At 68.5% G+C, this 56,968-nt stretch carries 46 protein-coding genes and 1 tRNA gene (2 of these 47 cut by a window edge); 17 read left to right on the top strand and 30 right to left on the bottom strand.

The window, feature by feature from the left end; genetic code table 11:
- Positions 1 to 878, bottom strand: partial view of an ABC transporter ATP-binding protein gene (locus MPPM_RS02810; RefSeq protein WP_244573452.1) — the 5' portion only. The gene continues 151 nt to the left of window position 1, outside the view; only the first 878 of its 1,029 coding nucleotides appear in the window; it begins with the start codon at positions 876 to 878; its stop codon lies beyond the left edge, outside the window.
- A gap of 299 nt (positions 879 to 1,177) precedes the next feature.
- Here MPPM_RS02810 and MPPM_RS02805 point away from each other — a divergent pair.
- Positions 1,178 to 1,251: transfer RNA gene (locus MPPM_RS02805), tRNA-Gly, on the top strand.
- A gap of 70 nt (positions 1,252 to 1,321) precedes the next feature.
- On the opposite strand, the gene MPPM_RS02800 is transcribed toward MPPM_RS02805, so the two are convergent.
- The 6 genes from MPPM_RS02800 to MPPM_RS02775 form a co-directional block, all read right to left on the bottom strand.
- Positions 1,322 to 2,452, bottom strand: a complete 1,131-nt coding sequence (locus MPPM_RS02800; RefSeq protein WP_096483747.1) for an FAD-dependent monooxygenase — start codon at positions 2,450 to 2,452, stop codon at positions 1,322 to 1,324.
- A 133-nt stretch (positions 2,453 to 2,585) separates the two neighbouring features.
- The gene (locus MPPM_RS02795) at positions 2,586 to 5,009 is read right to left on the bottom strand and encodes a phosphoketolase family protein (protein WP_096483745.1); all 2,424 of its coding nucleotides are present in this window, start codon (positions 5,007 to 5,009) and stop codon (positions 2,586 to 2,588) included.
- Positions 5,010 to 5,090: 81 nt separating this feature from the next.
- Positions 5,091 to 6,272, bottom strand: a complete 1,182-nt coding sequence (locus MPPM_RS02790; protein WP_096483743.1) for an ABC transporter permease — start codon at positions 6,270 to 6,272, stop codon at positions 5,091 to 5,093.
- Between the two features lies 1 nt (position 6,273).
- A complete protein-coding gene (rbbA, locus tag MPPM_RS02785; RefSeq protein ID WP_096483741.1) occupies positions 6,274 to 9,042 on the bottom strand; it encodes a ribosome-associated ATPase/putative transporter RbbA in 2,769 nt (922 codons plus the stop codon).
- Positions 9,043 to 9,049: 7 nt separating this feature from the next.
- The gene (locus MPPM_RS02780) at positions 9,050 to 10,081 is read right to left on the bottom strand and encodes an HlyD family secretion protein (protein ID WP_096483738.1); all 1,032 of its coding nucleotides are present in this window, start codon (positions 10,079 to 10,081) and stop codon (positions 9,050 to 9,052) included.
- A complete protein-coding gene (locus MPPM_RS02775) occupies positions 10,078 to 11,280 on the bottom strand; it encodes an acetate/propionate family kinase (protein ID WP_096483736.1) in 1,203 nt (400 codons plus the stop codon). Before MPPM_RS02775 ends, MPPM_RS02780 begins: the two co-directional genes overlap by 4 nt.
- Positions 11,281 to 11,892: 612 nt before the next feature.
- On the opposite strand from MPPM_RS02775, the gene MPPM_RS02770 reads away from it, so the two are divergent.
- Entirely contained in the window at positions 11,893 to 14,289 is a 2,397-nt protein-coding gene (locus MPPM_RS02770; protein ID WP_096483734.1) for a glycoside hydrolase family 65 protein, read from the top strand.
- Positions 14,273 to 15,016 (top strand): HAD family hydrolase, encoded by a 744-nt coding sequence (locus MPPM_RS02765; RefSeq protein WP_096483732.1) that lies wholly within the window; start codon positions 14,273 to 14,275, stop codon positions 15,014 to 15,016. Before MPPM_RS02770 ends, MPPM_RS02765 begins: the two co-directional genes overlap by 17 nt.
- 252 nt (positions 15,017 to 15,268) lie before the next feature.
- Here the strand turns inward: MPPM_RS02765 and mltG are convergent, their stop codons facing one another.
- The 5 genes from mltG to fabD form a co-directional block, all read right to left on the bottom strand.
- Positions 15,269 to 16,678 (bottom strand): endolytic transglycosylase MltG, encoded by a 1,410-nt coding sequence (gene mltG, locus MPPM_RS02760; protein WP_096483730.1) that lies wholly within the window; start codon positions 16,676 to 16,678, stop codon positions 15,269 to 15,271.
- Between the two features lie 228 nt (positions 16,679 to 16,906).
- On the bottom strand, positions 16,907 to 18,169 hold the full coding sequence (gene fabF / locus MPPM_RS02755) for a beta-ketoacyl-ACP synthase II (protein WP_096483727.1): 1,263 nt from the start codon (positions 18,167 to 18,169) through the stop codon (positions 16,907 to 16,909).
- A gap of 124 nt (positions 18,170 to 18,293) precedes the next feature.
- A complete protein-coding gene (locus MPPM_RS02750; RefSeq protein ID WP_003599981.1) occupies positions 18,294 to 18,530 on the bottom strand; it encodes an acyl carrier protein in 237 nt (78 codons plus the stop codon).
- Between the two features lie 261 nt (positions 18,531 to 18,791).
- Positions 18,792 to 19,532 (bottom strand): 3-oxoacyl-[acyl-carrier-protein] reductase, encoded by a 741-nt coding sequence (gene fabG / locus MPPM_RS02745; protein ID WP_096483724.1) that lies wholly within the window; start codon positions 19,530 to 19,532, stop codon positions 18,792 to 18,794.
- A gap of 29 nt (positions 19,533 to 19,561) precedes the next feature.
- Complete coding sequence (gene fabD / locus MPPM_RS02740) at positions 19,562 to 20,494, bottom strand: ACP S-malonyltransferase (RefSeq protein ID WP_096483721.1); 933 nt, start codon at positions 20,492 to 20,494, stop codon at positions 19,562 to 19,564.
- Positions 20,495 to 20,781: 287 nt separating this feature from the next.
- On the opposite strand from fabD, the gene MPPM_RS02735 reads away from it, so the two are divergent.
- A complete protein-coding gene (locus MPPM_RS02735) occupies positions 20,782 to 21,111 on the top strand; it encodes a hypothetical protein (RefSeq protein ID WP_096483719.1) in 330 nt (109 codons plus the stop codon).
- A 70-nt stretch (positions 21,112 to 21,181) separates the two neighbouring features.
- Here the strand turns inward: MPPM_RS02735 and MPPM_RS02730 are convergent, their stop codons facing one another.
- Positions 21,182 to 22,375 (bottom strand): aminotransferase class I/II-fold pyridoxal phosphate-dependent enzyme, encoded by a 1,194-nt coding sequence (locus MPPM_RS02730; protein WP_096483717.1) that lies wholly within the window; start codon positions 22,373 to 22,375, stop codon positions 21,182 to 21,184.
- Between the two features lie 362 nt (positions 22,376 to 22,737).
- Positions 22,738 to 23,811, bottom strand: a complete 1,074-nt coding sequence (locus MPPM_RS02725; RefSeq protein WP_173807868.1) for a hypothetical protein — start codon at positions 23,809 to 23,811, stop codon at positions 22,738 to 22,740.
- Positions 23,812 to 24,114: 303 nt separating this feature from the next.
- On the opposite strand from MPPM_RS02725, the gene MPPM_RS28470 reads away from it, so the two are divergent.
- A complete protein-coding gene (locus MPPM_RS28470; RefSeq protein WP_173807867.1) occupies positions 24,115 to 24,279 on the top strand; it encodes a hypothetical protein in 165 nt (54 codons plus the stop codon).
- Positions 24,280 to 24,355: 76 nt separating this feature from the next.
- Here the strand turns inward: MPPM_RS28470 and MPPM_RS02720 are convergent, their stop codons facing one another.
- A complete protein-coding gene (locus MPPM_RS02720) occupies positions 24,356 to 25,720 on the bottom strand; it encodes an RsmB/NOP family class I SAM-dependent RNA methyltransferase (protein WP_096483714.1) in 1,365 nt (454 codons plus the stop codon).
- 89 nt (positions 25,721 to 25,809) lie between these two features.
- Here MPPM_RS02720 and MPPM_RS02715 point away from each other — a divergent pair, with 89 nt between their 5' ends.
- Positions 25,810 to 26,049 carry a DUF1674 domain-containing protein gene (locus tag MPPM_RS02715; RefSeq protein WP_096483712.1) on the top strand — a complete coding sequence of 80 codons (240 nt, stop codon included), beginning with the start codon at positions 25,810 to 25,812 and terminating at the stop codon, positions 26,047 to 26,049.
- 79 nt (positions 26,050 to 26,128) lie between these two features.
- On the opposite strand, the gene MPPM_RS02710 is transcribed toward MPPM_RS02715, so the two are convergent.
- Entirely contained in the window at positions 26,129 to 26,899 is a 771-nt protein-coding gene (locus tag MPPM_RS02710) for an NAD kinase (protein ID WP_096483710.1), read from the bottom strand.
- Between the two features lie 103 nt (positions 26,900 to 27,002).
- Between MPPM_RS02710 and cutA the strand changes: the two genes are divergently transcribed.
- The gene (gene cutA, locus MPPM_RS02705; RefSeq protein ID WP_096483707.1) at positions 27,003 to 27,326 is read left to right on the top strand and encodes a divalent-cation tolerance protein CutA; all 324 of its coding nucleotides are present in this window, start codon (positions 27,003 to 27,005) and stop codon (positions 27,324 to 27,326) included.
- 68 nt (positions 27,327 to 27,394) lie between these two features.
- On the opposite strand, the gene MPPM_RS28465 is transcribed toward cutA, so the two are convergent.
- Positions 27,395 to 27,556, bottom strand: a complete 162-nt coding sequence (locus tag MPPM_RS28465; protein WP_173807866.1) for a hypothetical protein — start codon at positions 27,554 to 27,556, stop codon at positions 27,395 to 27,397.
- A gap of 464 nt (positions 27,557 to 28,020) precedes the next feature.
- On the opposite strand from MPPM_RS28465, the gene MPPM_RS02700 reads away from it, so the two are divergent.
- The gene (locus MPPM_RS02700; protein WP_244573451.1) at positions 28,021 to 28,404 is read left to right on the top strand and encodes a PilZ domain-containing protein; all 384 of its coding nucleotides are present in this window, start codon (positions 28,021 to 28,023) and stop codon (positions 28,402 to 28,404) included.
- A 238-nt stretch (positions 28,405 to 28,642) separates the two neighbouring features.
- Positions 28,643 to 30,121 (top strand): glucose-6-phosphate dehydrogenase, encoded by a 1,479-nt coding sequence (gene zwf / locus MPPM_RS02695; protein ID WP_096483705.1) that lies wholly within the window; start codon positions 28,643 to 28,645, stop codon positions 30,119 to 30,121.
- 35 nt (positions 30,122 to 30,156) lie between these two features.
- Here the strand turns inward: zwf and rocF are convergent, their stop codons facing one another.
- Complete coding sequence (rocF, locus tag MPPM_RS02690) at positions 30,157 to 31,086, bottom strand: arginase (protein ID WP_096483703.1); 930 nt, start codon at positions 31,084 to 31,086, stop codon at positions 30,157 to 30,159.
- On the opposite strand from rocF, the gene MPPM_RS27775 reads away from it, so the two are divergent.
- Positions 31,070 to 31,417: a hypothetical protein gene (locus tag MPPM_RS27775; RefSeq protein WP_162296253.1), complete on the top strand. Its 348-nt coding sequence runs from the start codon at positions 31,070 to 31,072 to the stop codon at positions 31,415 to 31,417. The two genes, rocF and MPPM_RS27775, sit on opposite strands and share 17 nt — an antisense overlap.
- Positions 31,418 to 31,523: 106 nt before the next feature.
- On the opposite strand, the gene MPPM_RS02685 is transcribed toward MPPM_RS27775, so the two are convergent.
- The 3 genes from MPPM_RS02685 to MPPM_RS02675 all read right to left on the bottom strand — a co-directional run bounded on the left by MPPM_RS02685 (position 31,524) and on the right by MPPM_RS02675 (position 37,716).
- Positions 31,524 to 33,896, bottom strand: coding sequence for a PAS domain-containing sensor histidine kinase (locus tag MPPM_RS02685; protein ID WP_096483701.1), 2,373 nt, complete (start codon positions 33,894 to 33,896; stop codon positions 31,524 to 31,526).
- A gap of 197 nt (positions 33,897 to 34,093) precedes the next feature.
- Complete coding sequence (gene pepN, locus MPPM_RS02680) at positions 34,094 to 36,730, bottom strand: aminopeptidase N (protein ID WP_096483699.1); 2,637 nt, start codon at positions 36,728 to 36,730, stop codon at positions 34,094 to 34,096.
- A 77-nt stretch (positions 36,731 to 36,807) separates the two neighbouring features.
- Positions 36,808 to 37,716 carry a hypothetical protein gene (locus tag MPPM_RS02675; protein WP_096483697.1) on the bottom strand — a complete coding sequence of 303 codons (909 nt, stop codon included), beginning with the start codon at positions 37,714 to 37,716 and terminating at the stop codon, positions 36,808 to 36,810.
- Between the two features lie 407 nt (positions 37,717 to 38,123).
- Between MPPM_RS02675 and MPPM_RS02670 the strand changes: the two genes are divergently transcribed.
- Positions 38,124 to 38,564: a VOC family protein gene (locus MPPM_RS02670; protein ID WP_096483695.1), complete on the top strand. Its 441-nt coding sequence runs from the start codon at positions 38,124 to 38,126 to the stop codon at positions 38,562 to 38,564.
- Between the two features lie 52 nt (positions 38,565 to 38,616).
- Here the strand turns inward: MPPM_RS02670 and MPPM_RS28460 are convergent, their stop codons facing one another.
- Positions 38,617 to 38,781: a hypothetical protein gene (locus MPPM_RS28460; RefSeq protein ID WP_173807865.1), complete on the bottom strand. Its 165-nt coding sequence runs from the start codon at positions 38,779 to 38,781 to the stop codon at positions 38,617 to 38,619.
- 100 nt (positions 38,782 to 38,881) lie between these two features.
- On the bottom strand, positions 38,882 to 39,391 hold the full coding sequence (locus MPPM_RS02665) for a PAS domain-containing protein (protein WP_096483693.1): 510 nt from the start codon (positions 39,389 to 39,391) through the stop codon (positions 38,882 to 38,884).
- Between the two features lie 673 nt (positions 39,392 to 40,064).
- On the opposite strand from MPPM_RS02665, the gene MPPM_RS02660 reads away from it, so the two are divergent.
- The 3 genes from MPPM_RS02660 (at position 40,065) to MPPM_RS02650 (ending at position 45,577) form a co-directional block, all read left to right on the top strand.
- Positions 40,065 to 43,730, top strand: a complete 3,666-nt coding sequence (locus tag MPPM_RS02660) for a PAS domain S-box protein (protein WP_096483691.1) — start codon at positions 40,065 to 40,067, stop codon at positions 43,728 to 43,730.
- 152 nt (positions 43,731 to 43,882) lie between these two features.
- Positions 43,883 to 44,962 carry a sensor histidine kinase gene (locus MPPM_RS02655; RefSeq protein ID WP_096483689.1) on the top strand — a complete coding sequence of 360 codons (1,080 nt, stop codon included), beginning with the start codon at positions 43,883 to 43,885 and terminating at the stop codon, positions 44,960 to 44,962.
- Positions 44,963 to 45,148: 186 nt separating this feature from the next.
- Positions 45,149 to 45,577, top strand: a complete 429-nt coding sequence (locus tag MPPM_RS02650; RefSeq protein ID WP_096487683.1) for a SufE family protein — start codon at positions 45,149 to 45,151, stop codon at positions 45,575 to 45,577.
- 45 nt (positions 45,578 to 45,622) lie between these two features.
- Here MPPM_RS02650 and MPPM_RS02645 read toward each other — a convergent pair whose 3' ends face one another.
- The 3 genes from MPPM_RS02645 to MPPM_RS02635 all read right to left on the bottom strand — a co-directional run bounded on the left by MPPM_RS02645 (position 45,623) and on the right by MPPM_RS02635 (position 47,388).
- Complete coding sequence (locus MPPM_RS02645) at positions 45,623 to 46,465, bottom strand: DUF6456 domain-containing protein (protein WP_096483687.1); 843 nt, start codon at positions 46,463 to 46,465, stop codon at positions 45,623 to 45,625.
- A 128-nt stretch (positions 46,466 to 46,593) separates the two neighbouring features.
- Positions 46,594 to 46,788, bottom strand: a complete 195-nt coding sequence (locus MPPM_RS02640) for a hypothetical protein (protein ID WP_096487682.1) — start codon at positions 46,786 to 46,788, stop codon at positions 46,594 to 46,596.
- A gap of 162 nt (positions 46,789 to 46,950) precedes the next feature.
- Entirely contained in the window at positions 46,951 to 47,388 is a 438-nt protein-coding gene (locus MPPM_RS02635; RefSeq protein WP_096483685.1) for a Ros/MucR family transcriptional regulator, read from the bottom strand.
- Between the two features lie 415 nt (positions 47,389 to 47,803).
- Here MPPM_RS02635 and MPPM_RS02630 point away from each other — a divergent pair, with 415 nt between their 5' ends.
- The 3 genes from MPPM_RS02630 to MPPM_RS02620 all read left to right on the top strand — a co-directional run bounded on the left by MPPM_RS02630 (position 47,804) and on the right by MPPM_RS02620 (position 54,022).
- Positions 47,804 to 49,951, top strand: a complete 2,148-nt coding sequence (locus tag MPPM_RS02630; protein ID WP_096483683.1) for a S9 family peptidase — start codon at positions 47,804 to 47,806, stop codon at positions 49,949 to 49,951.
- Positions 49,952 to 50,114: 163 nt separating this feature from the next.
- Complete coding sequence (locus MPPM_RS02625) at positions 50,115 to 50,567, top strand: hypothetical protein (protein WP_096483680.1); 453 nt, start codon at positions 50,115 to 50,117, stop codon at positions 50,565 to 50,567.
- A gap of 119 nt (positions 50,568 to 50,686) precedes the next feature.
- Positions 50,687 to 54,022, top strand: a complete 3,336-nt coding sequence (locus MPPM_RS02620) for a tetratricopeptide repeat protein (RefSeq protein ID WP_096483678.1) — start codon at positions 50,687 to 50,689, stop codon at positions 54,020 to 54,022.
- Between the two features lie 3 nt (positions 54,023 to 54,025).
- Here the strand turns inward: MPPM_RS02620 and MPPM_RS02615 are convergent, their stop codons facing one another.
- From MPPM_RS02615 to fabB, 4 genes are all read right to left on the bottom strand, one after another.
- Positions 54,026 to 54,427, bottom strand: a complete 402-nt coding sequence (locus MPPM_RS02615) for a DoxX family protein (protein WP_096483675.1) — start codon at positions 54,425 to 54,427, stop codon at positions 54,026 to 54,028.
- 57 nt (positions 54,428 to 54,484) lie between these two features.
- On the bottom strand, positions 54,485 to 55,246 hold the full coding sequence (fliP, locus tag MPPM_RS02610) for a flagellar type III secretion system pore protein FliP (protein WP_096483672.1): 762 nt from the start codon (positions 55,244 to 55,246) through the stop codon (positions 54,485 to 54,487).
- A gap of 67 nt (positions 55,247 to 55,313) precedes the next feature.
- On the bottom strand, positions 55,314 to 56,147 hold the full coding sequence (fabI, locus tag MPPM_RS02605) for an enoyl-ACP reductase FabI (protein ID WP_096483670.1): 834 nt from the start codon (positions 56,145 to 56,147) through the stop codon (positions 55,314 to 55,316).
- Between the two features lie 461 nt (positions 56,148 to 56,608).
- Positions 56,609 to 56,968: the final stretch of a beta-ketoacyl-ACP synthase I gene (gene fabB, locus MPPM_RS02600; RefSeq protein WP_096483667.1), read on the bottom strand. Its footprint extends 867 nt past the window's final position; 360 of the gene's 1,227 nt are visible here — the last part of the coding sequence; its start codon lies beyond the right edge, outside the window; it ends in the stop codon at positions 56,609 to 56,611.

The following is a 56,968-nucleotide window of genomic DNA, read 5'->3' as shown; positions in this document are numbered from 1 at the left end:
GCAAAGCTGCGGCGCAGGATCCGGCCCTGCACACCCTCGCCCCGCGATACGATGCGGATCGCTTCGGGCCGAAGGCAAACCTGCACGGGCCCGTCCGGGGCGGCGGAGGGTAAAGGAATCGCTCCCAGCGGCGTCGTCAGCCGCCCGTCGGCGGCGTGGCCTGCCACCATCACGACGTCGCCGAGCGCCCGCGCGGCGAAGGGGCTTACGGGCGCGCGATACAGGACCTCGGCGGTGTCGCACTGGATCAATCGACCCTTCCGCATCAGGGCGATGCGGTCGGCGAACTCTACGGCCTCGGCGGCGTCGTGGGTCACGAGGATGGCGCTGATGCCGTCCTGGCGCAGGACGGCGAGCGTGTCGGCACGAACCCGCTCCCGGGTGCCGGCATCGAGATTCGAGAACGGTTCGTCGAGGAGCAGCACACGGGGGCGCGGCGCGAGCGCCCGCGCTAGCGCCACCCGCTGCGCCTCGCCGCCGGAAAGCGTCGCCGGATAGCTCGCCTCACGACCCGCGAGCCCGACCTCGGCCAGGCGCTCCCGCGCCACGGCCTTCGCCTGCGCAGCCGACAGGTGGCTCAGGCCGAACCGGACATTGGCCAGCACGGTGAGGTGGGGGAACAGGGCGTAATCCTGGAACATCAGGCCAACGCAGCGGATGTCCGGCGGTTCGTCGCCGCCGACGCCCCTACTGCCACCCGCAACGCATCGACCGTCGATCCGGATCTCGCCGGCATCGGGGGAATCGAGCCCGGCGACCAATCGCAGAAGCGTGCTCTTCCCGCACCCGGAATCGCCCAGAACGGCGAGGATCTCACCGGGAGACAGGGACAGCGAAACCTCCTCGAGCGCCGGCGTGCGGCCGTAGCGCCGGCTCACACCGCGGATCTCGAGTCGGGCCGATGAGGACGCGGCCGGGGCGCCGTCCCGACCAGCGGCGGATTTGCGGCGAAGGAGCAAAGGCGGCGGATCCGACAAATGGGCCTGAACCCGGGCTTGAACCGGGCGGTGCGCCCGGCATTTCCTCTCCCTCGCACAGCTTCCGCGCCGGGGCGAGATCCCGCTTCACGCTTCTCAAAGCGGCCGAGGCATGCTATCGCCCCGCTGCATTGCCGCTCACCGCGCCGCCTCGCGCGGACGGGTTCTGGGAAACCGGTATCCGGTGTGCGTTGCGATCGGCGGGTGTAGCTCAATGGTAGAGCAGCAGCCTTCCAAGCTGAATACGAGGGTTCGATTCCCTTCACCCGCTCCAACTCCTCTCCCCGATTCGCCGCACCGCCAGCCCTGAAGTCGGGATGCGGGCCGCCTAACGGAGTTGGGCCTCAGACCGCCGGCGTTCGAAGCGGATCGTAGGTCGCGCGGTAGCTGCGCGGGCCGACGACCGGGAGCAGCAGATTCCTCACCCAGTCCGGTAACCGCGCCGTGCGCGACAGGCGATCCGTCATCTGCTGGACATGCTCGACGCGCGGGCGGCGCAGGCGCTCGTAGGCCGCTCCGACACCAGTCCAATCGCTTCGCTCCGCGAGGAGGCGGGCTAGCACCAGCGCATCCTCCAGCGCGAGCGCCGCGCCCTGGGCCCAGACCGGCGCGGTGGCATGTGCCGCATCACCCAGCAGGACGATGCGGTCGCGGGTCCAGGCGGGGATGCGGACCTCTTCCAGGGGCGAGTGATAGATCGCGTCCGGTCGCGAGAGGGCGGCGTCGAGCGTGTCCCGTACGAGGCGGGGAAACGGGGCGAACGCGCCGCGGATCGACGCCGGGTCGGCGCTGCCATCCCGGTCCATGCCGGCCGAGACCCAGCCATAGGCCTCGTCGCGATCGACCGGGATCAGCAGGAACAGGGCCCCGGCCCCGGCCCATAGGGTCCAGGCCTCGATGCCCGGATTGGGCGCCATGAAGCGCCAGCTCTGACGCGCCAGCATTGCGGCGCCGAGCGCCTGATTGCCGAACAGGCCGCGGCGGACCGTCGAATGCACGCCGTCGGAACCGACCAGCAAGCCGCCCGATTCCGTGGCGCCATCCTCGAGTTCGACCTCGACCTTCTGCGACGTCTGCCGGACGACGGCGAGTTCGGCCCCCTGCCGAATGTCGTCCGACGGCAGGCCGCGCTGCAGCAGGCGCAGCAGGTCGGCGCGCCGCAGGCAATGGGAGACGGTCTCGGCCCCCCAGAAGGCGGTCTCGTCCACGGCAAAGAGGAGGCGCCCGCGCTCGGTCCGGTACTCGCGACGGCGCACCGGCGAGCCGGTCTCGCGCAGCGCATCGAGCAGACCGAGTTGCTGCAACGCGCGCACCGCATTGCCGGGCAGGTTGATCGCGAGCCCCGCATCCGCCTGCACGCGCCGCCGCTCCAGCGTGAGCGACGGAATGCCCTGCTGATGCAGGGCCCGCCGGACGGCGAGCCCGGCGATGCCACCACCGGCGATCAGCACCCGGCCGGCCTGTTGCGTGTCCATACGGCTGCGCGCCCTTCCTACCCATGGGCCGGTGCCGGCCTCACGGCCCTGCCCGGTCTCGGCAGCCGGATCGACGCCGGTTCGCGCTCCGCTGCAAGCCCGCGCCTGTCTTAGCCGTGGCCCGGCGCCCGGTTCAGTGCGGCGCCTCACTTTCCCGACGCGTCTCGTAGGGCCATTTCCAGCCCTGGATCTCCGGCAGATCCTCGCCGTACTCGCGGATATGGAGCTTGTGCGCGGTCAGGCGGTCTCGGAATTCCTGCTTGGCCCGCGCCGCCCGGGTGACCAGCCCCGGCACCCGGTCGATCGCCTCGATGGCGAGGTGGAAGCGGTCGAGCTCGTTCAGCACCACCATGTCGAAGGGCGTCGTCGTGGTGCCCTCCTCGATGAAGCCGCGCACATGCATGTTGGCGTGGTTGGCCCGCGAGTAGGTGAGCCGGTGAATGAGATAGGGATAGCCGTGATAGGCGAAGATCACCGGCTTATCGCGGGTGAAGAGGCTGTCGAACTCGGCATCCGACAGCCCGTGCGGATGGTCCCGATTCGATTGCAGCGTCATCAGGTCGACCACGTTGACGACACGGATGCGCAGGCCCGGCACGGCCCGCTTCAGCAGGTCGACGGCGGCCAGAGTTTCGAGGGTCGGCACGTCGCCGGCGCAGGCCATCACGACATCGGGCTCCAAGCCGCTCTCGTCGGTGCCTGCCCAGTGCCAGATACCGATGCCCGCCTCGCAATGCAGCCCGGCCTCCTGCGCGTTGAGCCATTGCGGCTGCGGCTGCTTGCCGGCCACGATCACGTTGATGCGGTCGTAGGTCTTCAGGCAGTGATCGGCGACCCAGAGCAGGGTGTTGGCGTCCGGCGGCAGGTAGACCCGGACGATGTCCGACTTCTTGTTGGCGACGAGGTCGATGAAGCCGGGGTCCTGGTGGCTGAAGCCGTTGTGATCCTGCCTCCAGACATGGGAGGTCAGCAGGTAGTTGAGCGAGGAGATCGGTCGTCGCCAGCCGAGCTCGCGCGACACCTTCAGCCACTTGGCGTGCTGGTTGAACATCGAATCGACGATGTGGATGAACGCCTCGTAGCAGGAGAACAGGCCGTGGCGGCCGGTGAGGAGGTAGCCTTCAAGCCAGCCCTGGCAGAGGTGCTCGCTCAAGACCTCCATCACCCGGCCCTCATGGGCGAGGCTCACGTCGTAGGGCTCGATGTTCTCGATCCAGACCCGGTCGGTCGCCTCGAACACGGCATCGAGCCGGTTCGAGGCCGTCTCGTCCGGGCCCATGATGCGGAAGTTGCGCGCCTCGGCGTTGAGCCTGACCACGTCGCGCAGGTAGTGCCCGAGCGTGCGCGTCGCCTCGCCCAGGGCCGCGCCGGGCTGCGGCACTGCCAGGGCGAAGTCCTGCCAGCGCGGAAACCGCAATTCCCGGCGCAGAAGACCGCCATTGGCGTGCGGGTTCGCGCTCATGCGGCGATTGCCCTGGGGGGCGAGGGCGGCGAGTTCGGGCAGCAGGCGACCGGTCTCGTCGAAGAGCGTTTCGGGCGCGTAACTGCGCATCCAGTCCTCAAGGATCTTACGGTGTCCGTCATCGGTGCGGGCGTTGCCCACCGGCACTTGGTGGGCGCGCCAGAAGCCCTCCACCCGCTTGCCGTCGACGGTCTTCGGGCCGGTCCAGCCCTTGGGGCTGCGCAGCACGATCATCGGCCAGCGCGGGCGGCGGAAGCCCATGCCGCCCCCGCGTGCCTCGGCCTGGATGTCCCGGATGCGATCCACGGCGCGCGCGAGCGTCTCGGCCATGGCCCGGTGCATCGGTTCTGGCTGGTCGCCCTCGACGAAGAACGGCTCGTAGCCGTAGCCGGTGAACAGAGCTTCCAACTCGTCGTCGCGCATCCGGCCGAGCACGGTCGGGTTGGCGATCTTGTAGCCGTTGAGGTGCAGGATCGGTAGCACTGCGCCGTCGGTGACCGGGCTCAGGAACTTGTTGGAGTGCCAGGAAGCCGCGAGCGGTCCCGTCTCGGCCTCGCCGTCGCCGACGACGCAGGCGGCGATGAGGTCGGGATTGTCGAACACGGCCCCGAAGGCGTGGACCAGGGCGTAGCCGAGTTCGCCGCCCTCGTGGATCGAGCCCGGCGTCTCGGGCGCGACGTGGCTCGGGATGCCGCCGGGGAACGAGAACTGCCGGAACAGTTTCCGCATGCCCTCCGCATCCTGCGAGATCTCCGGATAGACCTCGCTGTAGGTGCCTTCGAGATACGTGTTGGCGACGATCCCGGGGCCGCCATGGCCGGGTCCGCAGATGTAGATCGCGTCGAGGTCGCGCGCTTTAATCACCCGGTTGAGGTGGACGTAGATGAAGTTCAGGCCCGGGGTGGTGCCCCAATGGCCGAGAAGGCGCGCCTTGATGTGCTGCGGCTCCAAGGGCGCGCGCAGCAGCGGATTGTCGAGCAGATAGATCTGTCCGACGGAAAGGTAGTTCGCCGCCTGCCAGTAGCGGTCGATCAGGGCGAGTTCCGCGCCGTCCAGCACGGCGGCCGGTCGCTGCGCAGTCGTGGGCTCGGTCATGGGGCTTCTCCTGGCTGGCGGGGCGCTTGACGGTGCGGCCCATCGGGTGACGGCCGGATCGCGGGGCGGGCGTGGCGTCGGTCAGACTCCGAAGATCACGCGGCGGAAGCGGGTGAGGGCGAAGGCGAAGTAGATGCTGCCCAGGGCAGCGAGGGCGAGCAGCTGCGGCCAGACGACGGACAGGCCTGCGCCGCGGTAGAGGACGGCCTGGGCGAGCGCGACGAAGTGCGGCGTCGGGCTGACCGTCTGCACCACGATCTGGAGCCAGAACGGCATGCTTTCCATCGGCGTGCTGCTGCCCGAGAGCAGCTGCATCAGCAGCAGGATCGGGATCACCAGCAGGCCGAACTGACCCATGGAGCTCGCGATCGTGCCCAGGAGAATGCCCAGCGCGGCCACCGCGAGGGCGTAGAGGCCGGCTCCGAACAGGAAGAGCGGGATCGAGCCGCTGATCGGCACGCCGAGCCACCCTTCCACGACGAAGACCAGTGACAGGCCGGCGCCGATGAGGATGACGAGCCCGTTGGCGATCACCTTGGCGAGCATGATCTCGACCGGGACGAGCGGCATCACCAAGAGGTGCTCCACCGTGCCCTGCTCGCGCTCGCGGATCAGCGCGGCGCCGGTGAGGATGACGGTCAGCAGCGTTATGTTGTTGATCACCTGCATCACGGAGGTGAACCAGCTGGTCTGGAGGTTCGGGTTGAACTTGGCGCGCGTCACCACCTGCACGGGGGCGGTGTCGGTGAGGTCGCTGCGGGCGGCGAAGCGGGCGACCTCCTGGGCGATGATGGTCTGGAGGTAGATCGAGCCGTTGCCAGCCTGGGTCATCGCCGTGGCATCGACGCCGAGCTGGACCTCGGCCGGACGGCCGGACAGCACGTCCATCTGCAGGCGCGGCGGCAGCTCGATCACGAAGACGAGCCGGCCGGTATCCATGGCGGGGTCGATCTCGGCCGGGGTGAGGGCAACGACGCTCTTCACCAGCGGCGGGTTGAGCGCGCTCATGATCTGCCGCGACAGGTCGGATTGATCCTCGTCCACCACGCCGACGGTCAGGTTGCGCACCTCGGTCGAGGCGCCGGAGGCGACGGAGTGGACGGCGAAGGTGAAGGCGTAGACGACGAGGAACAGCATGACCGGATCGGCCCGAATGCTGCGCAGCTCCTTGACGATGAGGCGGAACAGGTTCGCCGCATGCGTTCCGAGGCCGATGCGGAACGGCGCGGGCGCAGCCCGGTCCGGGGTGGCGGGTTGTTCCATCTCACGCCTCCTGCTTGCGCAGGAGCAACTGCGACAGGATCAGGAACAGGAGCGCGAAACCCGCCAGCACCAGGATGTTGGGCACGAGTTCGGAGAAGGGCAGGCCCTTGGTGAAGGTGCCTGCCGTGACGGGCTGGTACCAGGCCGGCGGCAGCGAGAGCCCGATCACCCGGGCGCTGCCCGACAGCGACGAGATGGGGACCAGGAGACCGGAGAAATTGACGGCCGGGATGATGGACAGGAGCGCGGTGGCGAAGACCGCCGCAACCTGAGTCTTCATGAAGGTCGAGATGAACTGCCCGAAGCCGGTCGTCGCCACGACATAGAAGAACGTCCCGAGGACGAGCGCGGCGAATGAGCCTTTGACGGGCACGTCGAACACGAACAGCGCCACGAGCACGAGCAGCCCGAAGCTCATCATGGCGATGCCGATATAGGGAAGCTGCTTGCCCAGCAGGAACTCGAACTTGGTGACCGGCGTCGAGCGGAAGTTGGCGATCGAGCCGGTCTCCTTCTCGCGCACCACGGCGATGGCCGACATGATCGCCGGGATCAGGATGAGCAGCAGCATCATCACGCTCGGCACCATGGCGTTGACGCTGCGAAAGGCCTGATTGTACCGGAAGCGCGTCTCGACGCTGACCCGCGTCGATGACGGGTCGATGCCCAAGCGCTCCACGGCGAGCTGGTGGGCGTACTGGTTTGCCAGGCCGGTGACATAGCCTCGGCTCGTCTCGGCCCGGAACGGCATCGCCCCGTCGAGCCACACCGCAATCTCCGGAGCGCGTCCGGACTGGAGGTCGCGGCCGAAGCGAGGCGGGATTTCCAGTGCGATCTGCACGCTGCCATTGCGGAAGCGCTGGTCGAGTTCGGTCGCGGAGCGGATCGGCGCCTGCTCGCTGAAGTAGCGCGAGCTGGTGAAGGCATCGACGAGCTGACGGCTTTCGGGCGTGTTGTCCTGGTCGAAGGCCGAGAAGCGCAGGTTCTCCACGTCGAAGGAGATCCCGTAGCCGAAGGCGATCATCAGCAGGATGGGGCCGATGAAGGCGAAGGCGATGCGGATCGGATCCCGCAGCAGCTCCATCGTCTCGCGTCGGGCATAGGCCCAGAGGCGCCTCGGATCGAAGCGGTGGCCGCGTGCGGCCGCATGGGGCGGGGCGGGCACGGTGTCCGGCCCCACCGCCGCCTTTTCTCCCGCCTCCATCCCCGCCTTCTCGGCTGCCTTCGGGTCGAGCCCGGCGGCCTCGGCCAGATAGTCGATGAAGCACTGTTCCAGCGAGGTGCTGCCGCGCCCCCGCACCAGCTCGGCCGGCGTGCCGACCGCCAGCACTCGGCCGGCATGCATCAGCGAGATGCGGTCGCAGCGCTCCGCCTCGTTCATGAAGTGCGTGGAGAGGAAGATCGTGACGCCCTCATCCCGCGAGAGGTCGATCAGCGTCCGCCAGAAGGCGTCGCGGGCGATCGGGTCGACTCCCGAGGTCGGCTCGTCGAGGATCAGCATCGCCGGCCGGTGCAGCACCGCCACCGCGAGCTGCAGCCGCTGCTTGATGCCCAGAGGCAGGCTGTCGGGCCGCGCGTTCTTGACCGGATCGAGCTCGTAGCGCTCGAGCAGCTCCTTGATCCGGACCGGGCGGTCGTGCGGCGGCAGGTGGTAGAGCTGGGCGTGCAGTTCGAGGTTCTGCAGCACCGTCAGCTCGCTGTAGAGCGAGAAGGCCTGCGACATGTAGCCGACGTTGCGGCGCGTCTCCATGTCGTTGTCGCCCACGGGATGGCCGAACAGCTTCGCGCTCCCCTCCGAGACCGGCAGGAGGCCCGTGAGCATCTTCATCGTGGTGGACTTGCCGCAGCCGTTCGAGCCGAGAAAGCCGAAGATCTCGCCGCGGGCGATGCGGAAGCTGACGTCGTCGACGGCGGTGAAGCTGCCGAAGCGCCGGGTCAGGTGCTCCGCCTCGATCGCCGGCACCGCATCGAGCCGCGGTGGCCTTGGTTTCAGCACCACGGGCCGGTGCTGGGCCTGCTTCTCCGCCGGGAGGAGCGCGATGAAGGCGGCCTCCATATCGGGCTTGGCCGTTCGGGCCAGCAGCTCGGCCGGGCTGCCGCTCGCGATGACGTGGCCGTCATCCATCGCGATCAGCCACTCGAAGCGCGAGGCCTCGTCCATGTAGGCGGTGGCGACGACCACGCTCATGCCGGGCCGCCCGGCCCGGATCGAGCCGATCAGCTCCCAGAACTGCCCGCGCGAGAGCGGATCGACGCCCGTTGTCGGCTCGTCGAGGATCAGCAGGTCGGGATCGTGGATGAGCGCGCAGCACAGGCTGAGCTTCTGCTTCATCCCGCCCGACAGCTTGCCCGCCGGGCGCTCCTCGAACGGGTCGAGGCCGGTCGCGGTGAGCAGGTCGGTGATGCGCCGCCGCCGCTCCGACGCCCCCTGGCCGAACAGGCGGCCGTGGAAGTCGATATTCTCGAACACGCTCAGCGTCGGGTAGAGATTGCGGCCGAGCCCCTGCGGCATGTAGGCGATGCGCGCCGCCTCCCGCGTGCGGTGGCGCCGCTGGGCCATGTCGCCGCCGAGCACCGTCACGCGGCCCGTCTGGATCCGGCGCACGCCCGCCACCAGCGCGAGCAGCGTCGACTTGCCGACGCCGTCCGGCCCGATTATTCCGACCATGCGGCCGGCGGGAAGATCGAGCGACACGTCGTCGAGCGCGCTCGTTCCGCCGTAGCGATGCGAGACGTGTTCGAGCCGGGCAATGGCGGCCGCGTCGCTCATGCCGCCCTCACGGCAGCTTCACGGCGAGGTCGGCGGGCCATGGAACGTCGGCCTTGGTGCGCACGAAGCCCATTCCACGCACACCCGTCTTCACCCGCTGATGGTACTTCTTCAGCACCTTCGGATCGATCTGGAGCTTGATCCGGAAGGTGAGCTTCTCCCGCTCCTCCTCGGTCTCGACGCTTTTGGGGGTGAACTGCGCGTCGGCGGCGACGAAGCTGATAGTGGCCGGGATGACGTATTGCGGCACGGGATCGAGGACGATGCGTGCGTCGTCGTTGAGCGCCAGCGGCCCGGCCTGCGCGGCCGGCAGATAGATCGTCATGTAGACGTCGGCGAGGTCGAGCAGCGTCAGGATGCGGGTGCCGGCGCCCACCACCTCGCCCTCCCGCGCCAGCCGGTACTGCACCCGCCCGTCGCGGGGGGCCCGCAGCACGAGATCGACCAGCACGGCCTGGAGCCGCTGCACGTCGGCCTCGGCGCTCTCGACCGCGAACTTCGCCTGATCTTCCTGCGCCTGGGCGGCTTCGAGCCCTGCCTTGGCCGCCTCGGCCTTGGCCTTGCGCTGGTCGAAGATCTGCTTGGTCAGGTAGCCCTTGCCGACGAGTTCCTTGCCGCGGTTGAAGTCGGCCTCGGCGAAGGTGAGGTCGCTCTTCCGCTGGGCGATCAGGGCCACCGCCTCCGCGAGGCTCTTCTTGGCCCGCAGCACCTGGGCCTGTGCGCCGCGCAGCTGCGCCTCGGTCTCGGGCGAGGAGATCGTGGCGACGACCTGGCCCGCGCTGACCTCGTCGCCCTCCTTGACGAGCAGCTTGGCGATCCGGCCCGCATATTTCGCCGCGACATCGACCTGCGTCGCTTCGATGCGGCCGTTCGACTTGGCGATTCCCTCCGGCATCCGCTGCCCGCGCAGCCGGTCGATCAACTGCTTCAGGCGTGATTGCGCCAGGGCGGGCGGGGGCGCGGCGACGGCAAAGCCGGTGACGAGCAGGATCGCGAGAAGGCCCCCGCGCGCACCCGTGTTGAGCGCTGGCCGCCTCATGACGTCGCTCCTGCCGCGGTCCGGCCCAGCAGACGCAACGTGTGTCTCGCGATCATGCGCTCCTCGTCGGTCGGGATGGTCCAGATCTGCGCCCGGCTTCCCGCTTCATCGAGTCTTGCGATGCCGGAGCGGTTGGCGTCATTGCTCAGGATCAAACCCGCCCAGCCCAAATCGGCGACGATGCGCCGCCGGATCTCGGGGGCGTGCTCGCCGATCCCGGCGGTGAACACGAAGGCGTCGAGGCCGCCGAGCGTCACCGCCAGCGCCGCTGCCGCCTGCGCCACCCGCCGGCAGAAGAAGGCGACGGCCATGGCGGCCTCGGGCCGTTCGCTCGCCAGCAGGGTGCGCACGTCGTTGCTGAGACCGGACAGGCCGAGCAATCCGCTCTCGTGGTAGAGCATGTGCCCGACCTCGGACGGCGTCATTCCCTTGTGCTCGATGAGGTGGAGCACGGCGCCGGGATCGAGCGCGCCGCAGCGCGTACCCATGGGCACACCGTCGAGGGCGGTGAAGCTCATGGTGGTTTCCTCGCTCCGGCCCGCTTTCAGGGCGCAGAGCGAGGCGCCGGAACCGAGATGCGCCACGACCACGCGCCCCTCCGCCGTCTCCGGCGACAGCTCCCGCAAACGCCCGGCGACGTACTCGTAGGACAGCCCGTGAAACCCGTAGCGCCGCAGGCCCTCGTCATGGAGGAAGCGGGGCAGGGCGAAGCGGTCGGACAGCTCCGGATGGCCGCGGTGGAAGGCGGTGTCGAAACAAGCGACCTGCGGCAGGTCGGGGCGGCGCTGCCGAAGCACCCGGATCGGATCGAGGTTGCCGAGCTGGTGCAGCGGTGCCAGCGGGATGAAGGATTCGAGCGTCCGCAGCACCGCGTCATCGACCAGCACCGGCTCCGAAAAATCCGGTCCGCCATGGACCACCCGGTGTCCGACCGCAACGATCGGTTCGCCGGGGCGATGGTTAGTGAACCAGTCGGCGAGATGGTGCTGCGCGGCGGAGGCATCGGGGACGTCGGCCGCCTCGAAGCGGCGGGTCACCGCGACGGCACCCGTTCCATCCTCCACCGTGAACACCGGCGAACTGCCGATCCCGCTCATCCCTCCGCTCAGCAGGGGAGCGAGATCCGCGTTGTCGATGCGGTAGAGCTTGAACTTGATCGATGAGCTGCCCGCATTCACGACCAGGATGCTGTCGCCCATCTCAGCCCCGCGCCGGAGCCGATTTTCGAAGCGCCGGTGCCAATGCCGTCAACGTCGCCCGCCCCGGCCCGGCATTGCGCCTCAAGAGCCGGCCGCCGCGGACCTCCGGGATCGATGCGATGCGAAACCCCATCGGATCTGCTCCATCCATCGGCAGCCTGCGCGGCCGAGTTTGACGGTGTCGATCGAAGCTGCCCAAGGATTTCAATATTTTCCCCGATCGTGCAAATGATTATCGGTTCTCAGACGCAGATCGCTGAAAAATCTCGATAGAGCCCCGGAGATTTTAGCATAACAAATGATATCGTATCGTCAAATTCGTTAGAGATGTTCGTGTCATCCGAACGTCAACACCGGTTGACACCGTATGGTTGCGTTGATTGTATGAAGTCATCGATCATGAGCGCTCAAGCTAGGCTTGGTTGCCAGGATCGACCCTGCTCAGGTTGCATCCTCGCGGGGTGCGCGGGCGCTGCTCCCATACCGTAGTGGGTGTGACGGCCAACCTCTTTAGGCGGGTGGAAGGCGCCCGTTGCCGATGATCCGTGACGGGACACTGCCCTTCGTCGCCGTCGAGCCGGCATCCCCCGAGACGGAACGAAGGGACGATCGATGCTTCGCCCGCGCCTGAACCCACCGACCGATATCTTCCCTCCGAATCCGTGGGCCATCGAGGCTGTCCGCTACGTGCGGGAATTGGTGCAGGACTTCACCGGGCAGGCGGAGACGATGTTCGCCCTGTCGAACGGCTATCTCGGGATCCGCGGGATTATCGACGAGGGAACACCGGTCCGAGAGGCGGGCACCTACCTCAACGGCTTCTACGAGCATCGCCCCATCTCGTACGGCGAGCGCGCCTACGGCTTCCCCACGGTCGGACAGAGCATCCTGAACTGCCCCGACGGGACGGTCATGTCGCTCTCGGTCGACGACGAGCCCTTCATCCTGGTGGAGGCCGAGATCCTGTCCTATCGGCGCAGCCTGGATTTTCGAACCGGAACCCTGAACCGGGACGTGGTCTGGATGACTGCGGCGGGCAAGCGCCTGCGTCTGCGGACGGTTCGCCTCGTCTCTCTCGCCCACCGCCATCTCGCCGCGCTCGAATACGAGCTCACGGCGGAGAACGCCGAGGCGGAGGTGGTGATCGCCTCAGAACTGCGGAACGACCAACCGCTCGCCGCCGACACCAGCGACCCGCGTCTCGCGGAGGGGTTCGTCGGCCCGGTCCTGCACCCGACCGGATCGCGGGCCGAGGCGCTGCGCGCCATCCTCAGCTATCGCACCGCGAGTTCAGGGCTGGCGCTCGGCTGCGGCATGGATCACGTGGTGACGGCCGATTGCCCGGTCGCCACCAAAGCGGCCTGCGACGACGATCTTGCCCGCATCCTGTTCCGCGCGACCCTCGCGCCCGGGCAGACGATCCGCATCCACAAATACCTGAGCTACCACTATTCCGGCGACACGGCGCCCGAGCCGATCCGCTCCCAGGTGGCATGGACGCTCGACCGTGCGGTGGAGACAGGCTTCGCATCGATCCGCGCGCGCCAGCACGCGGATGTCGACCGATTCTGGCAGCGCGCCGACGTGCAGGTTGATGCCGGTGACGCCAGTAACGTGAGGCTGCAACAGGCGATCCGCTGGAACCTGTTCCAGTTGATGCAGGCCTCCGAGCGGGCGGAGGGGCATGGGATCCCCGCTCGGGGTCTGACCGGGCGGACCTACGAAGGGCACTATTTCTGGGACACCGAGATCTACGTCCTGCCGTTCCTGATCTTCACCAACCCGCCAATGGCGCGCAGTCTGCTCAAGGTGCGCTACGATATGCTCGACAGCGCCCGCGACCGGGCTCGCGAACTCCGGCATCGCGGCGCGATGTTTCCCTGGCGCACGATCAACGGGCGGGAGGCCTCCGCCTATTACGCGGCGGGAACGGCCCAGTATCACATCAACGCCGACATTGCCTTCGCCCTGCGCCAGTACGTCGAAGTCAGCGGTGACGTGGATTTCCTGCACCGCTACGGCGCCGAGATCCTCGTCGAGACCGCCCGCCTCTGGTGCGACCTCGGCTTCTTCTCGGACCGTATGGGCGGGCGATTCTGCATCCACGGTGTGACCGGGCCGGACGAATACACGGCGATCGTCAACAACAACTGCTACACGAACCTGATGGCGCGGGAGAACATGCGCTACGCCGCGGAGGTCGTGCGGATGCTGGAGCGCGACGATCCCGAAAGCTTCGCGAATCTCCTGCGCCGCACGGGCCTCGACCCGGACGAGCCGGAAGCCTGGAATCAGGCGGCGGAGCGGATGTACCTGCCCTACGACGAGCGGCTGAAGGTGCATCCACAGGACGATGCCTTCCTCGATCTGGAGCGATGGGACTTCGCCAACACACCGGAGGATCACTACCCGCTTCTGCTGCACTATCATCCGCTGAACCTCTATCGTTCGCAGGTGATCAAGCAGGCCGATATGGTGCTGGCCATGTTCCTGCTGAGCGAGCATTTTACCACCGAGGAAAAGCGACGAAACTTCGAGTATTACGATCCTCTCACGACCCACGATTCGTCGCTGTCCGTCTGCATTCAGAGCATCGTCGCGAACGAGATCGGGCTGCGCGAGAAGGCAATCCACTACTTCTACTTCGCGCTGGCGATGGACCTGTCCGATATCGGCGGCAACATGATGCACGGCGCCCATATCGCCGCGATCGGCGGCACATGGCTCGCGCTCGTCTACGGCTTCGCGGGGCTGCGCGACACCCGCGGGCGGATCTCCTTCCGACCCTGCCTGCCCGCGACCTGGAACCGGATGAGCTTCACGCTCCGGATCCGCGGACGGGTGCTCCGGGTCGAACTCGACCACGTCGCAGCGACCTACCGACTGATCGAGGGCGAGGACCTGACCCTATGGCATGCCGAAGACTGCGTCCGCCTGTCATCGGCCGCGCCTTCGGCGACGCGAGCGATCCGCCCGCCGCCCGGGGGCGGCCATGAACCGGGGTCCTGAGGCCGTGCCGGAGAGGCTGCAGGCGGTCATCTTCGACGTCGACGGCGTGCTGGTCGATTCCCCTCACGAGCAGGCTTGGCGCGAGGCGCTCGCCGAGTTTGCCGACCCGTCAGATTTCACCACGGCCTTCTATCAGGCTCATGTCGCGGGCAAGCGGCGGCTGGAGGGCGCCCGGGCGACGCTCGAGCGTCTCGGCGGGGCCGGGGCAGCCGCTCATGCCGCCGACTTCGCGCGGAAGAAGCAGGCGGTGATCGACCGGCTGATCGAACAGGATCGCTTCGAGGCGTTTCCCGACGCGATCCGTCTCGCGGTGGCGCTCAGAGAAGCGGCTCTGCGCACGGTTCTCGCCTCGTCCTCGAAGAACGCCGACGCGATGCTGGCCCGCGTGATCCTGCCCGACCGCCGCACGCTGTTGTCTCTGTTCGATGCCGACGTGAGCGGCCGCGACGTCCCGCGCGGCAAACCCGATCCGGCGCTGTTCCTGCTCGCCGCCTCGGCCGTGGGCGCGTCTCCCAACCGCTGCCTCGTCGTCGAGGATGCACCGGCTGGAATCCGTGCGGCGAAGGCCGGCGGCATGGCGGGACTTGGCATCGCACGGCTCGGCGACGCGGCGCTGCTGCGGGCGGCCGGGGCCGACCTCGTTCTCACCTCGCTCGATCAGCTCGATGTGAGTGCCGTGCCGAGCGGCGTCTTGCGCCCCCGATCCGGAGCGGAGCCGCACCGCTAGCGCATCGTGCTGGATATCGGATCCAGCACGATGCGCCAGGGATCTGTTTTTGCATCATCTTTTTCCGAAAGCTGCAAACCACCTTTCGGGATGATGCTCTAGTTCGGCATCCGCTCGCAGATCGCCGTGACGGAGGTCGGAAACATCCTCGGCGATTGCCCGGAAGCGGTCCGAGGGCGGCAATTCAACAGGGAATCAGATGCTCCCGGAGCGTCCATTCGGGCGCACCGGGACGGCCCTTGCGGGGGCAGGTCACGGGTTGCGCAGGGCCGGGACCGTCTTCGGCGAGCCGAGATCGTAGGTCTTGTTGCGCAGGGGATCGAGCCGCGTGCCCTCGGAGGCGTCGAAGGCCTTCGGACGCGCTCCGCCCGTGCCGTCGGCGGCTGCGCCGTCGAGCGCCACGTTCGAGCCCGGCGCGTAGGCGGAGGCGCGGCCCGGATTGGTGCCGGGCTGACCGGAGGGCTGGCCCGCATTGGGCTCGGCGGTGTTCGGATCGACCTTGTCGACGGCGGCGGGATCGGCCTGCTGCGACTGCTGGCGGGCGCGCTCCACCTGGCGCCAGCGGGTCACGTTGCGTTGGTGACCTTCCAGCGAATCGGCGAAGGCGTGGCCGCCGGTGCCATCGGCGACGAAGTAGAGGTCCTTGGTGCGCGACGGATTGGCGACCGCCTCCAGCGCCGCCCGGCCCGGATTGGCGATCGGCCCCGGCGGAAGGCCCTCGATCACGTAGGTGTTGTAGGGGGTCGGCCGCTCGATCTCCGAGCGCAGAATGCCGCGCCCGAGGGTGCCGCGCCCGCCGACGAGGCCGTAGACGATAGTCGGATCGGATTGCAGCTTCATCCGCTTCTGCAGGCGGTTGACGAACACGCCGGCCACCCGCGGCCGCTCGTCGGCGCGGCCGGTCTCCTTCTCGACGATGGAGGCCAGCGTCACCATCTCGGCCGGCGTCTTCACCGGCACCTCGGCGCTGCGGCGCTGCCAGATCTGGTTCAGCACCTCGCGCTGCTTGGCGCGCATCAGGTTGAGGATCTGCTGGCGGGTGGCGCCGCGCTCGAACTTGTAGGTGTCGGGCAGGAGCGAGCCCTCGGGCGGCGTCTCGGCGATCTCGCCGGACAGCACGTCGTTGTCGTTGAGGCGGGCGACGATCTGCTCCGAGGTCAGACCCTCGGGGAAGGTGATGGCGTGCTGGACCTGACGCCCGTTGGTCAGCGTCTCGATCGTGTCCTTCACGCTGGCATGAGCCTTGAACATGTACTCGCCATGCTTGAGCGGCCCCCTGCCGCCGAAGCGGGCGGACATCTCGAACAGGCTCGGATGCTCGATCACGCCCTCGCGGGCGAGAATGCTGGCGATTTCCGAGGTGCCGCTGCGATTGGGAATCACCACGACCTTGTCGGCGGGGAGCGGCCCCGGCTCGGACGCTTGGCGGTTGAGCAGGGTGAGGCCGACGAGGGCACCGAGCGCCAGCACCACGCCCAGCGTCAGGAACCCGCTGATGGTGGCGAGCAGTCCGCCGCGGCGGCGCTCGGGCTTCTCGGGCGGGGGAGGGGCGACGGTCGGCTTGATCGCCTCGCTCGGGCTACGCGGCGAGGGCCGGTTCGGCAGCGACGGCTCCTCGGAAGCGGGCGGCGGAGACGGCGGATCTTGTCGTCTGCGAAACATCCGGAATCCTGCTGTGGCCCTTTGCGGCGCCCCGCTCAGAAAGTCTTTCCCCGGTTGCCGGGCGGTCGCCGAGCGTTCGAAGGATCGAGCCTGGAGCGTCTCTCACAAAGTCTCCGCCCAGCCGAGGGCCGGGCGTTTTGCGAGGCAGTGTAAGCTGTTTTGTGGCGAAATGGCGTTGCCTGCGGCCGGCCCGCCACACGCTGCGTCCCGTCGCAGGAACCGTGCTCGTCAGCCGACCCGGCGCATCAGCAGCGAGGCGTTGGTACCGCCGAAGCCGAAGGAGTTCGAGAGCACCGTATCGACGCGCTTGCGCTTGGCCTCGTGGGGCACGAGGTCGATGGCGGTCTCGACCGACGGGTTGTCGAGGTTCAGCGTCGGCGGCATCACGCCGTCGCGGATCGCCAGCACGGAGAAGATCGCCTCCACGGCGCCGGCCGCGCCGAGCAGGTGGCCGATCGCCGACTTGGTGGAGGACATCGACGCCTTGGAGGCGGCGTCGCCGAGCAGCCGCTCGACCGCCTTCAGCTCCAGCTCGTCGCCGAGCGGCGTCGAGGTGCCGTGGGCGTTGATATAGTCGATCTCGGACGGGTCGATCCCGGCGCGCTTCACCGCGGCCTTCATGCAGCGGTAGCCGCCGTCGCCGTCCGGGGCGGGCGAGGTGATGTGGTAGGCGTCGCCCGACAGGCCGTAGCCGATCACCTCGGCGTAGATCTTGGCGCCGCGCGCCTTGGCGTGCTCGTACTCCTCGAGCACGACGATGCCGGCGCCTTCGCCCATGACGAACCCGTCGCGGTCGCGGTCGTAGGGACGCGACGCCTTGGTCGGCTGGTCGTTGAAGCCGGTGGAGAGCGCGCGGCAGGCGGCGAAGCCCGCCAGCGACAGCCGGTTGACCGGCGCCTCCGTGCCGCCCGCCACCATGACGTCGGCGTCGCCCAGCGCGATCAGACGGGAGGCGTCGCCGATGGCGTGCGCACCGGTGGAGCAGGCGGTGACGACCGCGTGATTCGGTCCCTTCAGCCCATGCTGGATCGAGACCTGCCCGGAGGCGAGGTTGATGATGCGGCCGGGAATGAAGAAGGGCGAGATGCGCCGCGGACCCTTCTCGTGCAGGGTCACGGAGGCATCGTAGATCGTGCCGATGCCGCCGATGCCGGAGCCGATCAGGACGCCGGTGGCCTCCTGATCCGCGTCGGATTTCGGGTGCCAATCGGCGTCGTCGAGCGCCTGGCCGGCGGCAGCCATGGCGTAGACGATGAACGGATCGACCTTGCGCTGCTCCTTCACCTCCATCCACTGGTCGGGGTTGAAGGTGCCGTTGGAGCCGTCGCCGAAGGGCAACGTGCAGGCGATCCGGCAGGCGAGATCGTCGGTCTGGAAGGCGATGACCGCGGAGGCACCGCTGTCACCGGCGATGAGGCGGCTCCAGGTATGCTCGACGTTGCCACCCAGAGGCGACACCATCCCCAGACCCGTGATCACCACCCGACGCATTGCCTGATCCCAACGATCCGCTCAGTCCGCGAAGGACTCATTGTTCGTCCCGGGGGACGATGACGGTTTCGAAACATGGTGGCGCGCGGGGCCTTGTCGACCCCGCCCGCGCGAGGACACCGCCTTAGGCGGAGTTCTTCTCCAGGAACTTGATCGCGTCGCCGACCGTCTGGATGGTCTCGGCCGCGTCGTCCGGGATCTCGACGTTGAACTCCTCCTCGAACGCCATCACCAGCTCGACGGTGTCGAGGCTGTCGGCGCCGAGATCGTCGATGAAGTTGGAGGCCTCGGTGACCTTCTCAGGCTCGACGCCCAGGTGCTCGACGACGATCTTCTTCACGCGCTCGGCGATATCGCTCATCGTTGTTGGTCCTCGTCTTCTCGATCGTGATGGTGTGTGCTTCTGACGAAAGCGCCGTGGCCGCCTTCCCGCTCCGGGGATTTTTCTGGACGGCCGGTGTTCGATCGCGCGTGGTTTGGAAAAGCCGCAACCCGCTGAACCGTCAACTCCCCTGCACGGCTGAGCCGGGTGTTAACACAGGGTTTCCGCTCTGGCGAGGGGCGGTTCAGAAAGCATTCATCGCCGTGGTTTTCCGGACAGAACACCCCTTTGTGGACGGTCTCAGTACATTGCCATGCCGCCGTTGACGTGGAGCGTCTGCCCCGTCACGTAACCCGCTTCTTCCGAGGCGAGATAGACCGCCGCCGCGCCGATCTCGGCCGCGGTGCCGAGCCGGCCCGCGGGAACGCGGGTCAGAATCGTCTCGCGCTGCTTCTCGTTCAGCGCGTCGGTCATCGCCGACGCGATGAAGCCCGGCGCGATGCAGTTGACCGTGATGCCGCGGGTGGCAACCTCGGCCGCCAGCGCCTTCGTCATGCCGACGAGTCCGGCCTTGGCCGCCGCGTAGTTGCCCTGTCCCGGATTTCCGGTGGCGCCGACCACCGAACCGATGCCGATGATGCGGCCGTAGCGGCGCTTCATCATTCCTCTGAGCGCGGCGCGCGACAGGCGGAAGGCGGCGGTGAGATTGACGTTGAGAACCGCCTCCCACTCCTCGTCCTTCATCCGCATGAAGAGGTTGTCGCGGGTGATGCCGGCATTGTTGACCAGGATGTCGAGCCCGCCGAGCGCCGATTCGGCAGCCGGCAGAAGGGCCTCGACGGCGTCCTTGTCCGCGAGGTTGGCCTCGACCACCGCCACGCGTTCGCCGCCGAGCTCCGCCGCTACCTCATCGAGGACCGCCCGGCGGGTGCCGGACAGAGCGACATGCGCACCCTGAGCATGGAGCGCCCGGGCGATCGCCCCGCCGAGCCCGCCGGTTGCGCCGGTGACGAGGGCCTTGCGGCCGGTGAGGTCGAACATGCTGTCGGCTCTTCTGATTGGGAGAAAGGTCAGGCGTAGGCGGCGACGTCGTCGGGCGTGCCGACCGCGCTGGCGGCGGCACTCGGTGCGATCCGCTTGACGAGACCGGTCAGGACCTTGCCGGCGCCGAGTTCGAAGAAGCGATCGACGCCGGCCTCCGCCATGGCGGCGACGCTCTCGGCCCAGCGCACGGTTCCGGTGACCTGGGTCACCAGCGCGTCGCGGATCGCGTCCGGCTCGGTGAGCGGGCCGGCGGTGACGTTGGCGTAAACGGGAACGACCGGCGCCTTCATCGTCACTTCGGCCAGCGCGCCGCGCATCGCCTCCGCTGCCGGTGCCATCAGGGCGCAGTGGAAGGGGGCGGAGACATTGAGAAGGACCGCCCGACGCACGCTGCGTCCCTGAGCCAGTGCCATCGCCCGCTCGACGGCCTCCCGGTGACCGGAGAGGACGACCTGGCCCGCGCCGTTGTCGTTGGCGACATCGCAGACCGTGCCCTGCGCCGCCTCTTCGGCGATATCGCGCGCGGTCGCGAGGTCCGGACCGAGCAGGGCGGCCATGGCGCCGACGCCGGGAGCCACTGCCCGCTGCATCGCCTCGCCGCGGATGCGCAGCAGGCGGGCGGTGTCCGAGATCGAGAAGGTGCCGGCGGCGGCGAGCGCCGAGTACTCGCCGAGAGAGTGGCCGGCCACGAAAGCGGCGTCGCGGGCGAGATCGAGGCCGCGCTCGGCCTCCAGGGTGCGCAGCACCGCAAGGCTCGCCGCCATCAGCGCCGGCTGGGCGTTGGCGGTCAGCGTGAGCTCCTCGGAGGGACCCTCGAACATCAGCCGCGACAGGTTCTGGCCGAGCGCCGCATCGACCTCCTCGAAGACCTGCCGGGCGGCCGGGAAGGCGTCGCTCAGCGCCTTACCCATACCGACCGCTTGGCTGCCCTGTCCCGGAAAGATGAAGGCTCGCGTCATGACGTCCCGTCGCCTCGGCACCGGGACGGGTGCCCCGGCGCATCGGGGTCGCGCCCGCCGTCACGCCGCACGCGCGCAGCCACGAGACGGACTGCCGCTGACCGGGATCGTCGGGAGACCCTGTTTAAGGTGCGGCGCAGTCGCATCACGTGCGGCACCTGTCAACAATGCGCTGCACAAGATCAGATCGGCGAAAAACCCAAGCTCGACCGTAGATTACCGGCGCCGCCGGCAGAACCCCGCACGATTCCGCGCATTGACTGGACAGGCTTCGCGAGAAACCCGCCATGTTTCGCACGACCTTTCCCCAGGAGGCGGTCGGGCACGCCCATGCCCTGATCGGCGCCTACGAATCCGCCCATGCCGGACTCGCCCGGATCTCGCAGGAGTTCCGCCGCGACCTGTGTCTCACTCTCGACCGGCTCGGGCCCGGAGCGGTTCCGTATCTGCGCGCCGTGCGCAGCGATCTCGAAGGCCGCACCCTCGAGGCGCGGGCGACGTGGCCGCTCTGGATCGACCGGCTCACCGATCCGATGATCGACCGACGGCTGATCGCCTCCCGCGCCCTGCTCGACGCCGTCGAGAGGGAGGCGGACGCCCGCGGGATGATTCTCTAGTGCCCGGTTCCGCGCGGCGATAACCGCTGGCGGGAAGACGACGCTCGCACCGGTCCGAGCGGAGCGTCGGTCAGGCAGCGGCGCGCAGGCGCGTCCGGCGGGCCGAGCGTGACAGGTCGGCCTGCGCCCGGTCCAGCGCGGCGGCGACGCAGGCGGCAGCCCGCGCGACCTCGGCATCGGAATGCCCGGCGGTGACGTGCAGGCGCAGGCGCCCGGTTTCCTCCAGGCCGGCGAGATCGGCCAGCAGGCCGAACTCGGACAGATGGTGAGTGAAGCAGCGGGCACGCTCACCGAAGCCGATCTCGACGGAGACCGAGGTGCAGGGCTCGCCGCAAACGCTCAGAGCGCGCTCGCGCAGCGCCGTGCGCAGGTTCAGGACGTTGCGCATCAGCCGGGCACGGCGCTCGGAACCCTCGGCCACGCCGATGATGGCGAAGGCTTTGAGGATCACCGCAAGCTGGATCGGCGAGAGCGCCTGCTCGGTCTCGCCGGCCCGCAGGCACGCCGTCACCGCCCGGGTCCGGGCGGCCACGAAGCCGCCGTTCGAGGCAAAGCTCTTCGAGAAGCTACCGATCACCAGATCGGCCTTGCCGAGCATATCCTGAAGGCCGAGATGGCCGCGCCCGTCCTCGCCGAGGCAGCCCAGGTCCTGAGCCACGTCCACGAGGAGCGTCGCGCCGAACTCGTCGCACAGCGCCCGCAGGGCGGCGAGGTCCGGCGTACCGGAATCGAGCGGCGACAGGCTCTCGGTCACGACCAGGATACCGTTCCGCGCGTCTCGGGCGCGTATGGCCTGAAGACGGTCGCGGCAGTGATCCGCATCGAGGTGACGGAACGGCTGGAGGTTGTCGGTTGCGGCCTCGGCATCGTCCCGCAGGCCCCCGCGGATGGCGGCATCGATCACCACGTGGTCGGCCGGGCGCACGAGGCCGCGGATCACGGTCCGGGCGGCGGCGCGGCCGGTCGGGCAGAGCAAAGCCGTCTCCATCTGGAGGAAGTCGGCGATCCGACGCTCCAGGGCGACGGCGAGGCCGGGATCGCCGGCCTCGGCCGCGGCGCACACGCTGCGCACGCCGAATCGGCGCAGGACGTCGGCGGCGGCGGCCACGATCTCCGGATGGGTGGAGAGGCCGAGGCAATCCTGCGAGGCGAAGTCGAGGCCGCGCAGGGCGTGATCGTCGCCGAGTGCCGGCGCGCTCGGGAGGCGGCGAACGCCCTCCGCGGGCTGCTGGGTCGTCGCGTCGGTCTGCTCACGATATCTCATGCCATCCCGTCCGGTGCCGCGTCGTTACAGGCAGAACTGTCGGTCCGGCCGGCTTGCCATCGCGTTAAACGGCGCCGGTGTAGGAAAATTGCATCAGCGCGTATTTAACGAATTGCTTCTTTCGGCAGGTTGAACGGAGCGTCGTCTTGGTGCGCGACACCAAGATCATCGATGGTTGGATTCGGTAAACTTATCGAAACGTGAAGGCAGTGCCGCGCAGATCTTTCTCACGCTGTTTCGAGCGTCGCGCTCGTCTGCCGCGATCCCATTTCGACGGCGCGGCCATTGGCCCGGCAATCGGTTTGGGGATGCCCCTCGTGCACGAGGCATCCCCGGGAAGCGTCACTCGAAGGCGAGGCCGGTCAGATCACCGGCATGCCCCCCAACCCCGCACCGATGGCGTAGCCTTCGCCGTAGAGCGTGCTGTGGGCGAAGTAGTAGACGCCGAGGAACAGCATCAGGGCGCTGGCATAGTAGACCGGGGCCAGGACCACATCCCGGCGGGTGGCGGGCACCCGGGCGTTGTCGGCGGCGATCGCGATCAGGACCGCGATGATGCCCGAGTGGCCGATGGCGTCGACTTTGCCGAACTCGACGATGGCCGAGACGAAGACCGCCGTCAGGATGATCGCCGAGGCGCGGCGCACCAGGGGCGTCCAGATCAGGGCGAAGGCCAGGGTGAACTCGATGACGCCGGCGGCCTGCATGAAGAGTTCCGGCGAGGCGCCCATCGTCATGCCGGGCTTGGCGGCGATCAGCGGATCGGTCCAGTGGGGGTAGGCCCACTTCTCGACGGAAGCCCACATCAGGGTGATCGCGGCGGCGATGCGCACCACGTCGATGGGGCGCTGGCCGAACAGGGTGCGATCGAAGGCGGTCAGCGCGAGGAAGGCAGCCACGCCGAGGAACACCGGATAATCGGCGAGGTGGAAGACGCCGTAGTTCCAGACGGCGAAGCCGAACAGGAACACGATACCGGCGGCGGTGAGGGGAAGGGTGCGTTTCCAGAGAAGCCCGGCGGCCATGGCGAGTTGCAGCCACGGGATCCAGGCGACGTCCGTCTTCAGCTCCGGTGTCAGGATGATCCCGCCGAGATTCCACAGCGAGACGAGAAAGAACCCCACCACCGCCCGAACGATCAGGACGCTGTTGACCCGAAGCAGCGCCGTGACGCGGTCGAGGGCGTTGAGGAGCGACGTGCCGAGCGGCGTGCCCTCGGTCAGGCAGCCGAACATCAGGCAGACGAGGGCGAGACCGGTCAGCCATTCGAAGTCGGTGCAGAGCACCTGTTCGAGACCGCGCGGCTGGCCGGCGACATCGAAAACACAAAACCATTTGACGTGGGCACTGGCGGCCCCCGTCCCGACGAGGAGAAAGCTTGCTGCGCCTGCAAGCATGACGGAAGAGCGCACCCAGAAGCTGGACACGGAAGTCATGGGGCCGCCGAAACGGGAGGACAGTTCGTTGTGTGAGAAATATTTAGCTCAAGTTGAGCGGGCTTGCTAAGGCTTTGTTTACTCACTTGAATGAATGGTTAATACCGTTTCGCAACATAAGTTGTGCAACGGGTAGGCCTCCGACATGGTTTGTCGCCGGCTATCCTTGTATCCGACGGATCGAGCTGGGGAGAACGGGGATAGCGGGGATGCCCCGCCGCACGGCTCGTGCGTTAACGTCGTCGTAAACGGCCCGGCGACCGCTGGAGCGGCGCCGCGACGGTCGCTCGACCGGGAGGATGGATGATTGCGCTGCTCAGTCTCGTGAGCTTGTCCTGCAGCGTCGTGCTGGCCGGCCGGGCCCCGCGTTACCCGGATTGGACCGCTCGGCTGGAGATGGCCGGCGGGCTCTCACTCGTGACGGGTTTCGTCATAGCCGGTGCCGGCCTGAAGGCCTATTGCTGCTGAGGGGCGTGCTGCGGGCGCCGGGCCGGCGAGCCGAGGGGCGCAGGATCACCGGTCCGGAACTCGGACACTCCCGGCTTCACCCCCGTTGCCGCAGCACGCTCGCGAAGAAGCCGTCGAGCCCGCCCGCCCGGCCGGTGCCGCCGGCGAGATGGCTCGGCAGGGTGCGCAGGTCGCCGGCGGCATCGATCAACTCGGCATGGCCGGCCAACTGGTCCGGGGTGACGGCGATCCGTTCGAAATCAGGGTTGCGGTTCAGGAAATCCGCGATCTGTCCGCCGCCCTCCTCGGACTCCAGGGAGCAGGTGCAGTAGACGAGGCGTCCGCCCGGGCGCGTCAGCCGCGCGGCCTTGTCGAGGAGCCGGCGCTGGAGGCCGGCGAGGCGGATCACGTCCGTCTCGCTCTTCGTCCAGGCGACGTCGGGGTGGCGGCGGATCGTACCGGTCGCCGAGCAGGGGGCATCGAGCAGCACCGCGTCGAAGGGCGCATCCTCCGGCAGTTCCAGGGCATCGGCCGCCCGCACCTCGGCACTGAGACCGAGACGCTCGAGATTGCGGCCGAGCCGTTCCAGCCGCGCGGCCGAGCGATCGACGGCGGTCACCGTCGCGCCTGCCGCCGCGATCTGCGCCGTCTTGCCGCCCGGCGCCGCGCAGAGGTCGGCGACGCGCTCGCCCGGGCCAGGTGCGAGCAGCCGCACCGGCAGGGCGGCGGCGGCGTCCTGCACCCACCACGCGCCCTCGGCATAGCCGGGAAGCTCGGCGACCGAATCCCGCACCTCGGCAAGACGGATCGATCCCAGGTCGAGGGAGAGGCCACCGAGCCGCTCGGCCCAGGTCTCGCGGTCGCGCGGAACGGTGAGATCCACCGCCGCGCCCTCCAGATGAGCGGCGGCGATGCGCTGCGCCTCCGCCTCGCCGTAGGTCGCCCGCCAGCGCCGGGCGAGCCAATCCGGCGTATTGTGCGCGAGCGGATCGCCCTCCTGCGCCCGGATCGCATCGCGCTGGCGAGCGATCCGGCGCAGCACGGCGTTGACGAGGGGCGCGAGGTGCTGGAGTTGCGCGTCCGCCTTGGCGAGGCGTACCGAGAGATCGACCGCGGCGTGGTCGGCGACCGCGAGATCGAGGATCTGCGCCGCGCCGGTCACCAGCAGGGCGAGGAGATGCGGCCGGTCTACCGGGAGGCCGTCGCGCAGGCGTGCGGCGAGCGCCGCCTTGATGAAGCCGAGCCGGCGGAAGCTCGCCGTGGCGATCGCCCGGGCCAGCGCGGCCTCGCCGGCGTCGAGCCGCGCGACGCGGCCGGCCTGGGCAAGGGCATCTTCGAGGGCGAGGCCGCGGGCAGGTCCGAGCAGGGTCGCCACAGCCTCGCGCGCGACGTGGCGCGCGGCGAGACCCGGTACGGTCGCGTCGAAGGCGGGCGGCGTTTGGCGGTTGGAGGTCGATGCCACGCGGGAAAGGCCGTTCTCAGCTAAAAGGGGTCGACGGGGTCTCGCCCCGGAGCCGATGCAGTCACATCTGTCGGCGAGGGATGCAAGCGATGAAGGAAATCGGCATGACCCAGGCGGGTACGCGGGAAGAGGTTGACCGGACGAACACGGAGACGCGCGCCTTGACCCCGGCGGCGCAGAGGGCGCTGGCGGAGGCGGCCGAGCGCCGCGCGGCCATCGACGCCCGCGCGGCCAAGATCGCCGAACGGCCCGAGACGCTGGGACGTGGCGGCCTGGAGCCGGTTCGCTACGAGGATTGGGAGGTGAAGGGCCTCGCCAGCGACTTCTGATAGGGTATTCACCCGACCCAAGCGGACAGCTCATCGGCGAGCCCGCGCAGAAGCCGGCCAAGCGCGTCGGCGAGCCGGATCAGCCGAACTGCTCGCGCAGGATGCGCTCCTCCAGGCTATGCCCGGGATCGTGCAGAAGCACGAGGTTGGTGGCGTGGTCGAGCCAGGTCTCCACCGTGCAGACCCGTCGGAACTCGGTGTGATCGGCCACCGCCGCGACGGGACGGTGCTCGGCGTCGATCACGTCGATGCGGATGCGGGCGTAGTTCGGCAGCAGCGCGCCGCGCCAGCGCCGGGGCCGGAAGGCCGAGATCGGCGTCAGCGCCAGGAGATGCGCGTTCAGCGGCAGGATCGGCCCACCGACCGACAGGTTGTAGGCGGTCGAGCCGGCAGGCGTGGCGGCGAGGATGCCGTCGGCGATCAGCTCGGGCAGGCGCACATGGTCGTCCACCGAGACCCGCAGCTTGGCGGTCTGGTGGGTCTGGCGCAGCATGTACACCTCGTTGATCGCCCGCGCCGTGTGGCTTCGTCCCTCCGTGTCGGTGGCGATCATCGTCATCGGGTGAATCGTCGAGCGCTTGGTCGCCTCCAGACGGTCGAGCAGCCCTTCCTCGCGGAACTCGTTCATCAGGAAGCCGACCGTGCCGCGATTCATGCCGTAGATCGGCTTGGGCGCGTTCATGAACCGGTGCAGCACCTGCAGCATCAATCCGTCGCCGCCGAGCGCCACGACCACGTCCGCCTCCTCGGGAGGAACGTGATCGTAGCGGCGCATCAGCAGGTCCGCCGCCTCCCGCGCGTCGGCCGTGGGGCTCGCCACGAAGGCGATCCGTGAAAAGCGACGCGGCATCCGTACAGTCAGCCCTGTTGACGGGAAGAGGCCGAGCCGGTCTCACTCGGGGCACGCACCGGACACCCGAGTGGACACCGGCCTGCCGAGGGAGAGCCATAGCATGGAGCGCCCGCTCCTCGTCTACACGACCTTTCCCGATGCCGCGATCGCGCTGGATGTCGGCGAGGCGCTGGTGCGCGCCCGCCTCGCGGCCTGCGTGAACGTGATCCCGGGGATGCAATCGGTCTACGCCTGGAAGGGCACGGTCGAGCGCGGCACGGAGGTGGTCGCCATCGTCAAGAGCCGCGAAGGCTTGGCCGACGCCCTCGCGGCCGAGCTAAAGCGGCTCCATCCCTACGAAACGCCGATCATCCTTCATCTGCCGGTCGCCGATGCCGATCCCGACACCGCCGCCTGGATCCGCGCGGAGACGGGCTTCGCGTGACGCGGTCGACAAGCGAAGGGCGCGGACTCCTCATCGGAGCCGCGCCCTCAAGTCGTCGGTCGGGCGCCTCAGGCGCCGACGAGGGGTGAGAGCCCGCGCTGCTGACGGGCGATGCTCGCCTCGTAGCGTTCGGCCTGCAGCCTCGTCAGGCCCGAGACGAGGGCCATGGACCCACGATAGACGGTATAGGTGCCGTCGTGGGTCGGTTTCACGCGGATGAGCTCGGACATGGGACCGCTCCCTGCCAGGGGTCAAACATCGAACGCGTCTCGATGAGAGCACGTTAATCAGCTGTTCATCGCTTGCAAGCCGGTTTGTGCTCGGCGTCACGAACTATTTTCGTTGCGGTGCAAGAAGAGCCGGCTTGTTTTGCAATGCGATAAGTCGCGTAAGACGCTGATATGGCAGATCGTTCAATGGCTACGTCTCGCGTTGTGGCGGATCCGGGGTCCGTATCGGGCCTGTAAGTGCTCATATCGCATGCGTAATCGAAAATACGTTTTCCGGCAGGGATGGGTTCTCTGATGAAGATGTGATCGGATCCGCGCGGGTCCGCGGCTTGGCGGAAGGATGGCCGGCCGCGCTGCACATCTTGCATCAACACTTTACCGATAGCGTGGGCCTCGAAACGCATCTTGCCGTGGCCCTTATGCCGAGCCCCCCTTCACCCGTTGGCGGTTTCCCGTCAGAGCTGATGTCGGAAGACGACTCTGCAACGGTCGAGACCTCTCCCACCGCGCGGCGCGAGGAGCGGACCGCCACCAACTGGATCGCACTGATCCGACTGTTCGACGGCACCGAGATACCGTGTAACATCAAGGACATCTCGAAGTCTGGGGCTAAGCTCGGCGTTCCCGAGGCCTACATCCTCCCGGCCTCGTTCATGCTCAGGATTCTGGGCCGGGACTTCGTTCTGCGGGTCAACCTCGCTTGGCGGAGAGGCAACTACGCTGGCGTGCGCATCGAGCGCATCGCCAAGCTGACCGTTGCCGAGGAGAAGAAGCCCGCGGCCACCGATCAGCTGCCCCCGAACTACAGCTCCATCGGCTCGCGCCGGAGCCGCGACTTCTCCGGCTGACAGGGCCGCAGCCGCCTGCGGCAGCGACGGCCTCTCCGGCAGCGGCCCGCCCGTTGCCCCGGAGTGTCGGCCGTTTGTTCGGCAGCGCACTTGCAAGGCCTCGCTGCGAACCGATAACCCACCGTGCCGGACGCCGCTGGGTGCTCCGTCAGACGATCGGGTGAGGGGCGCGGAGTTGCAGGAATGCTGTTCCGGCGCTTCTGAGCCTCGAACCCCGCGCGAAACATGGGAGCCGCGCTTGGCCACCATCATCCCCGTCTCGCCCTTCGATTACGTCGTGTTCGGCGCCACCGGCGACCTGACCCAGCGCAAGCTCCTGCCGGCCCTCTACCAGCGCTACCGCGACGCCCAGATCCCCGAGACAAGCCGCATCATCGGCGCCTCGCGCAGTCACATGACCGTGGAGGAATTCCGGGAGCACGCTCGGGACGCCCTGAAAAGCTTCGTGCCGCCGGCCGAGATCGACGAGGCGAGGCTCGCGGGCTTCCTCGATCACCTGTTCTACGTGGCGGTCGACGCGCTGGGCGACGACGGCTGGGACGAGCTGAAGACCCTGCTCGACGAGCGGCCCGACCGCATCCGGCCCTATTACCTCGCCACCTCGCCCGACCTCTACGGTTCGATCTGCCGCAACCTCGACCGTTACGGGCTGATCGGCGAGAACAGCCGGGTCGTCCTCGAGAAGCCGATCGGCAAGGATCTGAAATCGGCCCGCGCCATCAACGACGCGGTCGGCGCTGTGTTTCCCGAGAGCCAGATCTTCCGCATCGACCACTATCTCGGCAAGGAGACGGTGCAAAACCTGCTGGCCCTGCGCTTCGCCAACACGATCTTCGAACGACTCTGGAATGCCGACGTGATCGACCACGTGCAGATCACGGTGGGTGAGACGGTCGGCGTCGAGGGGCGCGGCGGCTACTACGACACCTCGGGCGCCCTGCGCGACATGGTGCAGAACCACATCCTTCAGCTTCTTTGCCTCACGGCGATGGAGAGCCCGATCTCGCTCGACGCCAATTCCGTGCGCGACGAGAAGCTGAAGGTGCTGCGCGCCCTCAAGCCCATCACCGCCGCCGACGTGCAGGCCGTGACGGTGCGTGGGCAATACGCGGCGGGTGCGGTCGGCGGGCGGCCGGTGGAGGGCTACCAGGCCGATCTCGGCAGCGAGGCCGCGAGCCGGACCGAGACCTTCGTCGCCCTCAAGCTCGAGGTCCGCAGCGGCCGCTGGGCCGGCGTGCCGTTCTACGTCCGCACCGGCAAGCGCCTGCCGAAGAAGCTGTCCGAGATCGTGGTGCAGTTCCGCGCCTCGCCCTTCTCGATCTTCCCCGCCGACGCCTTCGGGCGCGAGCCGAACCGCCTCGTCATCCGGCTCCAGCCGGAGGAGGGGATGAAGCTCGAAGTGATGACCAAGGATCCGGGGCCCGGCGGCATGCGCCTGCGCCCGACCAATCTCGACATCTCCTTCGAGGAGACGTTCAAGCAGCGCTATCCCGACGCCTACGAGCGCCTGCTGATGGATGTGGTGCGCGGCAACGCCACCCTGTTCATGCGCCGCGACGAGGTGGAGGTGGCCTGGGCCTGGGCCGACACCCTGCTCAAGGCCTGGGCCGACCGCCCCGAGCCGCCGCGCCCCTACGCCGCCGGAAGCTGGGGGCCGACCGCCTCGATCGCGCTGATCGAGCGCGACGGCCGCACCTGGCATGAGGAGATCGGCTGACTTCTCAGCCGCAGGAGGCGGACGGCGGGGGCCGCTCACGCCTCCAGCGGCGGCACGTCGGTCGGCCGGTCGATGATGCGGCGGCCGAACAGGCTCGCCACCAGCTCGACCAGCACCCGGGCGCTGCGCCCGCGCTCGTCGAGGAACGGGTTCAGCTCCACCACGTCGAGGGAGCCGACCAGCCCTGAATCGCACAGCATCTCCATGATGAGGTGCGCCTCGCGGAACGTCGCCCCGCCCGGCACCGTCGTGCCGACGCCGGGCGCGATGGTCGGATCGAGGAAGTCCACGTCGAAGCTCGCATGCAGGTGTCCGTTCTCGGCCGCCACCCGGTCGAGGATGCGGCGCAGCGGCGCCACGACGCCGAACTCGTCGATGGTGCGCATGTCGACGACGTTCACGTGCCGCTGCGTGACGATGGCCCGCTCCCCGGCATCGATGGAGCGCAGGCCGAACAGATGGACACGGCGCGGATCGAGCAAGGGACGCGGTTCGCCGTCGAACAGCGCGTCGAAGCCGGGCTCGCCACACAGGGCGGCCAGGGGCATGCCGTGGACGTTCCCGGAGGGCGAGGTCTCCAGGGTGTTGAAGTCGGCATGGGCGTCGAGCCAGAGCACGAAGAGCGGCTGGCCGGTGCGACGGCAATGGCGCAGGGCTCCGTCGATCGAACCGAGCGACAGACTGTGGTCGCCGCCCATGACGAGCGGCAGGCTCCCACCATTCAGGGCCGTTTCCACGGCGCGCGAGATCTCCGTCATCCAGGCGCGGATCGCCGGGAGGTCGCGCTGCTGCCCTGGCGTGCCGTCGGGGGTGAGATCACCGGCGTCGCGGACCGTGAGCCCGAGATCGTGCAACACCCGCATCAGCCCGGCGGTGCGCAGAGCGGCCGGACCCATCACGGCTCCGGGCTCGCTCGTGCCGATCTCGATCGGAGCGCCGATGAGTTCGATGGTCGACGACGGCATGGATGCTTCCCTTCAAGCCGAATCGGACATGACCGGTCCCGACGCCTCTTTGTCGTGCCAAGAGCGAAAGGACATCAACGATCGGGCGATCATCTCGGCTATGTCCGGCGGCCTCGTGATCGCCGCTGCACGTCTGGCGGGCGCCTGCGTCCACGGCTTCGGGAACGGAACCCCGTCACTGATCCCGTTCTTTGCCGTAGGTCGTTGTCAGCGGCGTGAAAGGTGCCTGAACAGCCGCGGGTGTCTGGCCGGCATGGCCCAAACCTCGGCGCCGACGTCTGGCGGCTCGCCGGAGGCTGGGGCCAAGCGCGGAACCGATCCGGGTCGTTGAGAGCATCGCTGCCCATGGAAGGGCAGGGGGCGCATCGCTATCGCCCGCCGCCGATCGCGACGCGCCTGCCGGGCACGGCGAGCGCCGTCCGACCGCAATCAGGCGGTCAGAGCGAGCGCTCGAGGGCCGTGACCGTGTCGACTTTGGCCCGCGTTGCACCGGCGAGTTCACCAATTGCCGTCACCGCGTCCCGCTCGGCTTCCCGGCCGACCTCGGCCAGACGGTCGGGGGTCGGCATCGGCAGCCGGACGAGCACCAGCGTGCCGACTCCTTCCTCGGAGCGGATGCGCAGCGAGCCACCGTGCAACTCGGCGGTGGAGCGGGCGATGGCGAGCCCGAGGCCGGAACCCTTGTAGCTGCGGGTGAGGTTGGTCTCGACCTGCTCGAACGGACGACCGAGCTTGGAGATCGCCGCCTTCGGAATCCCGATGCCGGTATCGCCGATGAAAAGATGGGCGAAGCCGTTGCAGGAGCGCCCGCGGAGCGCGACGCGACCGCCTTCCGGGGTGAACTTCACCGCATTCTGGATGATGTTGAGCAGGATCTGCTGAAGCGCCCGCTCGTCGGCCAGCACGCTCAGGGTTCCGGCCAGCTCGATATCGATCGAAACCGACTTGGTCGCGGCCTCCTTGGCCACCAGCGTCACCGCCGAGGCGAGCGCCGTATCGAGGTCGATGGAGCGGCGCACGAGCTTCACCCGCTTCGCCTCGATGCGCGACATGTGCAGGATGTCGTCGATGACCGAGAGCAGGTAGGTGCCGCTCTGCTGGATGTCGCGGCAATAGTCGGCGTAGCGGGGTGAGCCGAGCGCTCCGTAAACCTCGCTCTCCATCAACTCGGCAAAGCCCATGATCGCGTTGAGCGGCGTGCGAAGCTCGTGGCTCATATTGGCCAGGAACTCGGACTTGGCTTGGTTGGCGATCTCGGCGCGGGCCTTCTGGTCGAGGTGGCGTTCGGCGAGGTCGGCGAGTTGCTGCGTCTGGGTTTCCAGGGTGCGCCGGGAGCGCTTCAGGTCCTTGACCGTGCCGATCAGCTCGCGCTCGGAGGCGACGAGTTGCTCCTGGTGGCGCTTGAGGCTGGTGATGTCGGTGCCGACCGAGACGTAGCCGCCATCCTTGGTGCGGCGCTCGCTGACCTGGAGCCAGCGCCCGTCGGTGAGCTCGACCTCGAACGTGCGCGACGTGCCGCGCTCCGGACCGGGGATGCCTCGGCGCACCGGGGGGAGAGCGCCTTGCCCCATGATCTCGTCGTAGCGGCGGCCCGGCACCGCATCCTCGCTGGAGAGAGCGTGCAGGTCGCGAAACTTCGAATTGCACAGCACCAGCCGGTTGCCGGCGTCCCACAGCACGAAGGCTTCGGAGATCGCCTCCACCGCGTCGCGCAGGCGCATGTCGGCGGTGGCGGTGAACTCGGCGAGGCGGCGCTGCTCGGTGACGTCCATGGCGATGCCGACGAGGTGGCGACTGCCGTCGGTCGCATCCTCCACGATCTCGGCGCGGGTGCGCAGCCAGATCCACTCGCCGGAGGCGTTACGGATGCGAAACTCGTGATCGACGGTGGCGTGGCTCGCGGCGAGATGGCGGGCGAGGCTGTAGAGGTCGCCGTCCTCGACATGCAGCAGGGCGTTCACGTCGCCGAACGAGAGCAGGTCCTGTTCGGGGGTGTAGCCGAGCAGGGCGTACATCGAATCGGACCAGAAGATCGTGCCCCGGGCGATGTCCCAATCCCAAAGGCCGCAGCGCCCACGCCCGAGCGCCGTGTCGAGGCGCTGCTTGACCAGTTCGCACACCTCGTCGGCGGCCTGCGCCCGTTGCGTCTGAAGGATGTAGGCGGTGGCCATTCCCGCCAGCACGAGGGCGATGGCGGAAAGGGAAACCGCGTGATGTCCGAACATCCGCCACCAATCGGCGGTGATCGGCTCGAACCGCTGGATGACGGCGACCTCGCCGGACCCGTCGGCCAGGCGTCGCGCCGCGACGACGGCCTGTCCGCCGGCCTGGAGATTCACCGTCATCGCCCCGGCGCTCTCGCCGAGGATGGCGATGGGCTCTCCCTCCGCGAGATAGCCCGCGAAGGTGTCGGCCGGTGCCGGATGGGGATAGGCGGCGCGAATCCGTCCGGAGGGACCCATCACCAGAATTTCGCAGCCGGCCGGCAGCAGGTGGACGGGAAGAAGGCGCTCGAGCCGCGTTTCGGTGGCGGCCGCCTCGTTCGCGAGCGACAGGGCTGCGAGGCGGGCGAAGGCTTCGACCTCGCGGGTGGCCACGCGCATCGCCTGATCGTGGCGTCCGCGCATCTGCAGAACCGCGACGCCCAGCAGCGTCAGCATGAAGACGACGAGCAGGGCCGGAAGCGCGTAGCGAAGCCACGTCTCCGCCCGCATGAGACGAGCTTGCGCGGTGCCGGTCGTACGCTGGATCCCGAGGATCGTGTCCGCACGCGCGCGCGCGGACAGGGACGCGGAAACCGCCCCCGACATATCGCCACCTCTGCACTGTCTGGAAACGGCGCCTCAGCCTGGGCCGCGCCGGTTGTCTCGAATCGTATTCACATTGGACATCGCCGACGGACGTTTGTCCACGCGCATTTTGAAATCGACCGTTGACTCGTTGAGGCGCTTCGACGGTCGTTTTGACGACGGCGAGTCGCCGAAACGCTGTCTCAACAGAGTGTTAACTAGCCGGCCACGCTTCGTGTCGCGATATCGGACACATCGCGAGAAAGTCCGGGCGTGGCAACGATGCGACGCAGGGCGGCCTCGGCCACGGTTCGGCGTCCCGGCTCGAGGCGGCGCCAGGGTCCGAAGGCGGTCATAAGGCGCGCGGCGACCTGCGGGTTGGTGCCGTCGAGAGCCAGTACCGTTTCGGCCACGAGGGCGTATCCGGTGCCGTCCGGACGGTTGAACTGAGTCGGGTTGGCGAGGCTGAAGCTGCCGATGAGGGAGCGCACCCGGTTCGGGTTGGTCATGGCGAAGGCCGGGTGGTTCTGGAGGCGGCGGATCCGCGCCACCGTCCCGTCCTCGGGAATCATCGCCTGGATCGCGAACCACTTGTCGAGGACGAGGGGCTCGTCGGCGTAGCGCTCGGCGAAGGCGGTCAGCGCCGCCTCCCGAGCCTCGCCCGGCAGGAGCGCGAGGGTCGCGAGCCCGGCGAGCCGGTCCGTCATGTTGGTCGCCGCCTCGATCTGCGCCTGGGCGAGCGCCGTACCGGCCTGCGGATCGGCTGCGGCGATCAGGTCGAGGGCGGCGTTGCGCAGGGCTCGCCGCCCCGCGGCGGCGGCGTCCGGCGAGAAGGGAGTCCCCGAAGGCTCGGCCAATGCCTCGCGCAGGTGCGTCAGGCGCTCGCGCAGGCCCGAGCCGAGGCGGCGGCGCAGGTCCTGGCGTGCGGAGAAGATCGCGTCGGGGTCGGTCTCCGATCCGATCTCGTCGGCGAGGTCGCCCTCGCTCGGCAGGGCAAGGACTTGCGCGGCGAAGGCCGGATCGCACAGCGCCTCCGCGTCGAGGAAGGCATCCAGCGCGGCGACGAACGCGTCGGCGCCGGCGGTCTCCGAGGTCTCGCCGCGCGCCTCCCGCGCCATCAGGCCCAGAGCGACGCGCTGAGCCGCCTCCCAGCGGTTGAAACTGTCGGGATCGTGGCGCAGCAGGGTCAGGCGGGCGGCCTCGTCGAGGGAGCTCTCCACCCGTACCGGCGCCGAGAAGGCACGAAACAGCGAGGGAACGGGCTCGGCCGCCACATTCCCGAAGGTGACGGCATCCTCGGCCGCGTCGAGCACGAACACGCCGGCCTCGACGCGCTCGCTCGTCGCCGTGTCGAGAGGGCCCTCGTCGCCGACGAGGCCGAGGCGGATCGGGATGACGAGGGGCGGGGCATCCGCCCCGGCGCCGGGCCGCGTCTGCCGGAAGGCGAGGCGGTATGTCCTGGCGGCCGCATCGTAGTGGCCTGAGACGGCGACACGCGGCGTTCCCGGCCGCTCGTACCACTCGGCGAAGCGGGTGAGATCGCGGCCCGTTACCGCTTCGAAGGCCTTCAGGAAGTCCTCGACGGTCGCGGCCTTGCCGTCGTTCTCGGCGAAGTAGCGGTCCATTCCGGCGCGGAACGCCGTCTCGCCGATCAGCGTGCGCAGCATCCGCACGATCTCGGCGCCCTTCTCGTAGACCGTCGCCGTGTAGAAGTTGTTGATCTCGGCATATCGCTTCGGCCGCACCGGGTGGGCGAGGGGGCCGGCATCCTCCGGGAACTGGCGGGCGCGCAGGTTGCGCACCTCGGCGATCCGGTGGACCGCCCGCGAGCGCATGTCGGACGAGAATTCCTGGTCGCGGAAGACAGTGAGGCCCTCCTTCAGGCAGAGCTGAAACCAGTCGCGGCAGGTGACCCGGTTGCCCGACCAGTTGTGGAAGTACTCATGGGCGATGATCGCCTCGATCGCCGCATAATCGGCGTCGGTCGCGGTCTCGGGTGAGGCGAGCACGTATTTGTCGTTGAAGATGTTGAGGCCCTTGTTCTCCATCGCCCCCATGTTGAAGTCGGAGACGGCGACGACGTTGAACACGTCGAGATCGTAGGCCCGCCCGAACGCCGTCTCGTCCCAGGCCATGGAGCGCTCCACCGCGTCGAGCGCGTAGGCCGCCCGGTCGCCCTTGCCCGGCTCGACATAGACCGCGATCTCGACCTCCCGCCCCTCCATCGTGGTGAAGGACTTGGAGACGCGGTCGAGCCGCCCGCCCACCAGCGCGAACAGATAGGCGGGCTTGGGCATCGGGTCGTGCCAGACCGCGTAATGCCGATCCGTCCCCGCTACCTCACCCGCCTCGACCGGATTGCCGTTGCCGAGCAGGACCGGGGCGGCCTCCCGCTCCGCCTCGATGCGGGTGGTGTAGATCGAGAGCACGTCCGGCCGGTCGAGGAAGTAGGTGATCCGGCGAAAGCCGTCGGCCTCGCATTGCGTGCAGTAGACGCCGTTCGAGCGATAGAGGCCCATCAGCCGCGTGTTCGCGGTCGGATCGAGCCGCGTCTCGATCCGTAGGGTGAAGGGGCGCTGTGGCGGCGCGTGCAGCGTCAGGCCCGACGGTTCGGCCCGGTAAGCATCGGGTGCGAGCGAATGCCCGTCGAGTTCGAGCGCCAGCAGGGTGAGGTCGTCGCCGTCGAGCAGGAGGGGAGCGCCGGCGCGGCCCGCCGGGTTCGGGCGCAGTGCCAGGGTCGCGGTCACGCGGGTGTCGTGTGGGTCGAGGCGCACGTCGAGTTCGACCCGGTCGATCAGGTGATCGCTCGGGCGATAGTCCTCGAGGCGGACGGTCGGGGGCGTCTCGGTGCGCATCGGGCAGGGCTCGCCGTCGGGAAAGGGTCCTGCCTTCTAGAGGTGATCCCGTGCGAGCGGAATCCGTCACGCGGTGATCAGACCGCGGAGCGTGCCTGTTCCGCCTGATGCCGCAGGGCGAGGCGGTAGGTGAGGTCGCTCTGAGCGAGACTGCCCGCGATGAAGCGGTCGAAGGCGGCGACCCAGTGCGGCGTGAGATGGATGTAGGCGTTGCGCGGCCCCGAGCGGACGAGGAAGTTCCGTTCCTGCGCCACGGCCAGGATGTTGCGCAGATGGCTGCGCGAGACGGCGAAGCGTGGCGCGAGTTGGACGAGATCGGCCTCGCGGATGCGGCTTGCCGGATCGCTGCCGCCCATCTCGAAGAGCGACAGCAGGATGATCAGCGCGCTGGTGCTGCTGAGGAAGAAGATGATCTCCAGGTTGCTCCACATCATCGCGATGATCGCGTCGAAGGCCGCGACGGCCGATCGGGCATGGGCGGCCTGGAAGGCAGGGTCGCGCCGACGCGCCGGACCGAATCCCGGATCAGGGTAGAGAACTTCGAGAGCCGCGTAGTGGGCCGCCATCCAATCGCGGTCCCAGGCCAGGAGGCGCTCGGTGGGGCACAGGAGGCGCACGCGGTTGTCGTCCGGCTGCTGCCGGAGTTCGACGTAGCCGGTTTGTACGAGGCGCGCGACAAAGCTGTCGATCAGCCTCGGACTAGCGAATCCGAAGCGGGCGACGGTGTCCTTGAGCCGGCTGAGGGTCGGCCAATTCGCCCGGTCGGCCGGATCGTAGCCGGCATGCTGACAAACGATGATGGCCAGCGTGGTGACCCGCCCGGCATCCGCCCCGAACTGGGCGGGAAACACGCCTGCTTCGTAGACCTTCGCGTGCTCCGAGACGAAGACTCGGCGCGCGATCGGAAAGTCGGGATGACCCAAAATCTGCTCGGGAATTGCGTGTTCGATCTCGCCGATCCCGCGGATGATCGAGCCTGTCTTCACGCACGGGACTCCGAGCCGGGCGTGTCCGATCGGCCGACCGTTAAACTCAGAGCGGGAGAGACTTTGCTCCGCTTGGTTTGTGGACGCGTAGACTCACTTGGGGCGGCCTCGTGCGGATTGGACAGCATTGCAGAGAATGATTTTCTCCAATTTGTCAGATTCATCTTCCGCATCGGGTAATAGAGGTTTCTCGATGCCCAGTATGTGATGCGATGATGCGTGGCAATTCCGATGATTCGGCGAATTTGTCAAAGAAACGTGACCGCACATCGCTGTGGGCGGCCGCGCGCCGTTACGTTGCTCTGCCGGTTGCGCAGCGATGTCGAGTGCGGGTCGGCCGGCGCCCGTTGACGGGTGGCCGCCCCGGACCAGATAGCCGGCCATACCTGTCATCAACCGGTCTGGCCATGGAATACCTGCACACGATGGTCCGCGTTACGGATCTCGACCGCGCGCTCGCCTTCTACGTCGATGCCTTCGGCCTCAAGGAAGTGCGGCGGGTCGAGAACGAGAAGGGCCGCTTCACCCTCGTCTTCCTCGCTGCCCCGGGGGACGTTGAGCGCGCGGAAGCGACAAAGTCGCCCCTGATCGAGCTGACTTACAATTGGGATCCGGAGGAATATTCGGGCGGGCGCAATTTCGGGCACCTCGCCTATCAGGTCGATGACATCTACGCCTTCTGCCAGCGGCTGAAGGATGCGGGCGTGACCATCAACCGGCCCCCGCGCGACGGGCACATGGCCTTCGTGCGCTCGCCTGACGGCATCTCCATCGAGATCCTGCAGAAGGGCGGATCGAAGCCGCCGCAGGAGCCCTGGTCATCCATGGAGAATACCGGCACCTGGTGAAGCCAGCGGGTGGGCGCTCATGCACGGCGTCTGGGGCGCCCACCCGGATCGGTCAGGCCTCGACTTTCGGCGTGATGCCGAGTTCGGCGAGCTTGGCGCACACCGAGTCGATCGGCCGCTTCAGCCTCAGGCTGATGACGGACACAGGTACGCCCTCGCGGGCCATGCTGCGCAGGCTCTGGACGGCGTCGAGGCTCCAGTTGGTATCGACCGACATGGTTTCCTCCCTTCTTCTCAGGCTGCGGGGCGCTCCGGCGGATCATTCCCCGGATCGCCACACTCGAACGAGGTGGATCGCCGCCTCAGCGCCGGCAACGTCACGCCGAACATCTGTGCATGCCTGAAACTTGAGCAGCCCGCAGAGTCGGCCGGCCCTGAAGCGGGTTACGGAACGCGATGCGGCGCCCGGGCCGCTCCACCTTGAGCAGGATGTTTGAGCCGCCGACTACGGCACCGGTCCTGTCACGCAGGGCCGTGGGATAGGGCATGAAGGCCATCCGGGTGCCATCCGGCCGTTCAAGGCCCACCTGAAGGCCGCGAAGCATGCGGCCTTCCCTCAGGGTGACCGCCATGGGCGAGAGGTCGTGCGGCAACGGCGTGCCGTCCGCCTCGAACAAGCGCCACGAACCGCACCAGCGCGCCTTCCCGAGCACCGGGCGAAAGCCCCAGAGCTGCGCGGCCGCGTCATTGTAATAGGTCAGCCAGCCATCCGAGTCGGTGGTGTAGAGAGGTGCATCGATCTGCCGGAACAGATCGGCGCGCGACGGCTCATGGTTCCAATCCGAGTCCGGAGCGTCGAAATCGTAAGCGAAATCGTCCGTGTTCATCAGGCTCCCCACGACCTGCGGGCATTCGAAATGCCCGCTGCCAGCACTTCGTGCCCCCCTCTGTCATGGGTTCCTGGGGACCCTCCGGCGCTTCGGCCGGATCGGTGGGTCCTTCGGCGCGGCGCCGGGGCGCCACCCTCCAGATCGTCCAACCCTTGCGGGATTGTGCCTCGAAGCTTCCGGGGGCGGTCGCTCCTCGACGCCATGAACAGCCTATTGGCCGAACTGGGCTCTCTCGCCGGGTCTGATGCGGACATCCGTAGAATGCACGTCTCGCATGATCAGGCAAGCACCTCCTTGTCATTTCTCCTATTGATCGGCATCGCAGTGCCGATCGGACTTGCTGCGGCGCAAAATTGGACTGACTCTCATGTGGTCTGTGACCACACTCGTCACAAACGATAGAACGAATACGACATTTGTTTTATATTGTCCGGCGTGGAACCCTCGTTCGCGTCCAGATCATGCCTCGCGAAGCGGCGCAGACTTTTCGCAGACGGCGCGCTTCCCCGTGTTTCCGATGTGATTCGGGATCGTATCGGCCGGCGTTTCGCCTCGCCGCGGCTCGCAAGCGCGTTTGCATCGGGTATGAAGTCCTGGCCGCCTTGAGCCTCGGAAGCGCCTTGTCGATCCTTTGTACAGACACGCGATACGGCTATCGGAGCCTCGGTCGATGATCGCGGCGGCTATTCCAGCTGAGTTCCGTTTCCTCGAGGAAGGGGGCGTGACCGGTCGTGAGATCCTGGCCCACGATTGGGCCGATACGCCGATCGGTCCCCTGGCGGATTGGCCGGTTTCCCTGCGCTCGACGCTGGCGACGATGCTGTCCTGCCCGGCAGCGATGTTTCTCGCCTGGGGGCCGGAGGGCATCTCCTTCTTCAACGATGCCTACCGGCCGATCTTCGGCGACCGGCTGCCCCGCGCTCTCGGGGCACGTTTTCGCGAGATCTGGGCCGACCTGTGGGACGATATCGGCCCGATGGTCGATGCCGCCCTGCGCGGCGAGAGCGTGGCTCGGCGCAACCTGCCGCTCGTCATGAACCGACACGGCGCGCCCGAAGAGAGCTGGTGGAGCTTCACCTACTCGCCCGTGCGCGACGACGGGGGGCGCATCAACGGCATGCTCTGCGTCACCGCCGAGACCACTGCCGAGGTGCTGGCCGAACAGGCTCGCCGCCGCAGCGACGATCGCCTGGAGCTGGCCCTCTCTGCCGGCGGCAGCATCGGCGTCTGGGATTGGGACGTGACCGCCGATCGCGTCACGGCCGATCCGCGCTTCGCGGCTCTCTACGGTGTCGATCCGGACTGGGCAGCCGCGGGGGCGCCGGTCGGCGCCTTTTTCGCCGGCGTGCATCCGGAGGACCTGCCCGGCTTGAAGGCGAGCATCGACGCGGTCCTGCGCACCGGCGGCCGCTTCGAGGCGGAGTACCGCCTCGTCCAGAAAGACGGCAGCATCCGCTGGGTCGCCGCGCAGGGACGTTGCACGCTCGCCGCGGACGGGACGCCGCAGACCTTCCCCGGCGTCAGCTTCGACATCACCGCGCGCAAGCGCACCGAGCAGGCGCTTCGCGACAGCGAGGACCGTTTCCGCGGCATCATCAACTCGGTCGACCAGATGATCTGGACGACGCGTGCCGACGGCTATCACGACTTCTACAACGACCGTTGGTACGACTATACCGGCGTACCCAAGGGGTCGACGGACGGCGAGGAGTGGAACGGCATGTTCCATCCCGACGACCAGGACCGGGCCTGGGCGGAGTGGCGGCACGCCCTTGCCACGGGCGACACCTACCAGATCGAGTATCGGCTGCGCCACCGTTCGGGCATCTACCGCTGGGTGCTTGGCCGAGCTCAGCCGGTGCGCGATTCGGACGGGCGGATCGTGCGCTGGTTCGGCACCTGCACCGATATCCACGACCGCAAGCTCGCGGAAGAGCGGCAGGCCTTCCTGCTCGGACTGAATGACCGACTGCGGGAGGCGGACGATCCGCAGGCGGTGACGCTGGCCGCCGCCGCGACGCTCGGTGCCCATGTCGGCGCGGCCCGGGCCGGCTACGGCGAGATCGACGGGACGGGAGAGATCGTACGGGTCGAGTGCGACTGGACCCGCGACCCCTCGGTCATGAGCCTCGTGGGCGGGTCGCGCATCCTCGATGGGTTCGGTCCGGCCGCAATCGCGGAGTTGCGGGCCGGGCTCACCCTCGTCGTCCAGGATTGCTACGCCGATTCCCGCGCCGGGCCGACCTATGCGGCGATGTGGGATTCCATCGGCTGCCGGTCGCTCGTCGTCGTGCCGCTGATCCGCGACGGGCAGCTGCGGGCGATCCTCTATCTGCACGAGCCGCAGCCGCGGGTCTGGCGCCCGGACGAGATCGGACTCGTCGAGGACGTCGCCCAGCGCGTCGGTCACGCCGCCGAGCGCGCCCGTGCCGAGCAGTCCGAGCGCGCCAATGCCCGCGAATTGCGCCTGATCGCCGATTCGCTGCCGGTCCTCATCGCCTTCTTCGATGCGGACGGCCTCTGTCGGTTTGCCAATGCCGCCAGCGCCGACTGGTTCGGCCTCGATCCGGCGGAGGCGGTCGGACGCCCTCTCGCCACCCTCGTCGGCACCAGGGCGTCCGACGAGGCGCAGTCACGTTTCGAGATCGCGCGCGGCGGCCGCGAGGTCCGCGCTGAGCGGGTCTGGCCGCGCCAGGACGGCAGTTCCCGCACCGCCGACATCCGCTACCTGCCGCGGCCGATGCCGGACGGTTCGACCGACGGCGCCTACCTGTTCGTCTCGGACATCTCCGACGCCAAGCGAATCGAGGCGATGCTGGAGCGCGAAGTCGGCGAACGCACCCGCGAGCGCGACCGGCTCTGGCAGACGACCAACGATCTGATGGGAACGGCGGCTCTCGACGGGCGCCTGCGCAGCGTCAACCCGGCCTGGGAGCGGCTACTCGGCTGGAGCGAGCGGGAACTGCTGGAGCAGCCCTTCCTCGCCTTCATCGAACCCGAGGACCATGCCGGGACCGGTGCGGCGCTGGCCCGGCTCGGCGGGAGCGAGCGGGTCGCGGATTTCGTCGACCGCATCCTGACCCGGGACGGCCGGCGGCGCACGGTGATGTGGACCGCGGTGCCCGAGGGCGATTGCTTCCACATCGTCGGCCGCGACATCACCGAGCAGCGCCTCGCCGAGGAGCAGTTGCGGCAGGCGCAGAAGATGGAGGCGGTCGGACAGCTCACCGGCGGCATCGCCCACGACTTCAACAACCTCCTGACCGGGATCGTCGGCTCGCTCGATCTGATGCAGACCCGCATCGGTCAGGGCCGGGTCGATTCACTCGAACGGTACATCCAGGCGGCCCTCTCCTCGGCCCACCGCGCCGCATCGCTGACCCATCGCCTCCTCGCCTTTGCCCGGCGCCAGCCGCTGGAGCAGAAGCCGGTGGATGTGAACGCGCTCGTGACCGGGATGGAGGACATGCTGCGGCGCCCCCTGCCCGAGCAGGTCCGTCTCGAGATCGTCGCCGCGAAAGCCGTCTGGCCCACGCTCTGCGATCCGCACCAACTCGAGAACGCGGTGCTCAACCTCGCCATCAACGCCCGCGACGCGATGCCGGAGGGCGGGCGGCTGGTGATCGAGACCGGCAACGCGCGGCTCGAACCCGGCGATCTGCGCCTGCATCCGGAGGCGCGCGAGGGCGCCTATGTCTGCGTCCGCGTGACCGATTCGGGCCTCGGCATGCCGCCGGACGTCGCGGCGAGGGCCTTCGAGCCGTTCTTCACGACGAAGCCGCTCGGTATGGGAACGGGTCTCGGCCTCTCGATGATCTACGGCTTCGCCCGGCAGACGGACGGGCATGTCAGCATCAGCTCCGAACCCGGCCGGGGCACGACGGTGACGATCTATCTGCCGCGTCACCACGGCGCCTTGCCCGCCGATCCGGAGCCGGTCGCACCGCCCGAGCCGATGCGGTCGGGGCGCAACGAGACGGTGCTCGTGGTCGAAGATGAGCCGATCGTGCGCGATCTCGTCGTGGAGGTGCTGTCCGACCTCGGCTACCGGACCATCGAGGCCCAGGACGGCCCCTCCGGTCTGGAGGTCGTGCGCTCGAAGGCGCGGATCGATCTCCTCGTGACCGATGTCGGTCTCCCCGGTCTCAACGGGCGCCTGCTCGCCGATCAAGCCCGTAGCCTGCGTCCCGGATTGAAGGTGCTGTTCATGACGGGCTACGCCGAGAACGCCCTCTTCGGCGGCAGCCGGCTGGAACCGGACATGCAGATGATCACCAAGCCCTTTCCGGTTGAACTGCTGGCCGCCCGCATCCGTGAGATGATCGAGCATTCGTGAAGCTTGACCGCGGCGCGCTGTGCGGCGAGGGCTTGCCCGGCGGAGCGGATTTGTCGACTTGTGGACGGCTCGGAACGGCCCAACCCTGGGGACGTTGACCGGCGCGGAGATAAAGTCGTTTTCAAGCTGCCGAGAGCGAACAGACGAGCGGAATGGTTGCTGACACGCCAGAGGGCGGCTTTCCAGGGAATGGCGCGACCGAGACCCCCTTCGACCTCGGTGACGGCTTTCGCCGATTTGCAGATCACGTGCCGCTGATGATGTGGCGGACGGACGATTCCGGACGCTCCACCTATCACAACGAGTGCTGGCTCCAGTTCACCGGACGGCCCCTGGCCGACGAGATCGGCGACGGGTGGCGCAAGGGTCTGCACCCGGACGATTTCAAGCGTCACGCCGAGATCGTGGCGAAGGCCTTCGAGTCGCGCTCGCCGTTCTCGATCGAGTTTCGCCTCCGCCGCCATGACGGCGCCTATCGCTGGCTGCTCGATACCGGCCGCCCGCTCGAGGAAAACGGTGTCTTCTACGGCTATCTCGGCTCGTGTTTCGACATCACCGACCGCAAGAACGCCGAGGAACATGCCGAGCACGCGCTCGTCGAGAAGGAAACGCTCCTGGCGGAAATCTATCACCGGGTGCGCAACAATCTTCAGGTGATGGTCAGCCTGATCGGGCTCTACGGCCGCGCCGCGCCGGAAACCTGCCGCGGCAGCTTCGATGCTCTCGGGCAGCGGGTGAGGGCGATCGCCCTGGTGCAGCAGCATCTGCACGAGGCGCCGCATATCGCCTCGATCGACCTGCGCGATTACCTCCGCCGCCTTGCCTCGGGACTGGGACAATTGCGCCGGGCCGGACAGATCAGCGTCGGGATCGAGGGGGAGGGCACTAGCCTGGTCGAGCCTCGCACCGCCAACGCGCTGGGAATGATCGTCGCCGAGATCGTCGCGGAGTGCCTCGACGCGACGAACGATTCGGTCACCTGCGGAATCGTGATCCGCATCGATGCCGGTGTCGGTGCGCCGGTGCGTCTCTCGATCGTGTCCGGCTCCGGAGAGGCCGCCGCCGCGGGGCGGGAGGGTGTGCCGAAGCTCGGTCCCCGCCTCATCGCCGCCTATGCCGCCCAGGCGGAGATTGCGGTCAGCGGCACCGCTACGGACGCCGACCCGCTGCTCCTGCAACTGCCGGAGGCACGGGCCTACGTCCCGCCTTCGCTCCCTCCGGCCCTGCGCTGACGCATCGCTCGCAATCGAGCCGTCCGGAGAGGTGGGGCCCGGCCGACGAAAGACGGCGGCACAAAAACGCGCCGCAGCTTCGTGCCTGATCCGATATCGGGCACGGTGATCCCGTGCCTCGCGGTGCCGCCGCACGATCGCTATATCGACGAGACCGATGCCCCGCCTGTCCTGAACCTGAGTGCCATGCTGCCCGACCTCGACACCATCGTCCAGAATTTCGAGATCCTCGACGATCCCATGGATCGGTACGAATACGTGATCGAGCTCGGCAAGCTGATGCCGAAAATGCCGGAGGACGCGAAAGTCGAGGACAACCGCGTCTTCGGCTGTGAAAGTCAGGTCTGGATCGACGTCTCCCTCGCCACCGCCGCCGGCCAGCCCGCGCTGAGGCTCAACGGCGACAGCGACTCTCATATCGTGAAGGGTTTCGTGGCCCTGATGGTTGCCCTCTACGACGGGAAGACGCCCGATCAGGCGATCGAAGCCGACGGCTTCGACCTGCTCAAGCGTCTCGATTTCGGATCACACATCACGTCGAAGCGCTCCAACGGCGTGCGCGCCATGGTGGACCGCATCCACAAGGATGCGGCCCGGCTCAGGACGCTGAATTGATCGTCCGCGAGAAGACCCGCGAGACGCGTGCAGCCGATCGGGGGATCACGACGAGGTCGGTGTCCCCTCGGTTGTGAGGCGCCAAGCCCGGCTGCGCGCCCGTTCCGGCCCCGTCGCCTCGGCCTGGATGCCGTAATGTTCGGCGAGGCGTCCGAGGGCGATGCGCGCCACGACCTTGGCGGAGCGCGCCGGCCAGCGCCGCTCCGACTCGATCCGCTCAAGGCCCTTGAGAAAGCCGCAGAGGTCGATCAGCAGGCTTGAAAGATCCGAGCCCACCGCCGCCAGGGCAAGGTCGACCCTCTGGCGCGCGGCGATGACCCGGTCGGAGGCCGAGGCCGGATCGCGCGGCCCGCCCCCATCGACGCGCGGCGCGGTCCAGTCGGTCGAGAGCTGCGGCAGCATCTGTGCCGAGGCGAGGTCGTGGCGCAGCCGCTCCCCTGCCGCGAAAGCGGCCGCGTCGATCATCGGCGCACCGTCGCGTCCGCGCCGTCGCGCCATCCAGGCCAGCGGGCTCTCGGCGGTGTCGCGCAAGTGCTCCACCTCGCCCGACCCCTCGCGCACCAAGGCGAGATGCTGCGCTCGGAAACCGTCAAGTCCGCAGGCTTCGGCGCGCCGGAGACGGGCTCGACCGGCCGCTCCGATCACCAACCGGCTGCGTCGCCCATCGTCGCGCGCCGCGAGGTCGGCCGCGAGCAGCGCCTCGCCGGCACGTGCGGAGAACCGTCCCGCTCCCAAGGAGACACCGCGACCGCTGCCGCGCACGATCAGCGTTTCGGGCGCGCTCGGATCGGGGAAGGCGTAGGCGCCCTCGGGCCCCAGCGCAGCCAGGAGGCGTTCGGCCTCGCGACCGAGACCACCTCTTTTGTTCGTGTTTTGTTCTAAAGACATCACAGCACCCGAACGGAACCAACGTCCGGAGGCTAAGGGAAAATCGTCCTAATACAAGTCTTGACAGAAACTTGTGCGCCCAGGGGTTGCACCGTCACGCTCCCCTTTCGCGCTGTCTCAGGGACGTTTCAGGACTGAGCCGGCCTAGTCGGCGGCTTCTTGAGGATCTCGGTCACCTCGTCCACAGATTTGTCGCGCACCTCGTAGCCCATTCGCTCGAAGCGCTCGATCAGCGCATCGCTCTCGCTCGCGGAGCGGGCGGCCCACTCTGCCAATGCCGCATTGGTCTTGGACAGTTGTTCGGAAAGATCGTCGTCGCTCATGCCGAAGGAATGCAGCAACGGTTGCTCCGTTCCACGACAAGCTTGTTGATAAGTCGATTCTGTCACGCCAACTTGTCCGATCAGCCGGGACGTGATCGGACCACTGCGCCGAAAATCGATGCGGCGCAGTGATTGTCGCGTGGAGCTGCAATCCGGAACGGATCAGGCGGCCGCGTCGTAGCCCGGTCGCACCTGGCCCAGGCCGATCGCCTTGGCGAGGTCGGAGCGGGCTTTGGCGTAGTTCGGCGCCACCATCGGGTAGTCGGGCGAGAGGCCCCATTTGGCGCGGTACTGCTCCGGCGAGAGATTGTACTTGGCCCGCAGGTGGCGCTTCAGCGACTTGAAGGTCCGCCCGTCCTCCAGGCAAACGATGTAATCGGGCTGAATCGACTTCTTGATCGGCACGGCCGGCTGCTGCGGCTCCTGGGCGGCGGGCTGCGGCGCAGGCACGCGGCCGCTTCCGACTTGGAGCAGGGCGCCGTGAATGCTGCCGATCAGGCCGGCGAGTTCAGCAGCCGGCACCGGGTTGTTGCTCACGTAGGCGGCGACGATGTCGGCTGTGAGAGCGACGTAATCGACCGACGGCTCGGTTTCGTTCATGGTCTCGATTATCCCTTCGCGGTGCATCGCGCGCAATCGATCCAGCCCAGTGTCCAGCGGAAAACAGACAGGAAAGGGCCGGCTTGTGCAATCGTGCCGCTTGTTTTCGGTTTTGAGTGACGCCCCCTCAGTCACGGTCTCTACCTAGAACATCTAAATTAGACCTGCAAGACAGAGCGGGTATGCACAAGTGAACGGGTCCGCCGCTTCCGGGACGTGCACAATTTAGCGTGAATGCTCAGGCTCTTTTCGCCCCAGTGGCAGCGGAGCTGAGCTTGCCGATGCGACCAATGATGCGATCAATGCAGGCGCTGCGCGCCTTGCGGCCGGCGATGCGGCGCGGCACACCCCCTGTCATCCGACACCTTCACCTCCCGCACGTTCACCTGCCACGCGTTTCGACCGGAGTTCGGCGATGACCTTCGAACCACCCGCCTTCGCCCTGCCGCCCGCGGCACCCGCGGCCGAGGCGCGCCCGCACGCCTTCGAACTCTTCGGCCGGCGCGTGGAGGATCCCTTCGCGTGGCTGAAGGATGCGAACTGGCGCGCGGTGCTCAAGGACCCGTCGGCGCTCGCGCCGGATATCCGCGCCTATCTCGAGGCCGAGAACGCCTATGCCGAGGCGGCGCTGAGCGGCGCCGCGGCTCTCCGCAAGTCACTCGTCGCCGAGATGCGCGGGCGTATCCGTGAGGACGACGCCTCGGTTCCCGAGCCCGATGGTCCCTTCGCCTACTATTCCCGTCACCGCGAGGGCGGGCAGCACCCGCTGATCTGCCGCCGCCCGCGTACGGTCCACCGCATCGCCGAGCAGCCGGAGGACGGCGAGACCGGCGAGCAGATCCTGCTCGACGGCGATAAGGAGGGCGAAGGTCTCGCCTTCTTCGAGATCGCCGGCGCGGCCCATTCCGACGACCATCGCCTGCTCGCCTGGGGTGTGGACACCAAGGGTTCGGAACTCCACACCATCCGCGTGCGCGACCTGGAGACCGGCGAGGACCGTCCGGAGCGGGTCGAATCGACGGCGGGCGACGCGGTGTGGAACGCGGCGGGCACCGCCTTCTTCTACGTGGCGCTCGATGAGAACCACCGCCCGGCCCGCGTCATGCGGCACCGCCTGGGCACGGACCAGGCCGAGGACGCGATCGTCTACGAGGAGGCCGATCCGGGCTTCTTCGTGAATATCGGTCGCACCCAGTCCGGCACCTATCTCACCGTCACGGCAAGCGACCACGAGACGGCGGAAGTCCACCTGCTCGACCGCGCCGACGACGAGGGCGCGCTCCGCTGCGTCGCGCCCCGCGAGGAGCGGCTGATCTACTCGGTCGAGCACTGGGGCTCGTATCTCGTCATCTTGACGAACGCCGACGGCGCGGTGGACTTCAAGATCGTCACCTGCCCCCTCGACGCCACGGCGCGGGAGAATTGGCGCGACGCGGTGCCCTACCGCCCCGGCGTGATGATCCGGCACCTGCACGTGCTCGGAAACCACCTCGTGCGGCTCGAACTGGAGAACGCCCTGCCGCGCATCGTCGTGCGCGACATGAAGGGGGATGAGCACACCGTCTCCTTCGCGGAGGAGGCCTATTCGCTCGGCCTGCTGCCCGGCTACGAATTCGAGACGGCGCGCATCCGCTTCACCTACTCGTCGATGACGACGCCGGCCGAGACCTACGACTACGATTGCGTCACCCGCGCGCGCATCCTGCGCAAGCGGCAGACCGTGCCGAGCGGCCACGAGCCGGCCGATTACGTGACCCGCCGCCTGTTCGCGACGGCCCCGGACGGGGAGAGCGTGCCGATCTCGCTGCTTCACCGCCGCGGGCTCGCGCTCGACGGCTCGGCGCCGCTGCTGCTCTACGGCTACGGCTCCTACGGCACGCTGATGCCGGCGGCGTTCCGCACCAACCTGCTCAGCCTCGTCGACCGCGGTTTCGTCTACGCCATCGCCCATGTCCGCGGCGGCACGGAGAAGGGCTGGAACTGGTATCTCGACGGCAAGCGCGACAAGAAGCCCAACACCTTCACCGATTTCGTCGCCTGCGGTCGGGCGCTGATCGAAGCGAATTACACCTCGCAGGGGCGCATCGTCGCCCATGGCGGCAGCGCTGGCGGCATGCTGATGGGCGCGGTCGCCAACCTCGCGCCGGAGCTCTTCGCCGGCATCGTCGCCGACGTGCCCTTCGTCGACGTGCTCAACACCATGCTCGACGCCGACCTGCCGCTCACGCCGCCGGAATGGCCCGAATGGGGCAATCCGGCCGAGAGCCGGGCGGCGTTCGAGACGATCCTCTCCTACTCGCCCTACGACAACGTGGCGGCCAAGGCCTATCCGGCGATCCTGGCGCTCGGCGGCCTGACCGACCCGCGCGTGACGTACTGGGAGCCGGCCAAATGGGTGGCACGGCTGCGCGCCACCATGACCGGCGGCGGTCCGATTCTCTGCAAGATCAACATGGAGGCCGGTCACGGCGGTGCCGCCGGCCGGTTCGATCGCCTGGAGGAGGTCGGCCTGATCTACGCCTTCGCCCTGATGGCGGCGGCGCGCGCGGCGAAACCGGCCTGACCAACGTCAGCGCCGGCCGCGACGGGGCGCGGCCGGCACTTCGACAAAATCCCGCCGATAAGGCAGAACGGCGCCCGCAACTTCGCTGCGCGGCTGCAGCAGAGAAGAAGCAGAGCATAAGATCAAAATAATAATGAAATACGATCGGTCAGGGAGAGATACGATGAAACACCTCGCGATCGCAGCTGCTGTTCTGTTCGGGCTGCCGCTTGCCGCCGTGGCCGAGGAGGTGGCGCCCAAACCGGCGGCAGAAGCGGCGAAGTCCGCGACCGAGGCGGCGACGACGGCGCCCGGCACCGTTCCGGATGGCGCTCCGAAGGCGCCCCAGACCGCTCAGGAGCGCCAGGAGGCGAATGCCGCCAAGCTCGCCGGGCTCGTCCGCTTCGTCGGCGAATCCTGCAAGGAGGCGCAGCCCGATTACGAGCGGTTCAGGTCGGTCGTGGCGGCGATGGGCGTTGATCTCGATGCGATCTCGAAGGGCGCTCTGCTCATGCGCAGCATGAGCTACACCGAAGCCTATCGGAAGAACGTCGACGAGAGCTGTCGCAAGGCGCAGGAGATGTTCGGCGAGAAGGGCACGGCGATCCCCGGCCTCGTGCTGCGCAAGGCCTCGTGACCGGAGCGGCGTTTTAAGCGCACGTTCACCGCGCTGAGCGAGAGTGCCCGCACGAGTGGCGTTCGGCGCCCGGCCTCCGTCCGAGGCCGGCCGCCGCTGAGAGGCGGGCGTTTCGCGCGATGGGGGGACGGGCCGGTCAGGGAAAGCGGCTGCGTCCGGGCGGGCTTCTGCTGCGCGCCGGCCTCGCCGTCGCTCTCTGCGCCGCCGCGTCCACCGCCGAGGCCGCCCGCCTCATCGCGGCCAAGGGCGCGCAGCCGACGGAGGGTTATGGCCGCATCGTCCTGACCTTCGACGAGCCGGTCGCGGTCAAGGCGCGGCTCTCGGGCGCGATCCTCGTGCTCAGCTTCGGCCAGGCGGTCGGTGCCGGCCCCGAGCGGATCGTCGCGGGCATGCCGGACTACGTCAGCGTGGTACGGCGCGATCCCGACGGATCGGCCCTGCGCCTCGCCCTGCAGCGCCCCTATCAGATCAATGTGCAGGATGCCGGTGAGCAGGTCTTCATCGATCTGCTGCCGGAGAGCTGGAAGGGCTTCCTCCCGCCGCTCCCGAGTGAAGTGGTGGCCGAACTCGCCCGCCGGGCCGCGGCGGCCGAGGCGAGCCTGAAGGCCCGCAACCCGGCCCCGGTGCCGCGTCCGCTCACCCTCGAACTGGCCCGCATCGATGCACGGACCCGGCTCTCCTTGCGCCTGCCGGAGGGCACCGTCGCTGCCTTCGCACCGAACGGCGCAGGGACGCGCCTGACGCTCCCCGGAGCATGGCGCGTCGACGATCTCGCCCTGCGGGGGCGCCTCGCCCCCAGCATCGGCCGGGTGGCCGTCGAGACGGAGATGGGCGAGACCCGGATCATCGCGAGCCCGGCCGAGGGCGTGAGCCTCGCCAGCGAGCGTGACGAGGATGTCGTCAACATCGACTTCCTCACCAAGTCCAAGCCCGTGGAGCCCCCTGCGCAGGCGGCCGCCGAGGCCAAGGCCGATGCGAAGGAGCCTCCGAAAACAACGCCACCGCCCGCTGCCCAGGCCGCGGACGCATCGTCGACCCGCCGCGCGGCGCCGACGCCCGCGTCGCGCAGGGCGGGTTCGGGCCTCGTCTTCCCCTTTACCAAGCGCGTGCCGGCGGCCCTGTTCGAGCGCGGCGGCATCGTCACCCTCGTCTTCGCCACCACCGATCCCGTGACCGTGCCTCCGCCCGGAGCCACCGGCCTCGTCGCCCTGGCGCCTCCGCGGCGCAGCGGCGGCTTCACCGTCCTGCGCTTCGCCGCGCCCACCGGCCGGCTCGTGGACCTGATGCCGGTGACGGAACCGGGCGGATGGGAGCTGGTGACCGGCGATAGCCTCTCCCCGAGCGAGAGCCTGATCGCCCAGCGCGCGCCGGCCGCGCAGGGACGGCTCGGCGTCGCCCTGCGCCTGCCCGAGGCCGGCCCTGTCGGCTGGTTCGATCTCGACGGCGAACGTATCGCCGTCGTCACCGCCGACGGCAGCCGTCCGGCGGGGGTGGTCAAGGCCCAGCGCTTCGTCGAATTCGAGCTGATTCCGAGCCGGCTTGGACTCGCCGTGCTCGCCCATGCCGACGATCTCATCGTGCGGCCCGACCTCGACGGCGTGACGATCGGACGCGAGGGCGGAAAGGAGGGCCGAGAGAACGGACTCTCCGTCTCGGGCGTGTCCCGTCCCGCCGACCCGCCCGTAGGAGCGGTAACGGAACTCGCGATCGATCGCGACGCCTGGGAAAAAGCGCAGCGCGGTGACGTGCGCGCGACGCTGCGGGAAGGCCTCGCCGTCGCCGTGGAGGCTCAGCGGCGCGATCGCGGCGGCGCCCGCCTCGCTCTTGCCCGCGCCCTGATCGCCAACGATCTCGATGTGGAGGCGCTCGGCGCGCTGAATGCCGCCGCCGCCGAGGACGTCGTGATCGACGGCGACCGGCAGACCGTGCTGATGCGCGGCATCCTGCTCGCCCGGATCGGACGGGCCGAGGAGGCGCGCAAGCTCCTGTCGGACGAGCGGCTCGCCACCAATCCGGAGGCCCGGCTCTGGCGGGGCTACGCCGACGCCCTGGCCGGTCGCTGGAGCGAGGCGGCGGTCGCGCTGCGCGCCGGCGAATCGGTGCTCGAACGCTACCCCGAACCTCTCGCGTCGCTGTTCCACGCCGCGGCCGCCGAGGCTGCGGTCGAGACGGGCGATTGGGAGGCGGTCACCCGCGAATCGATCGCCGCGACCCCGGCCGCCACCGAGTACACCCGGGACCGGCTGTCGCTTTTGCGAGCGAAGATGGACGAGGCGACCGGGCGCGGTGCGGCGGCGCTGGCGGCCTACGAGGCGCTGCGGGAGCGGGCGCCCTGGCCGCTGGCCGCGGAGGCGACTCTGCGCGCCGCTGCCCTCGGCCACGCGCTGGGCAAGACGACGCTGCCCGACGCGATCGACCAGTTGGAGGTTCTGGCCCTGACCTGGCACGGCGGACCGACCGAGATCGGGACGCTGGGTGCGCTCGGCGGCCTGTACGAAGAGGCCGGGCGCTGGCGCAAGATCTTCAACACCGCGCGCCGGGCCAACGCCCTCAATCCGCAGGCATCGATCGCGCGTGCCCTGCACGAGCGCGCCATGACCGTGTTCGAGGACCTGTTCCTGGGCCCGCGCGGGGAGAAGCTCGGCGGCGTCGAGGCGTTGGCGCTGTACTTCGACTTCAAGGATTTCGCGCCGGCCGGCCGTCGGGCCGACGAGATCGTGCGGCGCTTGGCCGACCGCCTCGTCGCCCTCGACCTGCTCGATTCCGCCGATGAATTGCTGCAGTACCAGATCGAACACCGCCTGGAGGGTGCGGCGCGCTCCTCGGTCTCGGCGCGGCTCGCCACGATCCGGCTGATGGAGGGCAAGCCGCTGCAGGCGCTCCAGACGCTCGACGCGACGCACCTACCCGAGCTTCCGGAAGACGTGCGCCGCGCCCGCGCGCTGCTGCGCGCGCGCGCCCTGTCGGACCTGTCCCGCACCGATCTCGCCCTGGAGGCCGTCGAGGGCGAGACCGGGGCCGATGCCGAGCGGCTGCGCGCCGACATCCTCTGGGCGGCCCGGCGCTGGCGCGAGGCCGGAGAGGCGCACGAGATGATCCTCGGGCCGGCATGGCGTTCGGGCAAGCCCCTCGACGAGACGGCGCGGGCGGACGTGATCCGCGCCGGCATCGCCTACGGGCTCGCGGGCGAGTCCCTCGGGCTTGAGCGGCTCAAGGCGAAATTCGCCGGGCTGATGGCCGAGAGCGCGGATGCCCGCACCTTCGCCATGCTGACCCGACCGGACGCGCCCCGCTCCGCCGCCTTCCGCGATGCGGCCCTGCGTGCCACCAAGGCGGAGACGCTCGCCGCCTTCCTCACGGAATACCGCAAGCGCTATCCCGACAGCGCCGTGCCGGAGCCGGGCAGCGCCGCGACGGGCAACCGGGCCGAGGCACCGTCCCCGCCGCCGGGGTAACGGTCAGTACGTGCGGCGGCTGCGCTGCGCGTCGATGCTCCACGGGCCCGGGCCGGCGAAGGCGATGTAGAGGAAGACGAAGCAGTACAGGATCGCCGCATCGCCGCCGTTCAGGGCCGGGAAGAAGCTCTTGGGCGCATGGGCGATGAAGTAGGCGAACGCCATCTCGCCGGAGAGGATGAAGGCCACCGGCCGGCTGAACAGCCCGATCACCAGAAGCGCGCCGCCGACGAGTTCGAGCAGGCCGGCAATGCCTGACATCGAGAGCAGGGGCGGGTTCATCGCGCTCGGCGGGAAGCCGAGGATCTTCTGCGTGCCGTGCGCCATGAAGATCAGCGCAGAAACGATCCGCAGCACACTCAGCATCCGCGGTGCCCATTGTGCGGTGATGCTCGTCAGATCCATGTCACGACGTCCTCTCTACGCGAAAGCCCGCAACCTCGAATCGTAGTCAGGCGGACCTCACCCTCCGTAGCTTTGAATGAGAGACCCCGCCACCAGCGTCCAACCGTCGACCAGAACGAAGAAGATCAGCTTGAACGGCAGCGCGACGGTGGCCGGAGGCAGCATCATCATGCCCATCGCCATCAGCACCGAGGCGACCACGAGGTCGATGATGAGAAAGGGGATGAACAGCAGGAAGCCGATCTCGAAGGCGCGCCGCAATTCGGAGATCATGAAGGCGGGGGTGACGATCTCGAGGCCGATCGCCTCGGGGCCCGCCGGGGCCGGCTGGCGCGCCATGTCGAGGAAGAGCTTGAGATCCTTTTCGCGCACGTTGCGCAGCATGAAGGTCTTGAAGGGGGCCGAGGCCCGCTCAAAGGCCTGCGACTGACTGATCTGTCCGGCGACCAGCGGCTCGACGCCGGCCCGGTAGGCCTCGCGCGCCGTCGGCGCCATCACGAAGGCGGTGAGGAACAGGGCGAGGCTCACCATCACCGTGTTGGGCGGTGCGGTCTGCGTGCCGAGCGCCGAGCGCAGGATCGACAGCACCACGACGATCCGGGTGAAGGAGGTCGCCATCACCAGCACCGAGGGCGCGAGCGCCAGGACCGTAATCAGCGCGACAAGCTGGAGCGCCCGCTCGGTTGTGCCGCCCGCCCCGAGATCGAGCGTGACGCTCTGCGCCCAGGCCGCGCCCGAACCGCCCGCCAGCAGAAGGGCGGCCAGAATCGTCGCCAGGAGAGGGGATCGCGGCAGGAGCCGGCCGGGGAGGGGGATCATCTCGGGCCGCACCCTGCGGCGTGACGCGTTCGCGCACAAGCGACGCGACGACACGCTGCCGGCTCGATCACACGTCGTCGCCGACGACGCCCGCCTCGTCCTGGGCCTGGAGCACCGCCGGGCGGGGCATCGAGATGATGTTGTAGCCCGAATCGACGAAGTGGATCTCGCCGGTCACGCCACCCGAGAGATCGGAAAGAAGGTAGAGGGCGGAGTTGCCGACGTCGTCCAGCGTCACCGTGCGCCGCAGCGGGGCGTGCGCCTTCTGATGATTGTACATCAGCCGAGCATCGGCGATGCCGGCGCCGGCCAAGGTCCGCATCGGGCCCGCCGAGAGCGCGTTGACGCGGATGCCATCGGGACCGAGGTCGCTGGCGAGATAGCGGACCGACGCTTCGAGTGCGGCCTTGGCCACGCCCATCACGTTGTAATTGGGCATCACGCGGGTCGAGCCGGCGTAGGTCAGCGTCAGCAGCGAACCGCCCCGCGGCATCCGCGCGGCCGCTCGCTGGGCGATCTCGGTGAAGGAGAAGCAGGAGATCGTCATGGTGCGCGAAAAGTTGGCGCGGGTCGTGACGTCGACGTAGCGGCCCTTGAGCTGCGCCTTGTCCGAGAAGCCGATGGCGTGGACGATGAAGTCGATCCCGTCGGGGAAGCGCTCGTCGAGGGCCGCGAAGGCGGCATCGACGGAGGCGATGTCCTCGACGTCGCAGGGCAGCACGATGTCGGATCCGACGGAAGCGGCCAGCGGCGTCACGCGGCGCCCGAGCGCCTCACCCTGATAGGTGAAAGCGAGTTCCGCTCCGTGTCGATGCAGGGTTTTGGCGATGCCCCACGCGATCGAGTGATCGTTGGCGACTCCCATGATGAGGCCGCGCTTGCCCGCCATCAAACCCGTCATTCTCTAACCCGTACGCGTTCGGTCCGGCGCCTTCACGCCCCGACCGAGGCTTAGCCCGCCGGGCGCGGGCCTGTCCACGCATGCCGATCGATTGCAAGGGGCGAAGGTCCGAACCAGCCGGAACGGCAGGACGGAAGCCGTAACGGGGGGCGCCGGGGCCGGACATGAGTGTGAGAGGTGGCGACCCCGGCTTCAGAAGTAGCCGCGTGTCCCCGCCTGGGCGTCGTCGATGAGGGTCTGCTTGGCACGCACCGCGACGGTCGCGGCAACGGCGACGCCAGTCACGGTGAGCAGAGCGAGGGCGACGATCATGATGTTAACCTGCCTATCGAAGCAGGAACGCGGATGCAGTTGATCCGTTCCGCCGATCCATCAGATGAGGGATCGGCCTATGCTTGGCTGTTGCTTCGCAACTGCGAAGACCGCACCGCCGCACGGCACTCGCCGCGCGGCGGTTGCGATCACGCGTCCGGGTGCTTGAGCACCAGCGTGGCGTTGGTCCCGCCGAAGCCGAAGGAGTTCGACATGACGTGGCCGAGCTGCACCCCGTCCCGCCGCTGGCGCAGGATCGGCATGTCGGCGAAGGCCGGATCGAGCTCCTCGATATGCGCGCTCTCGCAGATGAAGCCGTTGTTCATCATCAGCAGCGAGTAGATTGCCTCCTGCACGCCCGTCGCGCCCAGGGAATGGCCGGTCAGCGATTTGGTGGCCGAGATCGGCGGGCAGGATTCGCCGGCGCCGAACACCTCGCGGATCGCCTCGATCTCCTTGTCGTCGCCGACCGGCGTCGAAGTCGCGTGCGGGTTGATGTAGTCGATCCT

Source organism: Methylorubrum populi, assembly GCF_002355515.1.
In the GTDB taxonomy this organism is placed as follows: Bacteria; Pseudomonadota; Alphaproteobacteria; order Rhizobiales; family Beijerinckiaceae; genus Methylobacterium; species Methylobacterium populi_A.
Note: the sequence above shows the minus strand (reverse complement) of the source record. Positions and strands in the feature narration are given on the sequence as shown.

Bases quoted from the DNA above. Each gene is read 5' to 3' on its own strand.
- MPPM_RS02800 (WP_096483747.1), bottom strand. From the start codon at position 2,452: ATGGACACGCAACAGGCCGGCCGGGTGCTGATCGCCGGTGGTGGCATC.
- MPPM_RS02795 (WP_096483745.1), bottom strand. From the start codon at position 5,009: ATGACCGAGCCCACGACTGCGCAGCGACCGGCCGCCGTGCTGGACGGC.
- MPPM_RS02790 (WP_096483743.1), bottom strand. From the start codon at position 6,272: ATGGAACAACCCGCCACCCCGGACCGGGCTGCGCCCGCGCCGTTCCGC.
- rbbA (WP_096483741.1), bottom strand. From the start codon at position 9,042: ATGAGCGACGCGGCCGCCATTGCCCGGCTCGAACACGTCTCGCATCGC.
- MPPM_RS02780 (WP_096483738.1), bottom strand. From the start codon at position 10,081: ATGAGGCGGCCAGCGCTCAACACGGGTGCGCGCGGGGGCCTTCTCGCG.
- MPPM_RS02775 (WP_096483736.1), bottom strand. From the start codon at position 11,280: ATGGGCGACAGCATCCTGGTCGTGAATGCGGGCAGCTCATCGATCAAG.
- MPPM_RS02770 (WP_096483734.1), top strand. From the start codon at position 11,893: ATGCTTCGCCCGCGCCTGAACCCACCGACCGATATCTTCCCTCCGAAT.
- MPPM_RS02765 (WP_096483732.1), top strand. From the start codon at position 14,273: ATGAACCGGGGTCCTGAGGCCGTGCCGGAGAGGCTGCAGGCGGTCATC.
- mltG (WP_096483730.1), bottom strand. From the start codon at position 16,678: ATGTTTCGCAGACGACAAGATCCGCCGTCTCCGCCGCCCGCTTCCGAG.
- fabF (WP_096483727.1), bottom strand. From the start codon at position 18,169: ATGCGTCGGGTGGTGATCACGGGTCTGGGGATGGTGTCGCCTCTGGGT.
- MPPM_RS02750 (WP_003599981.1), bottom strand. From the start codon at position 18,530: ATGAGCGATATCGCCGAGCGCGTGAAGAAGATCGTCGTCGAGCACCTG.
- fabG (WP_096483724.1), bottom strand. From the start codon at position 19,532: ATGTTCGACCTCACCGGCCGCAAGGCCCTCGTCACCGGCGCAACCGGC.
- fabD (WP_096483721.1), bottom strand. From the start codon at position 20,494: ATGACGCGAGCCTTCATCTTTCCGGGACAGGGCAGCCAAGCGGTCGGT.
- MPPM_RS02735 (WP_096483719.1), top strand. From the start codon at position 20,782: ATGTTTCGCACGACCTTTCCCCAGGAGGCGGTCGGGCACGCCCATGCC.
- MPPM_RS02730 (WP_096483717.1), bottom strand. From the start codon at position 22,375: ATGAGATATCGTGAGCAGACCGACGCGACGACCCAGCAGCCCGCGGAG.
- MPPM_RS02725 (WP_173807868.1), bottom strand. From the start codon at position 23,811: ATGACTTCCGTGTCCAGCTTCTGGGTGCGCTCTTCCGTCATGCTTGCA.
- MPPM_RS28470 (WP_173807867.1), top strand. From the start codon at position 24,115: ATGATTGCGCTGCTCAGTCTCGTGAGCTTGTCCTGCAGCGTCGTGCTG.
- MPPM_RS02715 (WP_096483712.1), top strand. From the start codon at position 25,810: ATGAAGGAAATCGGCATGACCCAGGCGGGTACGCGGGAAGAGGTTGAC.
- MPPM_RS02710 (WP_096483710.1), bottom strand. From the start codon at position 26,899: ATGCCGCGTCGCTTTTCACGGATCGCCTTCGTGGCGAGCCCCACGGCC.
- cutA (WP_096483707.1), top strand. From the start codon at position 27,003: ATGGAGCGCCCGCTCCTCGTCTACACGACCTTTCCCGATGCCGCGATC.
- MPPM_RS28465 (WP_173807866.1), bottom strand. From the start codon at position 27,556: ATGTCCGAGCTCATCCGCGTGAAACCGACCCACGACGGCACCTATACC.
- MPPM_RS02700 (WP_244573451.1), top strand. From the start codon at position 28,021: ATGTCGGAAGACGACTCTGCAACGGTCGAGACCTCTCCCACCGCGCGG.
- MPPM_RS27775 (WP_162296253.1), top strand. From the start codon at position 31,070: ATGGTCGACGACGGCATGGATGCTTCCCTTCAAGCCGAATCGGACATG.
- rocF (WP_096483703.1), bottom strand. From the start codon at position 31,086: ATGCCGTCGTCGACCATCGAACTCATCGGCGCTCCGATCGAGATCGGC.
- MPPM_RS02685 (WP_096483701.1), bottom strand. From the start codon at position 33,896: ATGTCGGGGGCGGTTTCCGCGTCCCTGTCCGCGCGCGCGCGTGCGGAC.
- pepN (WP_096483699.1), bottom strand. From the start codon at position 36,730: ATGCGCACCGAGACGCCCCCGACCGTCCGCCTCGAGGACTATCGCCCG.
- MPPM_RS02670 (WP_096483695.1), top strand. From the start codon at position 38,124: ATGGAATACCTGCACACGATGGTCCGCGTTACGGATCTCGACCGCGCG.
- MPPM_RS28460 (WP_173807865.1), bottom strand. From the start codon at position 38,781: ATGTCGGTCGATACCAACTGGAGCCTCGACGCCGTCCAGAGCCTGCGC.
- MPPM_RS02665 (WP_096483693.1), bottom strand. From the start codon at position 39,391: ATGAACACGGACGATTTCGCTTACGATTTCGACGCTCCGGACTCGGAT.
- MPPM_RS02660 (WP_096483691.1), top strand. From the start codon at position 40,065: ATGATCGCGGCGGCTATTCCAGCTGAGTTCCGTTTCCTCGAGGAAGGG.
- MPPM_RS02655 (WP_096483689.1), top strand. From the start codon at position 43,883: ATGGTTGCTGACACGCCAGAGGGCGGCTTTCCAGGGAATGGCGCGACC.
- MPPM_RS02650 (WP_096487683.1), top strand. From the start codon at position 45,149: ATGCTGCCCGACCTCGACACCATCGTCCAGAATTTCGAGATCCTCGAC.
- MPPM_RS02645 (WP_096483687.1), bottom strand. From the start codon at position 46,465: ATGTCTTTAGAACAAAACACGAACAAAAGAGGTGGTCTCGGTCGCGAG.
- MPPM_RS02640 (WP_096487682.1), bottom strand. From the start codon at position 46,788: ATGAGCGACGACGATCTTTCCGAACAACTGTCCAAGACCAATGCGGCA.
- MPPM_RS02635 (WP_096483685.1), bottom strand. From the start codon at position 47,388: ATGAACGAAACCGAGCCGTCGGTCGATTACGTCGCTCTCACAGCCGAC.
- MPPM_RS02630 (WP_096483683.1), top strand. From the start codon at position 47,804: ATGACCTTCGAACCACCCGCCTTCGCCCTGCCGCCCGCGGCACCCGCG.
- MPPM_RS02625 (WP_096483680.1), top strand. From the start codon at position 50,115: ATGAAACACCTCGCGATCGCAGCTGCTGTTCTGTTCGGGCTGCCGCTT.
- MPPM_RS02620 (WP_096483678.1), top strand. From the start codon at position 50,687: ATGGGGGGACGGGCCGGTCAGGGAAAGCGGCTGCGTCCGGGCGGGCTT.
- MPPM_RS02615 (WP_096483675.1), bottom strand. From the start codon at position 54,427: ATGGATCTGACGAGCATCACCGCACAATGGGCACCGCGGATGCTGAGT.
- fliP (WP_096483672.1), bottom strand. From the start codon at position 55,246: ATGATCCCCCTCCCCGGCCGGCTCCTGCCGCGATCCCCTCTCCTGGCG.
- fabI (WP_096483670.1), bottom strand. From the start codon at position 56,147: ATGACGGGTTTGATGGCGGGCAAGCGCGGCCTCATCATGGGAGTCGCC.